The sequence below is a fragment of the Marinomonas pollencensis genome (genome assembly GCF_003387375.1).
GTDB lineage: Bacteria > Pseudomonadota > Gammaproteobacteria > Pseudomonadales > Marinomonadaceae > Marinomonas > Marinomonas pollencensis.
In genome coordinates this window covers 292011-348435 of the sequence record NZ_QUNG01000002.1, presented here as the reverse complement: position 1 = coordinate 348435, position 56425 = coordinate 292011, and the positions used below count along the sequence as shown (strand labels likewise).

The following is a 56425-nucleotide window of genomic DNA, read 5'->3' as shown; positions in this document are numbered from 1 at the left end:
GTGTCGGAGGAAAGCCTGTTTCGCTGATAAATTCGCGAATGGTTTCTAGTACGTCAGATTGTCTGTTGGTTAATTTAATCATAGCGCCATCTGGTTGTTTATACAGTAACTGTTATTATATACAGCATTATTCAAGATACTCAATAAATTAAATGCTTTCAGACGAACTAAAAAAACAAATTCATCTTGCTTACCGTGCCTCATTGGAAGCAAAGTCCCATAAACCAAGGGTCGGTCAGCGACAAATGATCGGTGCGATTGCTCGTACCTTGGGTTCTATTCAGCGGGACAGTGAGGGCGAGCGTTTAGGTGAGAAACACGTAGCTGTTGTTGAGGCAGGTACTGGTACGGGCAAAACCTTATCTTATTGCCTTGCCGCGATTCCCATCGCTAAGGCGCGTGGCTTAAAGTTGGTTATTTCCACTGCCACCGTTGCCTTACAAGAACAAATTCTCCATAAAGAATTGCCAAACCTTCTTGAGCATACCGAGCTAAGCTTTAAATATACCTTGGCCAAAGGGCGTGGACGTTACCTTTGCTTAAATAACTTAGAGGGTTTTTTAAGCACCGAAGAGCAAGGCATTGAAGATATGTTTGCTGGCTTGTTTGAGCAGCATTTGCAGTCTGATGATGTGAATACGCCGCTTTACCAAGAGATGGATGTGGCACTCTCTAAAGGCGAGTGGGATGGTGACAAAGATAACTGGGAAGGCATTATTCGTGATCAAGATTGGCGGCGCCTGACCACAGATCATCAGCAGTGCACGAATCGTAATTGTGCCAATTATTCGGCTTGCCCATTTTTTAAAGCCCGTGGCGAAATTGAAGATGCTGATGTGATTGTTGCAAACCATGATTTGGTTTTAGCGGATTTGTCGCTAGGTGGTGGGGCGATTTTAACGCCGCCTAAAGACACTATTTATGTGTTTGATGAGGGGCATCATTTGCCAGATAAGGCAATTGGCCATTTTCGCCATGAAGTGCGTTTGCAACAAAGTATTAGCTGGCTGCGTCAGTTGGAAAAAAACCTCGTAAACTTAAAACAAGAGTTGACGGATGATGTGAGTTTGACGGGGCAGCTGCTGTTAAAAATTCCTCAGCAAATCCAGAGTATTGTGAATTTCCTGCAGTATGCCCAACAAGGCTTGGCGCCCTATATTCAAGGTTTAGGCCTAGATCAAGAGAATAACCAGCATAGGTTTGAGTTTGGCGTGATTCCGGATGAATTGCGACAATTGGCCTATAGTTTGCAAACCTCTTATCAAAAGCTGTTTAATAATATTGAAAGCATTCAGGATGAATGTAAAAAAACCAAACAAAACGAAGGTATGGGCGTTACCCCAGAAACCGCTGAGACTTGGCAGCCTATTCTTGGGGTTATTTTGGGGCGCTTGGAGCAAAGTGTCGAATTGTGGCGCCTTTATTCTGCCGTTGATGATGAAAAGTACCCACCCAATGCGCGCTGGTTAGTGTTAACAGGGCAGGGAATGGAGCAAGACATCGAGCTTGGTGGTTCGCCAATACTCGCGGCTCATACTTTGCGTCAACAGTTGTGGGATAAGTGTTTTGGGGCTGTGGTGACGTCGGCTACTCTGACTGCACTCAATCAATTTCATCGCTTTAATATGCGTTCAGGGGTGCCTCAAGAAAGCGAATATCTTCGCGTATTAAGTCCGTTCGACTTTCAGCAACATGGTTTGTTGGTGATTCCTGATATGGAAAATGAGCCTAACCGAGTGGAACAGCATACAAAAGAAATTGTGCAGTACCTAGATAAACAGGTGAATGTGGAAAAAGGCAGCCTGGTGTTGTTTTCTTCGCGTCGTCAAATGGAAGAGGTGGCTCAGTCATTAAAACCTGCGCTGCAAGAGGTTCTGCTGATGCAGGGTGAGCAATCGAAGCGTGTTATTTTGGATTCGCATCGGGCCCGCATTGATGATGGTAAGGGGAGTTTGTTGTTTGGCCTAGCCAGTTTTGCCGAAGGGGTGGATTTGCCGGGTGATTATCTCACCTGTGTGTACATTGCCAAAATTCCTTTTGCGGTGCCTGATGATCCGGTGGAAGCTACCTTGGCGGAATGGATTCAAAAACGAGGGGGCAACCCATTTATGGAAATTACTATTCCGGATGCCTCGTTGCGTTTAGTGCAAGCTACAGGTCGCTTGTTACGCAGTGAGGCGGACAGTGGTGAAATACATATTTTAGATAAGCGATTGCGCACTAAGCGCTATGGGCAGCAGCTTATAAATAGCTTGCCACCTTACCGACAACAATAACTTAGAAAAAGCAAGGGGTGATAAAGGCCGGTCATTTAGGTACACTCCACGCAACGATACATAAACGTAAAAAACATAAGAAGCATATAGATTCCAATATGGAAAATCAAAATACAGAAACTGCATCAGAGCAAAAACCAAAAGCCAAGCGTCCACGTCGTTCTAACAAGCGTTTTAAGGCTGAAAATTCAGCCCCTGGAAGCGAAAAAAACACGACAGGAAGTGTCACTAAGTCCGCGCCTCAGAGCAAGCCTAGTAAGACTGGGAATGTCTGGTCAATTGATGACTTTAAAGTGCCGGAAGTTGAGGGTAAGACCCGTTTTCATGACCTAAACCTTCCTGATCGCGTGTTAAAATCCATTCAAGAAATGGGCTTTGAATACTGCAGTGAAATACAAGCTGAAACCTTACCTATGACCTTGCAGGGTTATGATCTGATTGGTCAGGCGCAAACGGGTACGGGTAAGACTGCGGCTTTTTTGATCGCAATGATCAGCGACTTTTTGGATTACCCGCTGAGCGAAAAGCGCGCGAACAATTTGGCGCGTGGCTTGATTATCGCGCCGACACGTGAGTTGGCTTTGCAAATCGCTGATGAGGCGATCAAGCTAACAGAAAACAACCATCTAAATGTGGTTGCTTTGGTTGGTGGCATGAGCTACGAGAAACAAAAGCGACAGTTAGAAACTGAAAATGTAGACATCTTAGTTGCGACGCCTGGCCGATTATTGGACTTCGCACGTCATAAAAAGGTGTTGTTGAATCAAGTGGAATGTTTGGTTCTAGATGAAGCGGACCGCATGCTTTCTATGGGGTTCATTCCTGATGTGAAAAGTATTATTCGTATGACGCCTCATAAAGAGAAGCGTCAAACCATGCTTTTTAGTGCGACTTTCCCTAAAGACATTCAGGCCCTGGCCACTCAGTGGACCTATTTCGCTAAAGAAGTGTCGGTTGTGCCTAAAGAAGCCACCAACAAAAATATTGATCAAGTCATTTATACGGTAGAAGCGGAGCAGAAATGGCCGGTTCTTAAGCAATTGATTGAAGACAATGGTAATCAAAGAACCATTATTTTTGCTAATCGCCGTGATGAGACCCGTGATCTTTATGAAAAATTGAGAAAGGCCAACATCAATTGCGCCATTTTGTCTGGTGAAGTGGCTCAAGATAAGCGTGTTAAAACCCTAAAAGGTTTTAAAGATGGTGTCATTCAAGTCCTAGTGGCAACAGATGTGGCTGGCCGTGGGATTCATGTTGATAATATTGAGCTTGTGGTTAACTATGCTCTGCCAGAAGACCCTGAAGATTACGTTCATCGTATTGGACGTACCGGTCGTGGCGGCGAAATGGGCAAATCTGTAAGTTTTGCTAGTGAAGATGATGCCTTCCTAATTCCTGAAATCGAAAAGGTTGTCGGGGAAAGTATCCGTTGCGAGTACATGGTTAACACCTCAGTATAATAATTTCTATCTAAGTGAGTGCCTATGAAATTAGAACATCACTTTGCCGAGCTAGGAGAGGCGTTTTATGCAAAAACGTCGATCCAGCCTCTCCTCAAGCAGCGTTTGGTTGAATTTAACCAGACGCTAGCTCACTCTTTATCTATTGATATCAAATCCCCGCAAACGAAACGTATCCTAAGTGGCGAAGTTGCGCTAGCTGACTCATTAAGCATGGTCTATGCCGGTCATCAGTTTGGCGGTTTCTCCCCTCAGCTTGGTGATGGTCGTGGTGTTTTGTTAGGGGAGGTGCGTGACGCTCAAGGCGGTTTGCATGATTTGCATATGAAAGGCGCTGGGGCCACCCCGTTTTCCCGTCGGGGTGATGGGCGGGCGGTATTGCGCTCTTGTATCAGGGAGTACCTAGCCAGCGAATTTATGCAGGCGATGTCGATTCCAACCTCTCGCGCATTGGCGCTTTATACAAGTTCTGAGGCCGTTTATCGTGAGCAGCCTGAGCCAGGCGCTATGTTGTTGCGTACCGCACAAGGCCACATTCGATTCGGCCATTTTGAGTACTTCTTTTATCAGGGAAAAGAAGCTGAACTCAACCAGTTGATAGAATATTGTTTGAGGTATTATTATCCTCATTGCTTGGCGACAGACACACCTTTGGAAAACATGTTAATAGAGGTGGTTGAGCGCACCGCTAGAATGATTGCTAAGTGGCAAGCGCTGGGGTTTCAGCACGGTGTGATGAACACGGATAATTTCTCCTTTACGGGAGAAACGATCGATTACGGCCCTTATGGTTTTATGGAAGATTACCAGCCTGATTGGGTGTGTAATCATTCCGACTATGAAGGGCGCTATGCCTTTTCACGTCAACCTGGCATAGGCTTATGGAATCTTAATTGTTTGATGCGTTGTTTCTCAAAGCATCTTGAGCGCGATCAACTGGTGGCTATTTTGCAGCGCTATGAAATAGCCTTGCAGACTCATTATGAAACATTGATGGCTGCTAAATTGGGTTTACAGCCTGGCCCAGAGACGAATGATTTACTGTCTTCCCTGTTGGCTATCATGGCCTCTGAAAAAATGGATTACAGTCTCTTCTTTCGCTTGCTAAGTTATTTGTCTGCGGATGAGTTTGATCTGATTTTAGATGAAGTAATAGACCGGGAGCGGATGAGAACTTGGCTCTTTACTTACCAGCGGGCGAGATTAGACAGTGGCCAGAGTTGGTCTCAAACGCGTTCAGCGATGTTGCAGGTTAACCCTAAATTTATATTAAGAAATTATCTTGCGCATGAGGCAATAGAGGCCGCAGAACAGGGTGACTTTTTGCCGTTCCGTCGTTTGTTGTCTGTATTGATTGCGCCATTTGAGGAGCACGACGAATCAAATAGATTGGCACAGCGAGCGCCAGAGTGGGGGCGTTCATTAGAGGTAAGTTGTTCATCCTAATGTTAATTAGGTGCTATTTTTTTTGAAGAGAAAGGGATGATGAAAAAACAATCAGTCTGTGTGTTGGGTGGTGGTAGTTTTGGTACTGCGTTGGCAAATATTATGGCGAATAATGGACACCAGGTCAGCCAGTGGATGCGTAACGAGCAACAAGTTGAAGAGATTAATTTAACTGGGCTAAATAGTCGTTATTTGCCGAATGCGCCATTACACCAAGAATTGTTAGCGACCAGCAATTTAGAGCAAGCAATAAAAGAAAGTGACACTATTTTTGTTTCAATACCATCGAAATCGTTTGCTCAAGTGGTTGAACGTATAGAGCCATTATTAACGCCAGATAAAATGCTCATTAGCACAACCAAAGGTTTTAATCCCAATCATTTTGAACTTATGAGTGATATTTTGCGTCGTAACAGTGTGACGCAAAAAATCGGTGTGCTCAGCGGTCCGAATTTGGCAAAAGAAATTGCTGCAGGGCAAATGACGGGGTCGGTCATTGCAAGCGACGATGAGTTACTTAGAACACGAGTTATTGAGCTATTAAAGTCGCCTACGTTTCGTGTTTATGAAAATGCCGATAGTACTGGTGTTGAGCTGGCTGGGGCGCTAAAAAATATTTATGCCATTGTCTGTGGTTTGGCCAAGGCTTTGCAAGTGGGCGAAAACACCATGGCCATGATTATGACGCGCAGTCTAGCGGAAATGAGTCGCTTCGCGGTTCATTTTGGTGCCAATCCAATGACATTTTTAGGGTTGGCCGGCATGGGGGATTTGATCGCAACTTGCAGTTCGCCGTTAAGTCGTAACTACCGCGTTGGTTTTGCGATTGGTTCGGGGAAAGACTTACAGGCGGCGGTAGAAGACATAGGTGAAGTCGCAGAGGGTGTGAATACTTTGCGTATGGTGGTGGAAGAGGCGAAGAAACACAATTTATACATGCCTTTGGCAGAGGGCTTGTCTAAGCTTCTTTTTGAGCAGGCAAAACTGGAAACGCTGATCGGATCTATGATGACTGGCGAACAAAAATGGGACGTTGAATTCGCAACGTATGAGGAGAATAAGCATGGCTAAACCAGGTTACGCAAATCAGAGCTTTTGGTTTCGTTTGATTTTTATGTTGTTTTACTGGTGTGTGCTCAATGTGGCTATCACTGTTTTTGGTATTTTGGTTGTGGTTGTCAGTGTGGTGAGGTTGTTTACTCGTTCAGAGCCAATGACACTTTCTGCCTGGTTGCGTAGTTTGGGTGTGTTCATGCTGCAAATTATCGATTTTCTCGCCTTTAACCAGGAGGAAAAGCCTTTTCCTTTCCAGCCTTGGCCAAAAGGTGACAAGAATGAGCAATGATAAGCGTCTCTACGTATTACGACATGGTAATGCGTTTGCCCATGGATATGAGCAGGATGCGCAACGTGAGTTGACCCCTGAAGGGGTTGCTGAGGTTGTGCAAACGGCGCGGGCTTTTAAAGAGAAAGGGGAAGTGCTCGATGCGGTTTATGTGAGTCCTTATGTGCGAGCTCAACAAACCGCACACCATTTTTTGGCCGAGCTGGCTCAAGATGGACTAACTCCTCAGCCGTGTCCTTTGATCACACCCAGTGGTAAAGAGCTGGACGTGGCGCTATGGCTGAACGATCAAAAAGCTCATTCTATTTTACTTATCACTCACCAGCCCTTTGCTCATCAATTGGTGGAGTTGCTGTCAGATGAACCATTGCCAGCCAGCTTTGCCATGACCACGGCTGCCATGGCGGCCTTAGAGGGGGAGTTGTTTGCAACGGCATGCTGCCAATACCGTTGGCAAATACGTCAGTGACAGTGATTGTCATGGCGAGGCGATGGTAGGTGTATATTTAAGGATGTAAGTATGGGGCAAAATGTTGTTTTTAATTTGGCGCATACCAAAATTGCAGGGATTCAATGGTTGTCGCAAAACCCCTCTGCACTAAAGGTTCTGTCACTTCATGGCTGGTTAGATAATGCGGCCAGTTTTCGTTCGTTGTCATTTCATTTGTCAGACTTTAATCATAGTGCGCTGGATTTTGCTGGTCACGGTTTCTCTGACCATAGGCCGGATGGCTGTTTTTATCATCTTTGGGATTATGTATTAGATACAGTGAGTGTGCTCAATCAATCCAATCAAAGTAGTTGGTTGATTGGGCATAGCATGGGCGGGGCAGTTGCCATGATGGTGGCAGCCGTCGCACCTGAAAAGGTACGAGGTTTGATCCTATTGGATAATATGGGGCCGCTGACAGGAGAGCCTGAAGAGCGCGTGTCTACTTTGCAAAAATCAATTCGTAAAATGAGTAAATATCGAGCGGAGCGATTTTCGCGTTATGTATCAAAAGAAGAGATGGTGTTTGCCCGGATGAATGGCTTTACCTCCTTGTCCTATGACGCTGCGTCCCTGCTGGTTGAGCGCGGTGCGCGACAAGACGTTGATACTTGGTCGTGGCGACACGATGGGAAACTGACCTTGCCATCACCATTTCGTATGGATGAGGCCAGTGTTGATGCCTTTATTTCGCAGATTAAATGTCCCGTTTTGGCATTAATTGCAGAGCAAGGGGTCTATGAAAAGGCGGACTTTTTGGTTGAAAAGCGTGCCGAACAATTTTCCTGGCTTACACTTAAGAGGGTCAAGGGAAATCATCATTTTCATCTAGAGCCGGAAACGGCGGCTGCGGTTGCTGGTGAAATCCAGGCGTTTATTGATCTTAATTAGCAAGATTATTCTAATAACAAAAGGAAGGTATATATGATCAGAGTTAAGCAGGTGATATTGGCTTGTTTTGCGTTATTTGTAAGTTATGCCTTTGCAGATATTACCCATGTTGAAGCTTATCGAGGCGCTCAACTGGTGAAGAGTGAAACACTAGACAATCAGGCGTTAGAGATTCCCCTAGGTAAGATTCAGCGTTCAGGGCGAGGTTGGGAGCCTGAGTCGGTGTTGCGAGTTTCTGGGTCTGTGTTCCGTTCGCTCTACAAAGTAGAGCGAAATGTACCGTTAGAATCGGTTTTTGCCTATTACAAAAGTACTTTGCTGGCGGACGGGCAAAAAGTTATTTTTCAATGCGAAAGTCGCAGCTGCGGCAGTAGTAATGCGTGGGCTAATAACTTTTTCAATAATTATTTATTGTATGGCGCTGACTCCACTCAGTTATTGATGGTGGTGCAAGACAGTCATGATGATTATCAGGTTATTTACATCAATCGGCGCGGTGCCGGCGACATCATGATTCGCTTGGACAGTATCGCCTTGATGGTTGCGCAAGATGCAGAGTTTGAGGTGGCGGCGCAAATGGCAGTCAATGACTTTCCTAGGATTCGTCGTTTCCTTCGTGATTTGCCTAATGGGCAGCGTGTGGTTGGTTTTGTCACAAGCGAAAGGGGAGGTGGCGAGTCTGCTATAGCGCAAGGTGATCGTTATATTGATGCTTTAATCTCTGCGGTGGGGGATCAGCTCAGTCAGCAGGTGCGTTTTATCAATGTGGCTGATATGGGACGTGATTTACTTGGTAAGCATCGTGTTTCCTTTGTCTATGTGACTCCCTAATTGGATGGCTTATGAAAAAAACAGTGTCGCTTGTGTTGGGCAGTGGTGCTGCCCGTGGTAACGCCCATATTGGGGTGATTCAGGCCATTGAAGATCATGGTTATGAGATTGTCGGGCTATCAGGTTGCTCGATTGGCTCGATTATTGGAGGGGTGTTCGCAGCAGGTAAAATTCATGAATACAGTGAGTGGGCACGCTCCCTGGATAAAGTTCGTGTGTTGCGTATGTTGGATATGTCATTCCGACATGGTGCCTATATTAAGGGGGATCGATTTTTTCAGGTGATTGAAGAGATGTTGGGTGATGCGCCTGACATTGAGTCGCTTACTATTCCTTATACTGCTGTGGCTGTGGATTTGCTTAATCAGAAAGAGTTTTGGTTTCAAAAAGGCAGCTTAATCAATGCCATGCGGGCATCTTCCGCTATTCCTTCTGTGGTTGCTCCTGTGCAGCTTGGTCATCGTATTTATGTTGATGGTGGGGTATTAAATCCATTACCCATTATTCCGACTGTGTCAGCTGGTGCCGATTATATCATTGCGGTGGATCTTAATGGGCCAGCACAAGAGCTGACCACGGAAACCCTGGTGGCGAAAAACAATGAGCCAGAATGGTGGTCTGGATTTAAAGGCCTGTTTTCGAAGAATCGCAGTGACGAAGAAATAGAAGCGCGGAATTTAAGTAAGGCCGGACCAGAAAGTTGGGGGCGCTTGCAAACCATCAATATGATGTTTGAAACCATGCAAGAGTCGCTCACGCAATACAAGCTAGCTGGCTATCCACCCGATTTATTAATTTCCATTCCTAAGGATTTCACCTCTTTTTACGAGTTTTGGCGAGCCGACGAACTGATTGACTTCGGTTATGAGGTGACGGCCAAAGCTTTGGATGATTTAGCTTCTCCTAAAGAGAGCTATCACTCTTTTCCTAAAGGCTATTAGAGATAGTCTAATCGCCTTTCTATTGTGTCTGTGTGTCTTGATAGAGGGCTGGCTGTTATAACAGAGGGTTTACCCCATATTGGCGTAGCATGTTGCACAGATTGATAAGGGGAAGGCCAATTAGGCTGTTTGGGTCGTCTCCTTCCATTTTGCTGAATAATGTGACGCCAAGCCCCTCGCACTTAAAACTTCCTGCGCAGTTTAGTGGGGATTCTAGGTAGATATAGCGTTCAATTTCGCTCTGAGCGAGCTGACGGAAAAAAACCTGATATTCGCTTAATGCATATTGGTACTCATTATTGCTGCTGTCGAGTACGCATAAGCCGGTTAAAAAAGTTACCTTGCGTTCGCTAAAGCGAGAAAGTTGTTCGATGGCTTTTTCTTTGGTATGCGGTTTTCCCAGTATTTCTTGATCCAATACCGCCACCTGATCTGAAGCAATAATTAATTCATTTGGAGCTTGGCGATCGGCTTTGACCTTTTGGGCTTTCGAAATGGATAAGCTTTTTACCAGTTGAGCTGCTGTTTCGTACTTGTGTTGTGTTTCGTCAATGTCGGGTGAATGGCATTCGAATGTAAGATTTAGCCGTTCGAGTAAGCTCCGGCGATAGGGAGACGATGAGCCCAAAATCAATTTTTTAGTCATACATAACTCGCTGATTCATGAGATAAAGTCATTATTTTACGTTTTTTTCTCTCGGAAAGTGAAAAACAGTGAAAAAAAAGCCATTGAGTGCAGTTAGACTTTGACAAGAAGGGCAAGTGACCATATTATTTGCCGCCATGTTGAATGACTCATTACCTAAATATTTTGACCCTCGTAAATACGCTAACCACGAGTCAGCGATTGAAGGGTACTTGCCCCTTAACCAGCTTAAGGAGCTTTGTGCTATCTTGGCGTCGGATGAGGGTGATGCTTTTATTCATCTAGACTTTAGAGTTGATGAGGATAGGCGCTACATTGCTACTGGCTCTCTGAAGGCGACGGTACAGGTTGTTTGTCAACGCTGTATGGAAGCTGTACCTCAGGAGTTGTCGGTCGATTTATCCTTGGCTTTCGTTTATGACGAAGACCATGCGAAAAATATACCGAGTGATTATGACCCTGTTGTCATGACCGATGGTGACGTAATCCTAGCAGATATGGTCGAGCAAGAAATTATACTTGCTTTGCCTATTGTCGCTTATCACGAAGAAAGTGGTTGCAACCCAACAGCTGTAAAGTATGCATCGTCTACCGATGACGCACCGGATGACGAAAAAAAACCGAATCCATTTAGTATATTGGCTAATTTAAAGGCCAAGTAAAAAGTTAGGAGCTCCAAGAAATGGCAGTACAAAAAAGTAAAGTGACTCGTTCACGTCGCGGCCAACGCCGTTCACACGATGCATTGACTAGCGCAACGCTTTCTGTAGAACAGACTACTGGTGAACTTCACCGTCGTCACCACGTTTCTGCAGATGGCTTTTACCGTGGTCGTCAAGTTATCACCCCTAAAGGTGAGTAACTAATTTACCCATGATCAGGGTAGCATTAGACGCGATGGGCGGGGACTTAGGTCCCCGCATTGCATTTGAAGGAGCGCTCCACGTTCTTTCCCAGCATGATGATGTAGAGATTGCTCTCTATCATTCCCCCAGCTCAAATTTCGAGCTTCCTCCTCTTTGTGATCGTTTATCTTTGGTTCTTTGCCGTGATGTGATTGAAGTGGATGAAGAGATCGTTCTTTCGCTGTTCCGTCGCGATGGCAGTACGCTGTTTAAAGCACTTCATAGTTTGAGTGTTAAAGAAGCTGATGTTGTTGTTACATTAGGCAATACCGGTGCTATGGTGGCATTGGCCAGGCATATTTTAGGGGTTATTCGGCCTAAATTATATCCAGCATTAATTCGAGAGCTGCACTCCAATCCATTACGTTGTTTGGTGGATCTTGGTGCCAATGTGCATTGTCCCCCATCGATGCTTGAGGGGTTTGCTGAACTTGGCGCTGCCTATGTTGAGGCATTAAGTGACGAGTTGCCCAAAGTGGGTTTGTTGAATGTTGGAGTGGAAAGTTCGAAAGGCAGTTCAGTGATTCGTGAAACGAATGCGCGCCTCTCGTTAAAAAAATGGCCAGACTATTTAGGTTACGCTGAAGGAACAGAACTGTTTCATGGTGAAAAGAATGTTATTGTCTGCGATGGTATGGTGGGCAATGCGGTGCTCAAGGCGTCTGAAGGCTTGTTATCATTTTTGTTAGGGCAGTTAAAAGAGCAGGGCGGAGACGGATCGCTTTTTGAGACTTTTTACCAAACAAAGCATCAACATGGGGCTTGCCTTGTGGGGGTGAATGGGAATTTGGTAAAAGGTCACGGTCGATCAGATTTACAAGCGATGATTGGCGCGATTGAATATGGAATTGATATAGCGCGAGTGGATTTGGCGACAGCCGTTCGTAAGCGCCTAGATAACGAGGAATAGAAATGAATAATGAATTGGCTTTTGTTTTTCCAGGGCAGGGCTCTCAACAGCTGGGCATGCTAGCTGATTTGGCTGAGAAGCATGACATTATTGAGCAAACTTTTGCACAAGCTTCTGACGTTCTTGGTTATGATTTGTGGGCGTTAGTGCAAAATGACGCTGAGCAATTAGGTCAAACAGATAAAACTCAGCCAGCCTTGCTAACAGCGAGCGTGGCTTTGTGGCGTTTGTGGGAGCAGCAAGGTGGTCAAAAGCCAGCTTATGTGGCGGGTCACAGTCTTGGTGAATACTCGGCATTAGTTTGTTCGGGTGTGATTGCTTTTGCAGATGCGGTTGAGTTGGTTAAACTGCGTGGTGAGTACATGATGCAAGCAGTACCAGCTGGTGAAGGCGCAATGGCCGCGATTATCGGCTTGGATGATGATAAGGTGATTGCGGCGTGTGAAGCGGCAGACGGCATTGTTAGTGCGGTTAATTTCAACTCTCCAGGTCAAGTGGTTATTGCAGGTCATGTGGCGGCTGTTGAGGCGGCCATGGCAAATGCAAAAGAGGCGGGTGCGAAAAGAGCCTTGCCGCTGCCTGTGAGCGTACCATCTCATTGTGAATTGATGATTCCCGCAGGTGAAAAATTGGCTGCGAAATTGGCTTCTATTGAATTCAATGCGCCGACTTGTACTCTCGTGCAAAATGTAACTGCACAGGCTGTGTCTGATGCACAAACAATTAAAACCAACTTGGTTTCTCAGTTAAGTGAGCCTGTGTTATGGACGCAATCTATTGAGTTGTTGTCTAGCTTAGGGGTGACAACAACGCTTGAGTGTGGTCCTGGTAAAGTATTAAGTGGTTTAAATAAGCGTATCGTTAAAGGGCTTTCTGCGTCTTCTCTAGGGGATGTAAGTGGCTTTGAAGCGGCAGTATCTGCTTAATTTAAAATGGTATACGTTTAGGTTGAAAATTGGAGACAATAATGAGTCTGGAAGGCAAAATTGCCCTAGTGACTGGCGCAACTCGCGGTATCGGTAAAGCGATTGCTTCTGCTCTTGTTGAGCAAGGTGCAACGGTAATCGGAACCGCGACAAGTGAGTCTGGTGCGCAAAGTATTAGCGAGTATTTGGGTGAAAATGGTAAAGGCTGGGTTTTGGATGTGTCCTCTTCAGAATCCGTTGATGCCGTAATCAAAGAAATCAATGCTGAGTATGGTGCGCCAACGATTTTGGTTAACAATGCCGGCATTACTCGTGATAATCTAATGATGCGAATGAAAGAAGATGAGTGGGATCAAGTAATTAACACTAATCTTTCTTCAGTATTTCGTGTTACAAAGGCTTGTTTACGTGGCATGACCAAGGCAAAATTCGGTCGTGTTATTAGTATCAGTTCTGTTGTGGGTTCTATGGGGAATGGTGGTCAAACTAACTATTCCGCAGCCAAAGCAGGGTTGGAAGGATTTAGTCGCTCATTGGCGGCTGAGATTGGATCTCGTGGTATCACGGTAAATTGTGTTGCTCCGGGATTCATTGAAACGGACATGACCAAGGTGCTTCCTGATGAGCACAAAGCGAAATTGGTAGAAAAAGTGCCTGCTTCACGCCTTGGTCAACCAGAAGAAATTGCGGCAGCTGTTGCATTTTTAGCGTCAAATGGCGCAGGTTACATCACTGGAGAAACATTACATGTCAATGGTGGCATGTATATGTCGTAATTTGAGTTGAATTTTATATAGAATTCAACGAAAATACGTCTCCGGTTCATGTTGAGAATCACGCCTTTTATTTTAGGTAGTCGAACATTACAATACGCTCAAAATGAGCTATTAACGAGTAGAGTAGGAACTTCTAATGAGTAGCATTGAAGAACGCGTTAAAAAAATCGTTTGCGAACAGCTTGGTGTTAAAGAGGAAGAGGTTGTATCTTCAGCATCTTTCGTAGATGACTTGGGTGCAGATTCCCTTGACACTGTTGAGTTGGTTATGGCTCTTGAAGAGGAATTTGATACTGAAATTCCTGATGAAGAAGCTGAAAAAATCACTACAGTACAAGCAGCGAACGACTACATCAACGCTAACTTGTAATTCTTTGGTGAATTGAGTTTCCCGAAAAGCCGCTTGTATTCTATACAGCGGCTTTTCTTATTATTAAGTCCCTGTCTAAAGGGCGGTTTTCTGGAGGAATCCTATGTCTCGTCGTCGGGTTGTGGTCACAGGAATGGGAATGGTGACGCCCCTTGGCAACAATGTGAAAGATACGTGGGATAACGTATTGGAAGGTAAGAGTGGTGTGTCTGATATCACATCATTTGATGCTAGCCAATTTTCCACTCGTTTTGCGGCGCAGGTTGAAGGCTTTGATGCCACTCAATATATGAGTGTAAAAGAAGCCCGCAAGATGGATCTCTTCATTCAATATGGTATTGCTGCGGCAGTACAGGCATTAGAAGATGCCAATCTCAATGAGCAAACGGCGGATTTAACACGAGTAGGGTGTGCAATTGGCTCGGGAATAGGTGGTTTGCCTATGATCGAGAAAAATCTACACTTACTGAATGAATCTGGCCCTAAGCGCATTTCACCTTTTTTTGTACCAGGCGCGATCATTAATATGATTTCTGGTCATGTGGCGATACGGTTTGGCTTTAAAGGGCCGAATATTTCTATCGTAACAGCTTGTACAACAGGTACTCATAATATTGGTATGGCCGGTCGCATGATTGCCTATGGTGACGCTGATGTCATGATAGCCGGCGGTGCCGAAATGGCGATCACTCCACTTGGTATTGGTGGTTTTGGTGCAGCGCGTGCATTATCGACGCGTAATGATGATCCTAAAACGGCCAGTCGTCCGTGGGATAAAGACCGTGACGGTTTCGTTATGGGAGATGGTTCTGGCATTCTTGTGCTGGAAGAGTATGAGCATGCAGTGGCGCGTGGCGCGACTATTTATGCTGAGTTAGCCGGTTTTGGTATGAGTGATGATGCCCATCACATGACGGCGCCGCCAGCAACCGGTGAAGGTGCTTTATCAGCCATGTCTGCGGCCCTGAAAGATGCCCGTATTGCACCTCATGAAATTGATTACATCAATGCTCATGGTACCTCGACTTCAGTCGGAGATTTGGCGGAAAGTCATGCAGTCAAGTCTTTAATGGGAGCTGATGCATCGGATGTGGCGATTAGTTCAACAAAATCCATGGTTGGTCATTTGCTGGGTGCGTCAGGAGCGGTGGAGTCTATTTTCTCTGTGCTGGCGATTCGTGACCAAGTGGCACCACCGACCATTAATTTGGAAGAACCGAGTGAGGGCTGCGACCTAAACTATGTTCCATCCACGCCGCAAAAACGAAAAATTGATGTGGTGCTAAATAACTCATTTGGGTTTGGTGGTACAAACGGAACCTTGGTGTTTAAGAAGGTCTCCTAGTGGTTTTAGGGCAGAGTCATCTGCCCTGATTGGTTGGTCAGTGTATTTGGGTTGAGTCGCCTCTTATTAAGCTGATTTGTTCAGCAATATCATATTCTTTTTCTTGAGTGTCTAACTCATAGAGGTGTTCTTCCAGTTGCTGGTACAGGGCTAATTCTTCGTCGCCCAAGAAGTGTAAGCATTCACCGCCTATAAACCATAATAGTTCTCGCTTAATAAGCGGTACTAAATTAGCGTAACAGCGGATAAAACGGGCAAGAAGTTCTTGTGCATCAAACACATATTGAGTGTCGTTGGCTTGTATGTTAAGGGTCAGTTGATCCCACTTTTCTAAAAAGTCGATTTCTTCTTCCGCGAGATCTTGTTGATCGAATGGGGAGTGCTCAGAGATGCGCTGACGTAATTCTGTGCATGCATTGAAAATATATTGATTGCGTGTTTCCACAAAAAAAACCTATTCAAATAAATAACGATTAAGTTGGCGGTAGCCTAACGAGACTCATAATTATGACATATGCAATCGAAATAAGTGACCTAAAAAAACGCTATGATGGTGGCTTTGAGGCACTTAAAGGTGTCGATTTAAAAGTAGAAAAGGGCGACTTCTTTGCTTTGCTTGGACCAAACGGGGCAGGCAAGTCGACCACTATTGGTATTTTATGTTCTCTGGTTAATAAAACGTCAGGTCGAGTGTCCATTTTTGGTGCCGACATAGACGAAGATTTTGCAAAAGCTAAGAAATATCTAGGTGTCGTGCCGCAAGAGTTTAATTTCAATGTTTTTGAGTCTGTCTTTAATGTTGTTGTGACTCAGGCTGGTTTTTACGGAATTAGCAAAGAAGTTGCTGAGCAAAGAGCAGAAAAGTACCTGAAGCAGCTTGGGCTTTGGGATAAAAAAGACGCTCAGTCAAGAATGTTATCTGGTGGTATGAAGCGTCGCTTGATGATTGCTCGTGCTTTGATTCATGAGCCTGAGGTGTTGATCTTAGATGAGCCGACCGCTGGGGTTGATATTGAGCTTCGCCGCTCCATGTGGGAGTTCATTAAAGGGCTAAATGAACAAGGTACCACTATCATTCTGACCACCCACTATTTGGAAGAAGCTGAGCAGCTTTGTCGAAATATTGCGATCATAAACAGTGGTGAAATAGTCGAAAACACCAGTGTAAAAGCGCTATTGAAAACGCTTAATCAGGAAACCTTTATTCTTGATTTGGATAACAGTGTTGCACCAGATTGGGCGGTAGAAGGTTATCGGATTGATAGGTTAAATGACGCTTCTACGATTGAGGTAGAGGTCATCAAGGGGCAATCCCTAAACCGTGTTTTTAGTGCCCTCGATGCTGTCGGTATTAATGTCTTGAGCATGCGCAATAAATCCAACCGACTTGAAGAACTCTTCGTCAAACTAATTAAAGGCTAAGCTGAATGAAAAATTCTGAACTATTTATCGCTTTTTATACGATATTGCGCCGTGAAATTCGCCGCTTTATGCGTATTTGGCCGCAAACCTTGCTGCCGCCTGCGATTACAATGTCGTTGTATTTTGCCATTTTTGGTCACTTCATCGGTGGCCGCATTGGTGAGATGGATGGCTTTAGCTATATGCAATATATCGTGCCAGGCCTGATCATGATGTCGGTGATCACCAACTCCTATTCGAATGTGTCTTCTTCATTCTTCTCGGCTAAGTTTCAGCACAGCATTCAAGAGCTGTTAGTTTCACCGACGCCGAATTGGGTGATTTTACTTGGTTATGTATTAGGTGGTGTGGCGCGTGGTTTGTTCGTGGGCTTGATTGTGACGCTTTTGTCGCTGTTTTTTACCCATTTGACCTTACATAATGTATTCCTAACCGTGTTGGTTGTGTTGCTGACGGCCATTATGTTTTCGCTAGGGGGCTTTGTGAATGCTATTTATGCGCGTAGCTTTGATGATGTGTCCATCGTACCAACCTTTATTTTGACGCCCTTAACGTACCTAGGTGGGGTGTTTTATTCTATTCATTTGCTACCGGAATTCTGGCAACAGTTATCCTTATTAAACCCTGTTTTGTATATGGTGAATGCTTTCCGTTTTGGCATTCTTGGTGTATCGGATATCAATGTTTATTGGGCTCTGGTTATTGTGTGTGTGTTTATCGTTGTTCTGTTCTCGTTTGGCCTGCATTTGCTGAATAAGGGCAGAGGTATTCGTAACTGAGGAGTTAACTATGGGCTTTTTACCCTTGGGTCAGCAAACAGAGTATGTGTCAGAATACGATGCTGGCTTGCTCTATCCTATTGCTAGAGTTGATAAATGGGCTGAGATGGATATCGAGGCTGAGCGCTTGCCTTTTTTCGGTGAGGACATCTGGAATGCCTACGAGGTTTCTTGGTTAAACTTGAAAGGTAAACCCATTGTTGCATTAGCAGAGTTTCGTCTGCCTTGTGATTCACCTAACATAATCGAGTCTAAATCCTTTAAGCTGTATTTGAATTCGTTAAATCAAATGCGTTATGAGTCTTTCGCCGATGTGCAGCAGTTGTTAGAAACCGACTTGTCTAATGCAGCAGGTGCACCCGTTACAGTGATGTTGCGCGATGTGGATTCAATGGCGGCGCTTGTGGTATTGACACCAGATTATTGCATAGATGAATTGGATGTTGAGATTGATGAGTATCAACCTAATGCAGAGTTATTGACGGTCGATGCGTCGCAAGGTGTGGTTGAAGAGCGCTTGGTCAGTCATTTGTTGAAATCCAATTGCCCAGTGACTAATCAGCCTGATTGGGGGTCGGTATTTATTGATTACAAAGGTGCTAAGATAAATCATCAACAGTTGCTGAAATACGTTATTTCATTTCGTGAGCATACGGATTTTCATGAGCAATGTGTTGAGCGTATTTATATTGATATTATGCGTTACTGCAAGCCGGAAAGTCTCACGGTTTATGCGCGTTATGTGCGTCGTGGAGGGTTGGATATCAATCCTTACCGTAGTTCCGCACCGTTAGTGCTTGGCAATGATCGACTGACGCGTCAGTAGGATTTTATTGCTCGCTTAAGTTTCTGGAATGATAAAACCCCGCCCTCATTTCGCTTGATGAGGGCGGGGTTTTTTATGCTTCGAAAAGAGCGCTGTTTAAGCGATGATTTGCGCTGTGTGGTCTTTGGTTTTTACTTTTTCAATGATGTCACTAATGGTGCCTTCTTCGTCAATGACAAAGGTCGTTCTGACGGTGCCCATGTATTCTTTGCCCATGAATTTCTTTAATTGCCAGGTGTCATAAAGGTCGTGAACCAAATGCTCAGGATCAGAAATAAGTGAAAAGGGTAGCTCGTTTTTGGCAATAAAGTTTTGATGACGTTTTTCTGAGTCAGTACTAATGCCAAGCACTACGTAGCCTTTTTCAAGCAAGGTTTCATAGTTGTCTCTTAAATTGCAAGCCTGTGCTGTACAGCCAGGAGTAGAGTCTTTCGGGTAAAAGTACAAAATGACTTTTTTGCCGCGGAATTGACTCAGCGTAATGTTTTCTCCGTGTTGATCCTTAGCTAAAAAGTCCGGTGCACTTTGGCCAATTCTAGGTGCCATGATTTACTCTCCGATATTGCAATGTTTGGTCATAAAAAAGCTTCAATATTATAAGCTTACCAAGACATTTGAAAAAAATCCTCTGGAAACAAGGCTTCCTTGTAATTTACTCGCGCTTTACAGCTCTGCAATATTGTTAAACGGGAGTCCGAACGGTACTATATGCTCGCTTATTATTTTATTGGAGGCTCGAAATGATCACAGGTAGTTTAGTCGCTCTCATTACCCCTATGACAACGAATGGAGCGGTGGACTCAAAGAAGTTAGATGATCTTGTAGAGTTTCACATTTCACAAGGGACCCACGGTATTGTTGCGGTGGGTACAACCGGTGAGTCTTCTACATTAACGCCTGAAGAACACTCCAATGTCATCCGCCAGGTTATTAAAACTGTGAATGGTCGAGTGCCGGTTATTGCAGGAACTGGGGCGAATGCTACCCATGAAGCAATCGACCTTACTCAGGCGGCAAAAGACGCAGGGGCAGATGCTTGTTTATTGGTCACACCTTATTACAACAAGCCGACGCAAGAAGGCTTATACCAGCATTTCAAAGCGATCGCTGAAGCGGTAGATATCCCACAAATTCTTTATAATGTCCCCGGCCGTACTGCCTGTGATATGCAAAATGAAACGGTAGTGCGTTTGGCATCGGTGAATAATATTGTGGGTATCAAAGATGCTACTGGCAATATAGAGCGTGGTGAAGCGCTGATACAATCCTTGCCAGAAGGTTTTGCCGTTTATTCAGGTGATGACCCAACAGCAGTGGCGCTTATGTTATTAGGTGCTAAGGGAAACATTTCAGTGACGGCAAACGTAGCGCCTAAAGCGGTTTCACAAGCAGCAGAATTTGCCTTAGCTGGCGATGCAGAAGCCGCTTATGCAACAGATCAAAGTATTGCCCCGCTGCATATGAATTTGTTTGTTGAATCTAATCCTATCCCAGTTAAATGGGCATGTGCTCAGCTTGGCTTATGTGAGAACAGCATACGTCTACCATTGACCGTGTTATCAGAAGCGCATCATGAAGCAGTGAAACAAGCAATGGTGCAAGCAGGAATCCTTTCTTTATGAATAAAACAACGATCAAGTTAGTGGGTATCGGTGCATTATTTTCTGTGTTGTCTGGTTGTAGCACTGTGCTCAAGGATAACTCGGATGACTATCGTCATGACAAAGTAAACAGCGTGGTATTGCAAGCACCAGAAGGTTCGCTGCGAATTCGTGACGATTTAGTGATTCCCCATGAAAATGACATCGCTAATGTGGCACCAAATTCTAAATTTACGGTACCCAGAGCTTCGTTTGTTTTTTACCCGATGGCAAAAGTTGATGTCCGGATGGAAGCCAATCGAGTGGTCTTGGATGTGCCAGCGACTCTCACTGAATCCAAGAAAATGGTAAAAGATTTTCTGATGGCCTTGCATGGCGATGGGGAATCGATTGCCAGCGATACAGATACTCAGATCGTTAGTGTGCCTTTTCAGTTTGTAAAACAAGGGTGGTGGGCTTCGGTTTGGAATCATGTATCACGTGAGTTCCCAGAGCAAATTGTGTTCTCCTTTTCTTTTACCAAGTCTGAACAAGGAACGCTGGTTGGCGTTCAATATCGAGTAGAAGACCGTGGAGAAGCGACGACAGATTGGTTGAGTCCAACCACTCGTAACGACATGTATGCCGACACATTGCGTTTGTGGGGTGACATGGCGAGACAACTTAATAAGAAAACAGTGTATTTGTCTGAACAAGGCGGTAAAGCACCGTTTCATGTTTGGATCGATCATCGTGGTGTATTGGCGATTCATTTAGACCCAACGCAAAGCGTGCAGAATGCATTGTCAAAGCAATTGAAGGCGGCGAGCTTAGCCCCTGTAGCTGGTAAAGAAAACACCCTTACGGTGATGCCTTTAGTAGCAGGCAAAATGGACGCGGTTGCCCCAAACCCAACGCCAGAACAGAGCGCTGCGTGGGATGAAAGTGAATATCACTATTCTATTATTCATCAAAAAGCAGGTGATTTCTTGGTGATTGATGTGACGTCCTCGCCAACACCTAAAATAACCTCGTTTCTTTTAGCGCAGCGTTTTGTAAAATAAAGTTTAACCCTCACAGCAAAAACCGGAGATTCTCCAATGGAAAAACGACAAGAGCTATATGCAGGTAAGGCAAAATCTGTATTTAAGACAGATGATCCTGACAAAATGGTTCTAGTGTTTCGTGATGACACATCGGCATTTGATGGAAAAAAAGTCGAACAGTTAGATCGTAAAGGCATGGTGAACAACAAGTTCAACGCCTTCATTATGAGCAAACTACAAGAAGCGGGTATTCCGACGCATTTTGAAAAGCTATTGAGCGATACCGAGTGTCTTGTTAAATGCTTGGATATGATGCCAATTGAATGTGTTGTTCGTAATGTTGCCGCCGGCAGCCTTTGCCGTCGTCTAGGTGTCGAAGAGGGTCTGGTACTTAACCCACCAACTTTTGAACTGTTTCTTAAGAACGACGCATTAGGCGATCCTATGATCAACGAAGCACATGTTGAATCATTTGGTTGGGCTAAAGCAGAAGATCTTGCTAAAGCCAAAGAGCTTACATATAAGGTGAACGATGTGCTTAAAGCGCTGTTTGCTGAAGGTGGCATGACTTTGGTTGATTACAAACTTGAGTTTGGTTTGTTTAAGGGTGAAGTCGTTTTAGGCGACGAATTCTCTCCTGATGGCTGCCGTCTATGGGACGCTGAAACCAACGAAAAACTAGACAAAGATCGCTTCCGTCAGGGTTTAGGTGGTGTTATTGAGGCTTACGAGGATGTAGGTCGTCGTATCGGTATCGATTTCGACGCTTAATACTGGGTGACGCCATTGTCAATGAAGGGGCTCTATTGTGCCCCTTCATTTTTTGCGAATAAGGGTTCACTTTTGATTAATTTTCTTCCTATCCGTATCGGTTTGCGTTACGCCAGAGCTAAGCGCTCAAACCATTTTATTTCCTTCATTAGTTTCTCTTCCATAGCCGGTTTGGCTCTCGGTGTGGCTGTTCTAATAACCGTGTTATCCGTTATGAATGGTTTTGACCGAGAGTTGCAGCAGCGTATTTTAGGTATGGTTCCGCACGCCACTTTATGGGGTGATCCTGTATTAAAGGACTGGCGGAAAGACATGCAAAGTATTGAAAAAATGCCTCATGTGGTTGGGGTTGCGCCTCATACTCAAGCGCAGGTGATGTTCCAGTCTGGCGCCAGTGTACACGGTGCACTGCTAAATGGCATTAATCCAGAGATGGAGAAAAAAGTTTCCATCATTGATGATCATATGGTGTCAGGCTCATTGGATGCCTTGAACCAAACGCCATTTGGCATAGTGTTAGGCTCTCAACTGGCCAAAATGTTGGCAGTGAAAATAGGGGATAAGGTGACCGCAATTTTGCCTCAAGCCAGTGTTTCCATTGTTGGCGTTAGTCCTGTGTTAAAACGTTTCACCCTAGTGGGCGTGTTTGAGGTAGGGGCAGAATTAGACAGTAGTCTTGCTTATATCAATGTACAAGATGCTGCAAAATTAAAAAGATACAATAAAGATGATGTGGAAGCCTTACGCATTAGCTTTGATGATTTATTCGTTGCGCCAACTGAAATCTGGGATATCGCGCGTGCTATTCCTGGGTTAAATAAAGTCAGTGATTGGACCCGTACTCATGGCAATCTTTTTCATGCCATAAAAATGGAAAAGACCATGATTGGTTTGCTGCTTCTACTGATTGTCGCGGTGGCGGCTTTTAATATTGTTTCAACCTTGGTGATGGTAGTAACGGATAAGCGCAATGACATTGCGATCTTGCGCACCATGGGCTTAACGTCACGGCAGGTCATGGCTGTGTTTATTGTTCAGGGTATGTTTATTGGTTTATTAGGGACCTTGATTGGTTTGGCGTTGGGTATCACTCTGGCGTTGAATGTAAGCAGTATTGTCAGCTGGCTGCAGCACGTACTGAGTGTTCAATTTTTAAGTTCAGATGTGTACTTTATTAATTATTTGCCTTCAGAGCTAGAATGGTCAGATGTGAAGATGATTGTTAGCAGCGCCTTTATAATGACGGTTGCGGCTACCATTTACCCAGCGTGGCGTGCATCGAAAGTAGAACCGGCAGAGGCGCTTCGTTATGAATAAGGATGTGGTATTAGAATGTCAGGCCTTATCTAAGCAGTACTTAGATGGCAAACAAACCATTGATGTGTTTCGTTCTATCGATTTTAGCCTTCACAAAGGTGAGGCGTGCGCCATCGTTGGGGCATCAGGCTCAGGTAAGACGACCTTGTTGAATTTGCTCGCAGGATTAGATCTAGCCAGCAGTGGCACAGTCACTTTGGCTGGGGTATCTTGGTCGAGCATTAAAGACGCTAAGCGCGCAAAAATGCGTAATAAAGAGATGGGCTTTGTGTATCAATTTCATCACTTATTGCCCGAATTTTCAGCGTTAGAAAACGTGATGATGCCGATGTGGATCGCCGGCGTATCAAAGTCGCAAGCGAAAAAGCTAGGTGAGCAACTTTTGGTGCAAGTGGGTCTTGGTGAGCGTCTTAATCACAAGCCTTCTCAGTTATCAGGAGGCGAGCGACAACGGGTGGCAATTGCGCGAGCTTTAGCAAATAAACCAGCCTGCGTGTTGATGGATGAGCCAACGGGAAATCTAGATGAGGCAACCTCTCAGGATATCCAGGCGCTTATCAATGAGCTGAAAGTTTCCCATAATATGGCCTTCTTAATCGTTACCCATGATGAGAAGATGCTTGGTTGGATGGACTCCGCGTACCGTTTATCGCAAGGTGATCTGGTAGCCATTGATAACTAAGCGTGTAGCTTAGCGGTCATCTAGGCGTAAAAAAGCACTCAGTTGAGTGCTTTTTTTGATTTGTTTTTTAGCGTGATAAGCTAAATTCTGCGGTTTTTTCGTTCTTTCCAGCGCTTTATTACATGAATCCGCCATACTAATAAGATGGTGAGGTAGGCGAGTGCGCCAAATACAAGTCCAGAAGTAATAGAGCCTAAATATAAGGGAACCCAGATGTGTTCCAGTTTTGCCCAGATCCATTCGACGGACAAATGAAAATCTTTGTCCTTGTCGGCGCCTATTATCAAGCTGCCAACCTTGTAATTGAAATAAAACACAAAGGGCATGGTTAGCGGGTTTGTGATCCATACCAGCGCGATGGAAAGTGGAATGTTGGCGCGTAACGGGATGGCAAGCAGGGCCGATGCCACCATTTGAAACGGCATAGGAATAAAGGCCCAAAATAGCCCATTAAAAAAAGCTCTAGCGACAGACCGTCGATTTAAATGCCATAAGTCCGCTTCATATATCTGCTTACCTAGTAAACTTAAGGCTTTGTTTTCTTTTAGCTTTTCTGGATTTGGAATGTACTTCTTTAAATAACGCTTCGGCATAAGCAGGTATAAGTTAGGTTAGCAATTTAAGACATGGAGGTCTTATGTTACTAAGTGTTTTAATCTTGATTGGCGCCATTTTGGTGCCAAGCGAATATCAGTGGCTGTATTCTACTCATATCATTCTGGTGTGTCTCTATTTAATCGGCACTCATCGATTCTGGCTGCTGTTTTTGACCTTTCTTTCCCTGATTAGCTGGCAGTTAAGTGAAAATGTGGCAAAGCCTAAGTTTTCTTTATTAAACACAAAAACACTATTTTTTGATCAACCCACACAGGCTTTATACAACAAAGGCGAGCAGCCGCTGCTATTGCTAAAGGGTGAAAGCGTTGCGTTAACCTTGTCTGGCTCCGATGGTGAATCCCATTACTTCGAAAAAGTGAGATTTGATTCTGTTGCGCTGGCGCCGAAAAACAGCGTTGAGGTCGGGATAACGAAGGTTACTGTGGCCAATAAAGCAGGCAGTTGGCTTGAAAAAAAGCTCTACCGTGAACGGATCCCCGCTTTGCTTGAAGGACAGGTCGATAGGAATTTAGTGAGACTAGATAAACCACTTATACCGGCGCAAGACATGGCTATCCCGTTAAGGCGATTTATTAATGAACAACTTGATGCTGTCTTTAGTCGGTATGAAAGTTGGCGTTTTACGCGCGCCTTATTGCTTGGTAATGATGATGGTTGGGATGAGCGTGACAAGTGGATGGTGCGCGCATTAGGTTTGGCGCATTTATTTGTGGTGTCTGGGCTTCATACTGGCTTTGTGTTTGTTTTTGGCCGGATTTTTAGTCGTCTTTGCTGGCGTTTTTCTGCGCAAAGTTGGGTGTTGTCCGGGCTTAATTGTTGGCAGTTTGATGCGTTAATCATTATGCCTATGTTGTTGTTTTATGCCTACCTAACAGATTGGGGTGCTCCGGTAGTGCGAGCATCCATTATGTTGAGCCTGTATTTACTATCAAGAGTTCTGATGCTTCAAGTTTCGCCTTATAAAGTGGTGACTTTTGCCTTGTGGGGTATGTTGCTGCTTGACCCGCGGGCGGTATTGCAGCCTGGCTTATGGTTGTCATTTAGTTTGGTGTGCTTGTTGATTGCGTTTACTCAATCTAGTGGCCGATGGATAAGGGTATTTTTACTTCAATTGATGCTATCAACGGCCTCAATGGTGCTTATTTGGGGGTGGCAGGCAGCGGTATCGATTATTTCGATTCCGCTTAACCTATTTATGGTGCCTCTGGCTGCGTTTGTGTGGTTTCCGATGGCCGCGTTAGCCAGCTTGGAAGGGTTTGTCTTACAAACGGATTATTTGTATTGGCTGTTGGATATGGGGTTACAGTGGGTGATCAGGGCTCTGGAGGCCGCTGCCTTTGGCTTACCCATGCTGAGCTTTGACCGTTTTCTGCATCCCATTGCTAAGGGGTTGCTGTTATTTTTGGTGGTGTTTTGGATTTGGCAGTGGCCTTTAAGACGTGGTTGGTTGTGTTTTCTGCTGATCTGGGGGGTGTTATTGGTGCCCAGAGAAAAGGTATCGCAAGTTGAGTATCAGGTAGTGAATAAAGGTGGAGAGCTTGCTTTTGAGCGAGCCGCGCAGATCCAATTTACCAGTCGTTGGTCCCGAGAGGATGTATCAAAGCGTTTGTTGGTTTTATTTAATGAGCAAAGTCAGTGGAATTCTTTAGCGCTTTTGCTAACGTCAAACACTAAGGAGTTAACCCCTAGGGTGTTATTAAGCGGTGAAATTGACTGGATAGTGATGAATAAAATTCCGTCTTTAGCATTGCAGGCTAGGTTGGCGGGGTTGAAAATTAACTGGCTCTCTATTGAGCCTGGCGAAGCCTTGCTATTTAGGCGTGAGAATGGTGTGGTGGAAGTGCGTCATTTGGCCTGTTCGTTTTCAATTTTTCTCTTTAAATCTGACACTTGCAGGCGTGTTGAAAAGTTAGAGTTTATGTTAAATTAACCTCAAATTTATATGGGAGCTCGCAGTGTTAACCTTTATCCAGACTGGCGGTTTTTTTATGTGGCCTTTATTGGCCTGTTCAATTCTAACCCTTGCGATCATTATTGAGCGTTTTTGGGTGCTGCGTAAATCTCGGGTTGCCCCGCAAAACCTTTTGTTGGATGTGATGTCACGGTTACGTGATGATCGTATGTCACTGGATTATATTCGCTCCATGCAAGCGACCACAGGCTTGTCTTTTATTTTTGCTGCAGGGCTTTTAAATTCAAAACATGGCCGCGCTACCATGAAAGAAAGCATGCAAGAGGCAGCGGGTCATGTGATTCATGATTTAGAGCGCTTTATGAGCAGCTTAGGGACCATTGCTGCAATTTCGCCATTGTTAGGTTTGTTGGGAACCGTGGTCGGAATGATCAAGGTTTTCTCCGTATTGATGGAGCAAGGGGCTGGCAATACAGCCTTATTGGCGGGCGGTATTTCAGAGGCGCTGTTAACCACGGCTGCTGGTTTAGGGGTCGCCATTCCAGCACTGATTTTTCATCGTTACTTTAGTCGTAAAATCGACGAGGTCGTGGTGAGCATGGAGCAGCAGTCAACCAAATTGGTCGATGCTCTTCATAATGACAGAGAAACCAAAGCGGGAGTGGGGCAGTGAAATTTCGACGTCAAAAAATTGATGACGTGCAGATAAACCTCACGCCACTGATTGATGTAGTGTTTCTATTGCTGATCTTTTTTATGGTCAGTACAACCTTTAATCACAGCACTGAGTTAACCATTGATCTGCCATCGGCAACCCGCGGTGAAGCCGCCGCTAATCGTAATCAGGATGTAGAGATTGTCATTACCAGTGATGGGCAATATGTTATTAATGGCCGTACCCTAGTCAACGAAAAAGTCTCAACTTTAGTTAAAGGGATCCAAGAAGTATCGCAAGGTGATAATAAGCGACCGCTTATTATCACTGCCGATGCTAAGGCGCCTTATGAGATGGTGTTAAACGTTTATGACGCCGCAGCGCAACTGGGCATTGCTAAGATTGCTCATACCGCACAAAGAGAGCAAGACGAGTGAATCTAGAGTGGTTATTCAGCAAAGCTTGGTATGGAAACTGTCCTTGGACCAAGGTTTTTTTGCCATTAATGCCGCTGGTCAAAAAAGTAGTGTACAACAAGCGTGCGGCCTTTCTTGCCAACCCAAGTTTATCTTATACAGCCCCGGTACCAGTTGTTGTGGTCGGTAACATCAGTGTAGGTGGTACCGGTAAATCCCCCATGGTGGTGGCTTTGTGTGAGCTGTTACGCAATAACGGTTTTCGGCCTGGTATAGTGTCCCGTGGTCATGGGGTTAAGTTGACCTCTCCCGTCTTGATTGATGAACAAAGTATGGCTTGCGAAGTGGGTGATGAGCCTGCCATGTTGGCTCGTCGTACCCAGTGTCCAACGGTTGTTTACCCAAGGCGAGCGATCGCCATTCAACATTTATTATCAACGACATCGGTTGATGTGATTATTTGTGATGATGGCATGCAGCACTATGCATTAAACCGTGATATTGAGATTGCCATGGTGGATGCTCAGCGCGGCATTGGAAATGGCTGTTTATTGCCAGTTGGGCCGTTGCGCGAGCCAGAAGAGCGTCTGGACAGTGTGGACTATGTGGTTAGTATTGCAAAACAGATGACTAAGCCGCTAATCGCGCTAGCGTCATCAGGTGAGGAGCGTTCCGTGTTAACCGCTAACTTATCCTCTGCGCATTTGGTGTCCCTTGATGGCTCGCAAAAATTGGCTTTTTCGGATGCCTTTTCAAGCACCAGCCAGTGGCATGTTATGGCGGGTATTGGCAACCCAGAGCGTTTTATGCAAACGCTTAAAGGCTTGGGTTTGGAAGAGCCGGATTCTGTTGCTTGGTTCGCCGATCATCATGCCTACCAAGAAGGGGATATTCCGCTAGAAGGGGGCGTTATTATGACAGAAAAAGACGCAGTAAAATGTCAGGATTTGCCTTTAACTAACCCTAATATATGGTATTTGCCTGTGTCACTTGTGTTACCGGATGCACTGACGGTCAGCTTAATTAATAAGTTACAACATATAAAAGAAGAGAAACAATCATGAATAAAGCTCTATTGGATATTTTAGTTTGCCCAGTTACTAAAGCGCCGCTTACGTTATCGGAAGATGGCACTGAGTTGATCAGTAAAGTTGGTGGTATGGCATACCCTGTACGAGATGGCATTCCTGTTCTTTTGGAGACTGAGGCGCGTACTTTGAACGCCGAAGAAAGACTGGACTCAGGCTCAGCAAAGTGAAAACCATTAAAGTACTGACGGTATGTCTGGGGAATATTTGTCGTTCCCCTGCGGCGCAAGGTATTTTGGCATTTACCGCAAGTCAATATAAGGGCTTGAAGTTAGAGGTTGATTCAGCCGGCACAGCTGTGTTCCATGTTGGAAATTCACCTGATCCGCGTTCGATTCGAGCGCTGGCAGAGCAAGGCATTGATATTAGTATGCAGCAAGCAAGGCAGGTGAAGGAAGAAGATTTTCAGCAGTTCGATTGGATTGTCGCTATGGATGCGGCGAATCTTGCCAACTTAAAAGCGATTCAACCAGCACAAAGTCAAGCCAAACTGGTTATGTTTGGTGCTTATCAGACAGGCGTTTCCTTAGGTGAAGTGGCAGATCCTTATTATGGTCAAGAGGATGGCTTTATACGAATGCGTGAGCATTTGACTGTCATTTCAGAACACTTTATTGACCACCTCATGTCACACGATTAGGAATCATCTTGTCCATGATACACGCATCAAAAAATACACTTTCCGATATGCCTGCTTGTCTGCAAAAGGGAGTGTCACTTAGCCCATTTAATACTTTTCGCTTCGCTTCAAAAGCGCAATTTTTTGCTCAAGTAGAGCACTTAGGCGCTTTGCTAGAAGTGGTTGCTTGGGCACAAGCTCAGCAACTGCCCATCACAGTGATTGGTGGTGGCAGTAACTTGTTGCTGTGTGGTGATATTGCAGGCTTAGTCATTATCAATCAATTGTCTGGTGTGCGCTTAACAGCAGAAGACGATGACAGCGTCAGCTTGAGTGTGGCGGCGGGAGAGCATTGGCATTCTTTGGTCGAACACTGTGTTCAGCAGTCTTGGTATGGTATTGAGAACCTTGCTTTGATTCCTGGGACCGTAGGTGCAGCGCCAGTGCAGAATATCGGCGCCTATGGTGTAGAGGTCAAAGATGTCATTGAGCGTGTTCAGGTGTTGGCCATCGATACTGGAGAAGTGAAGTGGCTAGCGGCACAAGACTGTGGTTTTGCTTATCGAGATAGTCATTTTAAAGGCAAATGGCAGGGTCGTTATATTATTACTGAGGTCGAGTTGCGCTTGTCTAAGCGTCCGGCGTTTGTGTTAAATTATGGTGGCTTGAAGAATCATATTGGCCCCGAGGTTAGCCTAGCTGGTGTGTTTGAAACTGTGTGTGCAGTACGGCGTAGTAAATTGCCAGACCCTAAAGAGCTTGCGAATGCGGGCAGCTTTTTTAAAAACCCCGTAGTGTCTGTGAAAGTACATGAAGATTTACTTCAGCGCTTTCCTGATTTGGTGTCATTTCCTTTTGGTGAGGGCTACAAATTAGCAGCAGGCTGGTTGATTGATCAAGCGGGTTGGAAAGGCTATCGCGACAAAGGGGTTGGGGTGTACAAAAAACAAGCCCTAGTATTGGTAAATTACACTGCCCTGCAAGCCTCGCCATTATTGGAGCTAGAGGCGCTTATCCAGCAGTCTGTTTTCGAGCGCTACGGTGTGCAATTAGAAAGAGAGCCAGTTGAGCTTCCTGCGCGAGTGGTTAGCAAGGAGGCAGAGAGTTGAAAATTGGCATTATGGACTCGGGGGCCGGTGGCTTAACCATTTTGAATGCTATTCGCCAGAAATTTCCAGCGCTCGATTTGTTATATCTCGCCGATGAAGAATTTGCCCCATATGGTGAAAAAACACCAGCTGACATACAGGGGCGAATCATTAAAATCGCGCAGTTTTTTGATGCCGAGCAGGTTGACGCTATTGTGGTTGCTTGTAATACAGCGACCGTCTGCGCCATAGATCAGTTGCGAGCTGTAACAGCATTGCCTGTAATTGGAGTGGAGCCAGCGGTAAAACCGGCTTTTCGCATGAGTAAAAAGCGCCATGTCGCGGTATTGGCAACCCCCTTGACGGCGGCAAGTGAGCGCTTGGGTGAGTTGATTGAGCGGTGGCGTGAAGACAGCCGCGTACAAATTATGTCGAGTGCGTCATTGGCGTACGCGATAGATGACTGGCCGACTTCCAAGGTGCAAGTTGAAGCGACGGTCCGTACATTGTGTGCAGAAATGATTCAGTCAGATGTGGATACCTTGGTGTTGGCTTGCACCCATTATCCTTTGGTTAAGGAGTTGTTTACTGATGCCTTAGGGGCTCAATGTGAGATTATTGAGCCGAGTGAAGGGGTCACAGCGCAATTGATGCGTCGACTGGAGCAAGCTTATCCAGAAGTGTTGCCAGCTTGGCTTGGTGAGGTCAGGGGAAGTATCGAAATCGTCAGTAGTAAAGGGCTAGAGAACATGCCCAATTTGATTGGTTGGGTAGAGGACAGTGCCGCACTATTAGTGCCAAAAAGCGTTGCTATCTCTGACTATAATGCCGTTATCGGCGCCTAAACCGTGTCTATCACACTTTTTTAATGCATAAAAAGACAGGCTTTTCCTGATAAGGCCTGGTCTGCTGTCTACAGATTAAACGCTCGCTGTGCTTGCTCGAGCGTTTTCCATTTCAAGGCCATTGGCCTGCAATCTTTGCTACCTTTTATTACTTTCAATGTCTTTCTTTAGCTAGTTGTCTAGATAGAGCGGACACAAGCTTTTATCGCAAACCAGCGCCATATTCTTTGTCTATTATAATCAGCATGCCGTTTGGGCTCGTGTTGATAAGCTTTGCGGTGCTCGCAGGCGCCTTTGAGTTTTTTTGCTGGACTTTCTTTTGAGTAAGTAAAAGAGACTGTGAGAATGGATTGGTTCCGGCTAATTCCCCCTGCCTTCTTTGTCAACAAGGGCTCTGGATCTGCTTTACATGCCGAAGGGAATATCAGCCTGTTATTGCGACACGCTCAACTATCAACTAGTGCGAATTTAAAAGCCATTAAACATTGCGCTGTGTGATTGATGCTTGCTGTCGCCTTAAAGAGGTCTGCTTTAAATCAGCGCATTTTAGGGGGGAGGGGGATTGTGTAAACCTATTTCAGGACGGGACAAGTTAAACAAAAAAGCCCGCATTTTCATGCGGGCTTTTACTTTGCATTTCTGAGCCTTCTATTCTGTTTCAGAAGTCTCAGCTTGGGCTTGTTGCGGTGCGCTTGCTTCTTCACGTGCAAGGCGCGGGTCATTTTTGACTCGGCCTGTTGCTGAAGAACGACGGCGAGCTGAAGAGGCTTGACGTTTTTCTGCCAACTCTTGTTTCATCTTCTCCTGCTGCGCCAAAATAGCAGCGGGTAATTCAACGGATTCTTTTTTCACCGTTGCGGCTTTTACTGCCGGCTTACCGCGACCACGACGAGGTGTGCGAGTAGTGCGAGTCTTAGGTTTGTCGGCATCAGCGTCCAGCGTGACTTGCTCAGTCGGAGCAGATTCTGCTTCCTGCTGTGGTTCAGCCGCGTTCTCAGCCTTTTCCTGCTCTGGTGTTGATTCCGCCTTTGCTTCTTGCTTTGGCTCTGATGCTTCTGCAAGTTGTGCTTTTACGGACACTTTTGGCTTCTCACTCGCAGGTGCTTCTTTAACCTCGGCAGGTGCTGCTTCAACCTCAGCAGGTGCTTCTTCAGCTTTAGCAGGTGCTGCTTCAACCTCAGCGGTTGCTTCTTCAACCTTAGCAGGTGCTTCATCAGCTTTAGCGGTTGCTTCTTCAGCCTTAGCGGTTGCTTCTTCAGCCTTAGCGGTTGCTTCTTCAGCCTTAGCAGGTGCTTCTTCAGCTTTAGCAGGTGCTGCTTCAACCTCAGCGGTTGCTTCTTCAGCCTTAGCAGGTGCTTCTTCAACCTTAGCAGGTGCTTCTTCAACCTTAGCAGGTGCTTCTTCAGCTTTAGCAGGTACTTCTTCAACCTTAGTGGTTGTTTTTTCAGTCTCTGCCGGTGCTGTGTCAGCTTGCTCTGCTGGAGCGGCTTTTACCTGATTTTGCTCTTCAGTCGCGTTAACGTTTTCACTGGTTGTCGCTGTTTTCGTAGCGGCTTTAGGTGCATTGGCAGCATTAGAGTCTACCGAGCTGTCGGTATTCTCTGGATTTTGTTCTGCCGTTGTACCTTCCGCTTTTTGACCGCGTTGACGGGAGCGACGAGAGCGGCGCGAGCGGCGTTGTTCTCGAGGTGCGTCATCAGTATCACCAGAGTCGTTATTACGAGCCTCTTCAGTGCTTAGTAATGCGGCTTCTGCTGCAGCACTTTCGGCTTCTTCACGCAATTTTTCAGTCGCTTGAATGTCTTCTTTTAGCTTGCCATTACGACGACGGTTATCGTTGCGATCACGTTTTCGTTCAGCGACTTCAGGAACAACTTTTTCTTTTGCTACCGCTTTTGGCTGGTTGGCTTTTTTGTCGTTCTTATTGTCTTGCTGATCTTGTTTGTGATCTGCTTTGTTGTTGCGTGAGCGATTATTGCGCTGATTGCTTTTTTCACCAGTGGCTTCCGCTTGTTCGCGACGTGATTGACGAGTAGAGCGAGTGTTTTCTTTGCTTTCTACTGCATTAGAATCACGATCCGCATTTTGGTGCTTGGCACGTTTATTACGGTTGTTGCGATTGCTGTTTTTGTTTGCAGGTGTGCGTTGTTCGCTGCTATTACGCTCTGTGCGTGGGCTAGGCTTCGCGCTGCTCGTATTTTTCTTTGCACTACTTGTTGTTGCTGTCTCTGGCGCTGTGGTTTCGCCAAACAATGCTGTGAAAAAGCGTTTTAGCAATCCTGGTTTTGCTTTTTCAGGAGCGGCTTTTTGGGTTGCAGCAGGCGTGCTTTGAGCTGGGGCAGGCGCTTTAGGAGCTATGCTGGTCACCGCAGCTTGTGGGCGCGTGCTTTCATTTACCTGACGTGGTTCGTAAGGTGGCTGTTCAGGAGTCTCAACAATTGAGTAGCTGTTTTCGTTTTGCGAAACGACAGAGCTGTCATCGCGAATACGTTCTACTTCAAAGTGAGGCGTTTCCATGTGCGGGTTAGGCACCAAAATAATATGAACGCTGTTGCGTTTTTCGATCTTGGCGATGTTGGTGCGCTTCTCGTTGAGTAAGAAGGTCGCTACAGAAACCGGCAATACTGCACGGATTTGAGCGGTGCGCTCTTTAGAACATTCTTCTTCGATCAGTCGCAGTACCGACAATGCCAATGATTCAACGTCACGGATAAAGCCCTGGCCATTACAGCGTGGGCAAACAATGCCGCTTGTTTCACCAAGAGATGGGCGTAGACGTTGGCGTGACATTTCCAGTAAGCCAAAGCGTGAAATACGGCCGATTTGGACGCGCGCACGGTCCGCTTCAAGCGCATTTTTCATGCGGTTTTCAACTTCTTTTTGGTTGCGTACCGGGGTCATATCGATGAAATCAATGACGACCAATCCGCCGATGTCACGCAAGCGTAGTTGGCGTGCGATTTCGTCTGCCGCTTCTAAATTGGTTTGTAGTGCGGTTTCTTCAATGTCACCGCCTTTTGTTGCGCGAGCGGAGTTAATATCGATAGAAACCAGTGCTTCAGTTGGGTCGATAACAATCGAGCCACCAGAAGGAAGACGAACTTCCCGTTGGAATGCGGTTTCGATCTGGGTTTCGATCTGGAAGCGGTTAAAGAGTGGTGTAGAGTCGGTGTACAGTTTGATGCGTGATTTGAAATGCGGCATAACCTGCATAACAAAGTTAATAGCGTCTTGGTAAGCGCCTTTTTCATCAATCAGTACTTCACCAATATCTTCGCGTAAGTAGTCGCGAATGGCACGGATAACTATGTTACTTTCTTGATAAATCAAGAAAGGAGCTGGCTTTTCAGAAGCGGCTTTAGTGATAGAAGTCCATAGGGTATCTAGGTAATCCAAATCCCACTGTAATTCTTCTGTAGAGCGGCCAACACCGGCTGTACGTACGATTAAACCGCCATTTTCTGGGGTTTTAAGGCCTGACATTGCTTCTTTAAGTTGAGAGCGGTCGTCACCATCGATACGGCGTGAGATACCACCAGCACGAGGGTTATTTGGCATTAGCACCAAGTAACGGCCTGCTAAGCTAACAAAAGTCGTCAGAGCGGCGCCTTTGTTGCCGCGTTCTTCTTTGTCAACTTGAACAATAACTTCCTGACCTTCGCTTAATACATCTTTAATATTAATGCGGCCATCGTGGTTGGATTTTTTGGAAAAATAGGTTTTAGAGATTTCTTTCAAAGGAAGGAAGCCGTGGCGTTCAGCACCATAGTCAACAAAGGCAGCTTCAAGACTCGGTTCGATACGAGTTATACGGCCTTTGTAGATGTTTGCTTTCTTCTGTTCTCTAGAACCGGATTCAATATCAAGATCGTATAAACGTTGGCCATCGACAAGGGCGACCCGCAACTCTTCTTGTTGAGTTGCATTTATTAGCATTCTAATCATTATAAGTGTGACTCTGTTGGCTGACGCGAACAAATGTGCAGTAGAAGGGGCCGATTTAGGTCCTAGCCCAGAATAGAGTTAGCAATTCGTAGTGTTCAGGCAAATGGAGTACGCGATGCGTTTATAAAAATAAAACGATTTTATGCGGTCGTCGCCAAATCAATAACAAAAAGTCCTATACCGGTCTCGTTTTTTGCTTTTTTACGAAACAACGCGAACGCGCGGCCGAGCAATTAATGAGATTTCCTTCTTCTGACACAGAATTATCCGAATCATGCGGTTTATTATTTAAGCTTAACTGTTACAGAGGTAAGATATAGGGCCGAAGTGTCGCTTCGGCTAAAATTGTTCAGTTCTCAGTGTCTTACCTTCGAGGCGTTTTGTTGCCTCTTACCCTCTGTGAATGTGAATATAACAGTAAAAACTAAGTGCTTCAATTATAAAGGAAACCAATCTTTGGTTATGTCGGACTCAGATCAAAATTCCGCAGCGCGGCCAGCGGTACGCTATGTGACGATTGACGAGAATAATTCTGGTCAACGGATCGATAACTTCCTTGTTACCCTGTTAAAAGGTGTGCCAAAAGGCAAGCTATACAACCTTTTACGAAAAGGGGAGATAAGGGTAAACAAGAAGCGCACTAAGCCAGACTATCGTTTGCAACATGATGACATTGTGCGAATTGCGCCCATTGTTGTTGCGCCAGTGGCGGACAAGCCCACATTGCCGGATAAGCTTAAGGCGAGCATTGAATCGCGCATTGTCTACGAGGACAAAGGCTTGATTGTGGTGAATAAACCGTCTGGCCTGGCGGTTCATGGTGGCAGTGGCTTAAGTTTTGGTTTGGTGGAAGTGATTCGTCAAATGCGCCCCCAAGAGAAATTCATTGAGCTTGTTCACCGACTAGATCGAGATACCTCAGGTTTGATCATGGTGGCTAAAAAACGCAGCGTGTTAAAAGAGCTGCATACGGCGCTGCGAGAAAAAGAAGGTGTGCAAAAAACCTACTTGGCCTTGGTTTACGGCAGTTGGCCGAAGCGCAAGCAGCAAGTTAATGCGCCATTGCTGAAGAATGAGCTTAAATCTGGTGAGCGAGTGGTTAAAGTCCATACGGACGGTAAAGAAAGTTTAACGCGTTTTAAATTAGTTCGTCAGTTTGACGGTTATAGTTTGGTGGAGTGTGAGCCAGTGACTGGGCGAACACATCAAATCCGCGTGCATACTTTGCATGCTGGGTATCCTATTGTCGGTGACGAAAAGTATTCGCCGGCCGAATCGGTAAAGGAAACTAAAGCCCTTGGCTTTAAACGCCTATGTCTGCATGCCACACGTTTAGACATTATGCTCAATGGCGAGCGTATGTTATTTGAAGCACCGTTAGACAAAGAATGGCAGACGGCAATGAATGAAAGCTTAACGCCGATATTCAGCTAAGTGTTTTAGGGCCCAGCCCATTAAGTTCTCGTTACTTCTTGGTCACCTAATTTGGCATTCAAGCTTTATTAGGTGATCAGATGTGATGAGTTCTCGCGCTATCCTCATAAGTTACTCACACAAATACATCACTTATACGCCCACTTTGAATGCCGCTAACGGCACTAGGGTGCTTCTCGGTTCGTTAAAGCTTGTTGTGCCAGACCCTGTCGTATTTTTTGGCACCACACTGATCCATCTGTTTTTTAGCTTGTCGCCAGCTTTCAAGACATTTGAAGAGTCGCGCTAATCCTATCGCTATGGAATTAGGCGCTCACTTTAGGGACTGTAATTTTCGAATACCCTGTATCGTTTTTAAGTCTAGGTGTCATTTAGAGCCGATTGGCAAGCGTGAATCAGTGAGCTTTTTTCGCGTTGTGTTTGCTGTTTGCGGCGCGTCTGACTTATGTCAGCGCAGAAAAGCTAGGTCAGCCGTAAAATTCCTCGACGCTTGCTGTTGTTTTTACCCTGATCTTGATGAAGGAGTGTATAAAGGTGGGTAGTGTAAAACTAGTCCCTGGTTTTTTTTCAATTGCTTTGGCGGCCAGTATTTGGTTTGTGGTGCCGGCCCCTGAGGGCGTGTCGCTAAATGCCTGGCATTTGTTGGCTTTGTTTGTTGGAACCGTAGTCGCCATTATTGGCAAGGTGATGCCGATCGGCGCGTTGGCCATTCTGGCAATCACCTTGGTTGCCATCACGGGTGTCACCAACGACAGTACATCGGGGGCGATTAAGGACGCCCTAAGTGGCTTTTCAAATTCGCTCATTTGGCTTATCGGTATTGCCATAGTGATTTCTAGAGGATTGGCCAAAACAGGTCTTGGTAATCGCATTGGCTATTATTTTATTACTTTGTTCGGCAAGAAAACCATTGGTATTGGTTATTCGTTGGCGCTGGCTGAATTGGTCATTGCTCCAGTAACTCCAAGTAACACGGCGCGTGGTGGTGGTATTATCCACCCCATCATGAAGTCTATTGCCAGCAGTTTTGGCTCCTCCCCAGAAGAAGGCACTTCTCGTAAGATAGGGCATTACCTTGCCTTGGTGAACTATCATATCAATCCGATCACATCGGCGATGTTTATTACAGCAACGGCGCCGAACCCTCTTATCGTTAAGCTTATTGCGGATGCGACCGGCGCAAGCATTAGTATTTCTTGGGGTGCTTGGGCGTTGGCCGCTCTGTTGCCAGGTTTAGTATGCATTGCCTTGGTGCCCTTAGTGATTTATGGAATTTATCCGCCTGAAATTAAAACTACGCCAGATGCCAGTGATTACGCAAAATCTAAGTTGGCAGAAATGGGGAGCATGAGTTACGGCGAAAAAGTCATGGTGGCGGTGTTTGCTCTGTTGCTTTTGTTGTGGGCAGGGGTACCGGCGATGTTCTTTGGTGCGGAGTTTGCGGTGAACACGACCGCGGTGGCATTTTTGGGCTTATCAGTGTTGTTGGTCACCGGTGTATTGAGCTGGGAAGATGTGCTTAAAGAAAAATCCGCATGGGACACTGTGGTGTGGTTTTCGGCCTTGGTGATGATGGCGACGTTTTTAAACAAGCTTGGTTTAGTGCATTGGTTCTCGACCGTGGTGCAAAGCAACATTGAGCAATTCCATTTGAGTTGGGGGGTGTCTGTGGTCATCTTGGTTGTCGTCTACTTTTATGTACATTACTTTTTTGCCAGTACCACTGCGCATATTACCGCCATGTTTGCGGCCTTTTATGCAGCCGGTTTAGCGTTAGGGGCGCCGCCTTTGTTCCTTGGTTTATTACTCGCTGGTGCATCGTCTTTGATGATGTCGTTAACCCATTACGCAACAGGCACCTCGCCGATTATTTTTGGCTCAGGTTATGTGTCTATGGAAGACTGGTGGATTGTGGGCTTTATCATGAGTCTTGTGAATTTAGCCGTCTGGGGAATTGTCGGGGGCTTGTGGTGGAAGGGGTTAGGGTATTGGTAACGGATAAAAAAGGCGACCCATCAGGTCGCCTTTTTAGTTGTGTTCAAACTGTATTACGACAATTTAGGAATGCCGGTTAGGTAACCTACCGCGGCACCGTAACGATCCTTGTAGTTTGCGCGTATGTACGGGTCCAGTGTGTCTTTGACTTTATCATGCAATGGGCTTACCCAATCACCAGGGTGTTGCCAGTTGCTCATGATGTATGTCCAGCCGTTAAGTTCATCAACTGCATGCAGACCCGTTGATTCTGCCCCTGCTGGCGTTGATAAAATGCGTGCGAGTTCGCCACTGTCCACGTTATATGCCCATAAAAAGTTATTAACATGGTTGCCGCTGTCTTCGCCTATAAATAGGGTGCGCAATTTCTCAGAGAATTTCAGGTTGTCTGGGTTGGCGATACGGTCAGCATGCGCTGTGTTGCCCAGTTCATCAGGAACCGCTAAATCTTCACCGATGAGGTTGGCTGGCGCTTCCATGCGAACCGACACCCATTCACTGTCAATTGGGTGGCCGTGGTTATCCTTCTGTCCACCGGTTAGCGTATGTTCGTATACGGCGCCCGCTTTTGGCCCTTCTACATGAATGTCTGAACTGCCATCGGTCATGGTTTTATAGATATAAGACATGGCAGAGTAGGCTTTCTTGTCTTTGATGTTGACGGTCGTTCCTTCCATTTTAGTAAAGCCCAAAGACGCTCCGATCAAAGCCGCATAACGGTGAGTTTCTAAGAAAGCGGCTTCTTTCTCCATGCCAGGTTTTAATCGAACCCAGTTGGTTTTGCCGCTGTAGCCGATCTTAGTGAAGCTAGTGTCTTTTGGATCTTCGGTGTGAATGTCCATGATATCGGTGGATTTAATGCCCGCTTTTACCAAGCGTTCGATTTCATCACTGTTCGCTTCACCTAATTTAATCCATGATAAGTTGCCTGCTCCAGGACCCTTTGAAGAGGTTTGATGCCATTTTGCGGCATACAATTTGCCAGATGACAAATCACCCGCTTTATCTGCGATAAACATGAATAAACCGCTGTTGGTAAAATCATCGCCCATTAATACAGTGCGTTCATCGGGCATCACTTGTACTAGCTCATGGGAAATACGACCCATACAGTAATGTTTAACAATGGAACCTGTACCGTCTTTATGAACCGTCACTTCTGGCATATGACCATAGTTGTATGGGTTGGCTTTATTTTCATCGCCGAACAAGTGTTTGCTGTACGCTTTGAATTGCGCGTTATCTGTGTCAGACGCATCAGGCTGATATTCTTCACTAGAAAGGTGTGTTCCCCAAGGAGATAAGCTTGCGCCACAGGTAATCCACAAGCCGCCGACGTTTGAGGTATCAACATTGTGGTATTTAACCAGTTTAAGTTCTCCGGTTTCTGGGTTTTGATCTAGCGTTAAGATTGCAATCGGAGAAGGTAAGCGGCCGTACATTTCATTGTCTGCCCCATCGCGGCTGGTGTATTCAAATTGAACAACAGCGAAAACGTGGTTGCCGTATACGCCAGCGACTTTGGCGTCTTTAACGGTTAATAGGCTGGAGCCATCTGGACAGTCAGAGAAGAACTGACGGTTATTAAAAGTAGGATCCGTAATAGGTTTATTATTAATATCATAATAGCCACCAGCGACGAGAGTATTGCCATTACCATCTGGAACGCGATCACCGGAAACAAAGAATGGATGATAGTCCAATTTCACTAGGCGGCTAGAGCCATCTTCAAATTTCAATTGCATGGCGGCATTAGTGTAAGCGGTGGCCATTGCAGCAGGGTTACTCAAAGAAGGTGCTGTCATAGGTACAAAGCTAACAGAAGATAAAGGCGCCTCAGTCATGTTTTCTGCAAATGCTTTGGCGCTAAACATGCCTCCAGCGAGAGGTAATAATGGCGCGCCGGCCATAAAACTAAGCATGCGGCGGCGGGTGTTATCAATTGACTGGCTCATGGTTACTATTCCTTTGTAAAAACACGGGATGTCTGTAATAAAACAAAAATACTATAATCTTGACTCATTAACTGCGGGCATAGTAGACCATGTCATACATGACGTTTTCGTGAAAGCTAGATGACTTATATGTTTCAAATCAATTAAATAGAGACTAGTTTAAGGAAGTGAAAGCGAGTTGATGTGATAATCTAGAGGGAGAGTGCTTGCTTTGTTTGGGGTTTTATTCGGTATGAGTCAATGAATGTTAAGGTCAATGGGCTTAGTTTTGTAACCATTCGTCGTCAGTTTGATTTTCGTGGTATTGAAATGGGTCGCTGGGTAACCACTGAGGAGCGAGATCGCGCCGCGCTCAATTTTCACCAGGCATTGACGGATTTAATGGCTGTGCTGCAAGGCCCTGAAGTGCTGATTTCACTTCGTGGTAGTTTAGGGCTTCAATTTGGCAAAGGAGGGCGACCTGGTGTGGCGGCGCATTATATGCCAGCAACGCGCCAATTGGCCTTGGCAAAGAACGCTGGCGCGGGGAGTTTGGCCCATGAGTGGTATCACGCATTTGACCATTATATGGGTGATAAAATGTTTCCTATTCTTGGTGCTCAATCTTTTGCCTCTGCAAATTGGTTAACCTCCACAAAAATGTAGCCTCACCCGCTGAATACGTTATTAGAAAGCTGCTTCAAAGCCATTATGCTCAACACCGATGGCAGTGCCCCCAGCGCGATGTTTAATGCCTCTAAGCGTACTGACCAGGCGTTAAATATTATTTATTACGCTAAGCCGGAAGAGTTATGTGCCAGAGCATTTGAAGCTTTTGTAGAAGACGAAAAGCCACAAAGTCGCTTTCTCGTAAAAGGCAGCCGTTATTCAGACGAAGCCAAAGCAGGGCTGTACCCACAAGGCGCGCAACGTCAGCAAATTAACGCGGCTTTTAAAGCCTATTTTTCAAGGCTTGGGGCTGCGCTGTATCGACAGCAGCGATCATCGCTTAATCAATAATCTGTTAAGGAGGGAATGGAAAAATAATATGCTGGATATATATACAGTATATTGCTGGCCCCCTATCTAGTGCTGACAAGCTGTCAATCTTAACAAATAAATCGCCATGGTTAGGTGCTTTCCTGCGCAACCCCTTATTCTATAGGTGTTTCGTATCCAGCGAATCAAGATGAGCTTGATTTGTTTTATGTCTGAGTTGTTAAGAAGTTAACTGCCAAATAAGAATACTGTATAAATATACAGTATCTTAATATGCAGTGCCTTGGTCGGTGTTATTCTTACTTCACCTTTTACCTTTATCGCTGTGTTGCGCTCAGCTCACTTTGAACCAAGGCTAACAATGCGTCTTTAGCTTTGTGAAATCCTATGTTTTTATTCCATAAAAGGTAGTTTTTAATCGGCTTTAGCTGATCAAAGTGGTAACCCTCGATTCCGCCATTGAGTTTGAGTTGTTCGTATATTCCCTTTGGTACCAATGAAATACCAGCGCCAGAGCTGACGCAGCCGAGTATGGTGCCATAGCTTGCAATGCTGGTTATCTCAGCGGGAATTTGATGGGTCTCGAGCCAATTCTCTAGCGTTTTTCGATATGGGCAGCCTTCTGGCCACATGTAAATATTTTTGCCTATTAGGTCGCCAGGGGAGTGTATGCTGTCAAAGGTTGCGGGTGCGATTAGTACCAGCTCTTCTTGGTAAATTTCAACACATTCAATATCTGGATGCAGGCTTTTCCCAGCAATCACAGCGCTGTCTAATTCGTGCTTGACGACGGCTGTTTCCAGTTCTTTCCACTTTCCAGTACTGAACTCAATATGAACCTTGGGATATTGTTTGTGATACAAAGACAATACTTTAGGTAGGCGGCTGGTGGCGGCCGATTCAATTGCCCCAAAGCGTAGCGTACCTATGGGTTCTCCGTCGGCACTAATGGCACGTTTTGCTTCTTGGCACAGAGACAGAATGTTATTTACGTAGCTAAGAAATATATCCCCGGCAGGGCTTAATGAAAGACCTCGCCCTTTGCGAATAAATAGTGCTTCCCCCAGCTCCTCTTCTAGGTTCTTGATCCTTGTTGTGATGTTAGAAGGTACGCAGTGCAGTTGTTCAGCCGCTTTCGCAATACTGCCAAGATCGACAATGGTTTTAAACATTCGTAACTGTGAAAGCTCCATTTTATTGCTCATTAATAGTGAATGATAAAGTCAATATAAGTTACTTTTTTTTAGCTATCAAGCTGATTAGTCTGAACCGAATTCACCAATGGGTTGGTTTCTCAGTCTATTGGATTTCTGAGGTAATTTGTTTAGGACTTAACCATGATTTCTAGTGCTGCGGATATGATCACTTTGGGCTTGTTTTCTTTTTGTGGTGGTTTGATTGATGCGGCGGTTGGCGGGGGAGGTTTGATTCTCTTGCCCGCTTTGATCCATGCGCTTCCTGAATACGCATTATCGACCGTGTTTGGCACCAATAAGGTTGCCGTCTGGGCCGGGGCGGTGACATCCATTGGCTCCTATCTGAAAAGGGTTAACCTTGTCTGGAAAATTTTGCTGCCTGCGGCTTTATCAGCCATTGTCTTTGCCTATCTTGGGGCTATGTCGGTTGCCTATATAGCAAAGGACAAGATGCAGGTTTTTGTGTTTATCCTGTTGGTCTTGATGGCCATGTATACCTTTCATAAGAAAGAGTTGGGGTTAACGCAAAGGAATGTTGAGGTCAATGCAAAAAATATTGTTAAAGGTGTTGTGTTTGGTGGGCTAATTGGGTTTTACGATGGTTTGTTTGGGCCTGGCAGTGGTAGCTTTCTGATTTTCCTGTTTATTCGCGGTTTTGGCTTTGATTTTCTAAACGCCTCAGTGTCAGCAAAACTGGTCAACTTAGGGGCTTTTACGGCCGCGTTGTTATTCTTCATCCCATCTGGTTATGTATTATGGAAAGTGAGCGCGCTTATCGCTGTGTGTAATATTTTAGGAGCTTTGACTGGGGCGTATTTAGCCTTGCGATTGGGGAGCCAGTTTATCCGTGTGCTGTTTTTAACCCTGCTGCTTTTTTTAATCAGTCGCATGGGGTTCACTATGTTGATTGCCTAAGAAGTGTTAGGCAGGAACTCTCAGCTTAGGTGAAATTATGACGATTTCTTTTAGTCGCCACGCTATGCTGACAAGTATTGATTGGAATAAAAAAGACGACCTAAAAAGGTCGTCTTTTGGTTTTATGTCATGCTTGCCTGACTAGCAATGCTAAACGCAATGATTGCTAGCGGCTTAGTCTTCGTAGCTGTCGATTGGTGGGCATTCGCAGAACAAGTTGCGATCGCCGTAAACGTTATCGATGCGACCCACTGGTGGCCAATATTTGCGAGCCTTAATCCAAGGAAGTGGGTAGGCTGCGTCTTTACGTGAGTAAGCGTGCGTCCATTCCATATCCAATAAGCAATCTGCAGTATGTGGCGCGTTAACCAGAGGGTTGTCTTCCAAAGGCCATTCGCCATCTTGCACGCGGCTGATTTCGTTACGGATCTGAATCATAGAATCACAGAAGCGATCTAGCTCTTCTAGGTTTTCAGACTCTGTTGGCTCTATCATTAAGGTACCAGCCACAGGGAAAGACATGGTTGGCGCATGGAAACCGAAATCCATCAAGCGTTTGGCGATGTCTTCTTCGCTTATGCCGGACTCGGCTTTCAGTGGACGAATGTCGATAATACATTCGTGAGCAACCGTGCCGTTTTTGCCTGTGTAAAGTACTGGGTAGTGTTCCCCAAGGCGTTTGGCGATGTAGTTAGCGTTCAAGATGGCATTAAAGGTCGCGTCGCGTAAGCCTTTATCCCCCATCATTTTGATGTACATCCAAGTAATAACAAGAATGCTCGCACTGCCGTAAGGCGCTGCGGATACTGCACCATGCTGTTCTTGCATGCCCATGACCGGGGTTACCGCATGACCAGGTAAGAAAGGCGCAAGGTGTGATTTAACCCCAATTGGCCCCATGCCCGGGCCACCGCCACCGTGTGGGATACAGAAAGTTTTGTGTAGGTTAAGGTGGGAGACGTCACCACCAAATGCGCCAGGAGGTGCAATACCGACCAAGGCGTTCAAGTTGGCGCCATCTATGTACACCTGGCCACCAAATTTATGCACTATGTCGCACACTTCGCGGATGTGTTCTTCAAATACGCCGTGAGTGGAAGGGTAAGTCGCCATAATACAGCTGAGTTCCGCAGCGTGCTTTTCGGCTTTAGCGGCAAGGTCAACAAGGTCAATGTTGCCATCTTCGTCGCATTTCACAATGACCACTTTCATACCGGCTAGAGCGGCAGAAGCTGGGTTAGTGCCGTGTGCAGAACTTGGGATCAAGCAAATGTTACGATCATGGTCACCACGAGATTTGTGGTACTTGTCGATGGCAATTAGGCCTGCGTATTCTCCTTGAGCCCCTGAGTTGGGCTGCAAAGACACAGTGTCATAGCCAGTCGCCTTAGACAGCATTTCAATCAGCTCAGTGAGCAATGCGTGATATCCAGATGCCTGTTCGGTTGGAGCAAACGGATGGATGCCGCCAAATTCTGCCCAAGTAACAGGAATCATTTCAGACGCTGCATTCAGCTTCATGGTACAAGAGCCAAGCGGGATCATGCTTTGGTTAAGGGCGATGTCTTTTACTTCGAGTTGATGCATATAGCGCATTAACTCAGTTTCGCTGTGGTGAGAGTTGAACACTGGGTGCGTTAAGATAGCGTCTTGACGTAATAGTGTTGCATCAAATCCCATGCTGGCAGCGGTTGCATCTATATCTTGTTGAGACAGTGAGAAACCAAAACATTCAGCAAGGTCGATTAAGTCTTCGCTGGTGGTTGTCTCGCTAAAAGAAATAGATAGGCGTTGTGCTGAGGTATGGTGAAGGTTAATCAGCTTAGCTTGTGTCGCGGCAATGATGTCGTTGGTTTTTTCATTGGTGTCTACCACAACCATGTCAAAGTAGTTGTCATTGGTAGTATAGCCATTGGCTTTTAATGCTGTGGCAAAGCAGTGAGCGTATGCAGCAACACGAGAAGCAATTTTTTTCAAGCCAGTTGGGCCGTGATACACAGCATAAAAGCCTGCCATCATGGCAAGCAAAGCTTGTGCGGTACAAATGTTGGACGTGGCTTTCTCGCGACGAATGTGCTGTTCACGAGTTTGCATTGCCATGCGCAAAGCAGGTTTGCCGTGGCTGTCTTTAGAGACACCAATTACGCGACCTGGCATAGAACGTTTGAACGCATCTTTTGTTGCCAAGAAGGCTGCGTGTGGGCCGCCGAATCCCATTGGGACGCCAAAGCGTTGTGCGCTGCCAAAAACAATATCCGCACCCATGTCGCCGGGGGATTTTAGCAGTACTAGGGCAAGCAAATCGACCGCAATACTGGTTAACGCACCTTGCTCATGGGCTTGTGCCACAAGAGCGGTTAGGTCAGTGACTTCGCCATTGATGCCTGGGTATTGAAAAATGGCACCAAATACATCGTGTTGGGCTAGGTTTTCATTACTGTCCACAACCACCTTGATGTCGAGTAACTCGGCACGGGTTTTCACTACGTCAATGGTTTGTGTTAATAATTGATCAGAAACAAACAGGATATTTGACTTCTTGCGATTAGAACGCTTCATGAGCGTCATGGCTTCCGCAGCGGCGGTTGCTTCGTCTAGCAAAGAGGCGTTGGAAATTTCCATGCCTGTTAAGTCGATAACCACTTGTTGGAAGTTAAGCAGCGCTTCTAGGCGACCCTGAGAAATTTCTGGTTGGTAAGGGGTGTATGCGGTGTACCAACCTGGGTTTTCTAATAGGTTTCTTAAGATAGGTGAGGGCACAAGCGTGTCGTGATATCCCATGCCTATAAAGGATCGCGCCACCGTGTTTTGTGTAGCAATGGCTTTTAATTGACGCAGCGCAGCGCTTTCACTGGTTGGCGCAGCGGAAAGGTCAAGGTTGGCGTTACGAATGGCTTCCGGTATGGTTTTTTCGATAAGAGCATTAAGAGAGTCGATGCCGATTGTGTCGAGCATGGTCGAGCGCTCTGAGTCGTCTGGGCCAATATGGCGCGCGATAAATTCGTCATTGCTTAGCAAATCACGGATGCACGAAGTCATGATTTATATCACCTATTAAGAAAACGAAAGAGGGGCCTCCCTTGCAAAGCGTTGTTGGCTCAGCAAGAGAGTGAATAACTGTCTTATTCGATGGTTGCGGCGTAACCGGCAGCATCAAGAAGTTTGCTTAGGTCTGCGCCTTCAGCAAGTTTGATCTTGGCGATCCAAGCACCTTCAAAAGGGGCTTCATTGATCAGTTCTGGGGCATCATCAAGGTCAGTATTTACCTCGATTACTTCGCCTGTCACTGGTGCATAGATATCTGAAGCGGCTTTAACCGATTCGACCAAGGAAAACTGCTCAGTCGCGGTCACTTCTAGACCAACTTCAGGTAGCTCTACATAAACAACGTCACCTAAAAGGTCTTGTGCGTGATCGGTAATGCCGACTGTTACTGTGCCGTCGCCATTATCTAGAACCCACTCATGGGAGTCTGCGTATTTTAGATTTTCTGGGATAGTACTCATGAATGATGCCTCTTTTAAAAAAATACCCGAGGGGTTGCCTCGGGTAAATGATTTTAGCGGTACAGTGGGAAGCGGCTGCAAAGCTCTTTGACTTCTGCCAAAACGCGAGCTTCCACTTCTGGGTTGCCGTCTGGATTACCAACTAGGCCATCCAAAACGTCACTGATAAGGTGACCTACTTTACGGAATTCTTCTTCACCAAAGCCACGGGATGTAGCCGCTGGTGTTCCTAGGCGGATACCAGAAGTTACCATTGGCTTTTCAGTGTCAAATGGAATGCCATTTTTGTTACAAGTGATGCCGGCACGCTCAAGCGCTTGATCTACTACGTTACCTTTAAGGCCTTTTGGACGAAGGTCAACGAGCATAAGGTGTGTGTCGGTGCCGCCTGTTACTATATCGCAACCACGTTCAATCATTACTTCTGCCAATGTTTTGGCGTTAGCAACAACTTGTTTGATGTAGTCAGTGAACTCTGGTTTTAGAGCTTCGCCAAAAGCGGCTGCTTTACCAGCGATAACGTGCATCAATGGACCACCTTGGTAGCCTGGGAAAACAGCAGAGTTGATTTTCTTACCAAGATCAAGGTCGTTGGAAAGGATCATGCCACCACGAGGACCACGAAGTGTTTTGTGTGTCGTTGTTGTCACAATGTGTGCGTGAGGTAGTGGTGATGGGTGAACCCCAGTCGCTACCAAGCCAGCAATGTGAGCCATGTCAACAAATAGGTAAGCGCCGACTTTGTCAGCGATTTCACGGAAACGTTTGAAATCGATTTCACGAGGAATAGCAGAGCCACCCGCGATGATCATTTTTGGTTGGCATTCTACCGCTTGCGCTTCGATGGCATCGTAGTCAATCAATAGTGTTTCAGGGTTAACATCGTATTGTACGGCATTAAACCATTTACCAGACTGGGCAGGAGCTGCACCATGAGTTAGGTGACCGCCAGAAGACAGCGTCATACCCATGATAGTATCGCCAGGCTGAAGCAGTGCAAGCATGACAGCACCGTTAGCTTGAGCACCTGAGTGAGGTTGAACGTTTACAAACTCACAGTTGAACAATTTCTTTGCGCGATCAATGGCAAGTTGTTCTGTTACGTCGACCGCTTCACAACCACCATAGTAGCGACGAGTAGGGTAGCCTTCAGCGTATTTGTTTGTTAGTACGGAGCCTTGAGCTTCCAAGACAGCTTTAGAAACGATGTTTTCAGAAGCAATCAATTCGATACCAGTTTCTTGACGTTCTTGCTCTTCAACAAGGGTTGCAAAAAGTTCTGAATCGCGATCAGCCAGGGATTGGCTGAAAAAGGCTTCGGTGTTTGCCATGGTGTATTCCTCTTAAATAAACATTAATGCCCAACAAAGACACAGAGTCCTTAATATAATAACACTTGGGCAGTCTAAGATGATGAAAAAAGATCATCTTTCTAAGAGCGTCGATAATTGTCTGCTTCGCGCCAATTTTTCGTATCATAGCGAAAAAGTTTCCAATTGGAAACATTTGTCAGGATGGTATTTTTAAATCTTTTTTCAAATTTCCTAGAATTTAATTTGACCAATTGTTCAGGTTTGTGCGGTTTTGCAGGGTTAAATGATTTTTTTTAGAAACTTTAATTGGCTTATGTCTTGTCAAGCGAGTTCAATTTTAGATAATCTGTTTCCAATAGGAAACTTCCTAAACATTGTCCCAACGAAAGGTTTGCTTATGAAACGTACTTCTCTTTATGCACAACACATTGCGGCGGACGCAAGAATGGTCGAGTTCGCTGGTTACGAAATGCCCGTTCAATACCCACTAGGGGTAAAAAAAGAACATTTATGGGTGCGTGAAAATGCAGGCCTGTTTGATGTTTCCCACATGGGGCAACTGATTTTGACTGGTGCTAATGTAAAACAGGCGTTTGAAGCCATCGTGCCTGTGGATGCATTAGATTTACCTGAAGGTATGCAGCGTTACGGTTTGTTCACCACTGAGCAAGGTTCGATTACAGACGATCTAATGTTTGCAAACTGGGGTGATGAATTGTTTGTGGTGGTCAATGCGGCTTGCAAAGAGCAAGACATTGCACACCTTAATGCTTCGCTGGATGGATGTCAGGTTGAAGTAATAGAAGATCGTGCCTTATTGGCCATTCAGGGACCTAAAGCACGTGCTGTTTTTTCTCGCCTAGTGCCAGAAGCGCAAACGATGACGTTTATGCAGAGTCTTAAATTTGACTGGCAAGGTATTGAGTTGTGGGTGAGCTGTTCTGGTTATACCGGAGAGGACGGTTATGAAGTGTCTGTACCAAATGATCATGCCGAAGCATTTGCCGCCGCTTTATTGGCATTTGAAGAAGTTGAATGGATTGGTTTGGGCGCCCGTGATTCGTTACGCTTAGAGGCGGGGTTATGCCTTTATGGACATGATATTGATACCACAACAACGCCAATTGAAGCGTCACTAAATTGGGCGATTCAACCTGTGCGTCGTTTGGCGGGTGCGCGTGAAGGTGGTTTTCCAGGTGCTGACGTTATTTTGCCGCAATTTGCTAATAAGCCTGCCCGTAAGCGTGTTGGCTTTTTGGTGGATGGGAAGGCGCCCGTTCGCGAAGGTGTACAAATTGTTAGTCAAACAGGAGAAGAAAAGGGCTTGGTGACAAGTGGTGGTTTTTCTCCTTCTTTGTCTCAGCCGATAGTAATGGCTTACGTGTCTAGCGACGCGCTGGCAAGTGAAGAGCCTTTGTTTGCTTTGGTGCGTGGCAAGCAGATTCCTCTAGTGCTCACCAAAATGCCTTTTGTGCCTGCCCGTTATTATCGCGGCTAAATTGGTCTGCTGCTGAAAAACGCAATAACGCTAAAAGGATAACCGCTGAATTGGTGTGTTATCCTTTTTTATGTCGCGCTGCATGACGCTATCTGGGTATCCATAGCGCGGTTATAGAAGATATGTAATAATCCTGCCTTTTGCTGGGGGATGACTCTTGTTTACCGCTGTTCAGCTGATTGAGGCGTTTAATGCCTGTTTTCTTTCACGCTTTAATACCACCTTGGTCGGTGGTGCCGATGAGCCGCTTTACGTGCCTGCCAAACAGGGAGCCCCAGCCACTCTCTATTTTCGGTTAGATTATCCTTCCAGCGCCTTGCATGAAATTAGCCATTGGTGTCTTGCTGGTGCACAACGTCGGTTATTGGAAGATTACGGTTATTGGTATGAAACAGACTCACGCAGCGAGCAGCAACAGCGACTGTTTGAGCAAGTTGAGGTGAAGCCGCAGGCCGTTGAGTGTATTTTGCATTGGTCAGCAGGTCTGCCATTTCGTGTCAGTGTTGATAATTTAGCCTTGACTGATTACGACCCCACCCCTTTTCAACAAGCCGTTCACCGCCAGGTTGGCGATTACCTTATTTCTGGTATCCCAGAAAGAGCACTTACTTTTGCTAAGTGCTTGTTGGCATACCGTTTACCTAGTATTGATTTTGATGAGTTTATAAAACAGCAGTATGAAAATAATAGCCGATGAGAATATGCCAAATGTGGCCGCGCTTTTTACTCCCTTTGCAGAGGTAGAGCTGGTTAATGGTAGAGCCTTAACAAATGAGCAGGTAAAGCACGCGGATGCACTATTGGTCCGTTCAGTCACCAAGGTAAATGAAGCCTTATTAGCGGGCAGTAATGTGCGTTTTGTCGGCAGTGCCACGATTGGGGTTGATCACATTGATACCGAATATCTCTGTCAGCAAGGGATTCACTTTACCAGTGCGCCTGGTTGTAATGCGGCGGCGGTAGCGGATTATGTATTGAGTGCCTTGGGCTATTTATCGCTGACAAAGAATTTATCTTGGCTGGGTAAGAAAGTTGGCATCATTGGTTATGGTAATGTGGGTAAAACAGTGTACCAACGCTTTCAGGGGTTAGGCTGTGATGTCTGTGTCTATGACCCCTATAAAGAGCAAGAGGTGAAGGTTGATGCACCGAATTTTGTTTCCTTAGATGCTGTGTTGCGTTGTGCGGTTATTTCTTTGCATGCCCCGTTTACGACAACAGGCGCTTATCCGACTCAGGGGATGATAAGCGCAGAGCAGCTGTCTGCCGTGACGGCGGGCACCACCATCATTAGTGCAGGGCGCGGTGGGGTGATTGATGAAGCTGCGTTAGTAGATTTGCATGACCGCTTAGCAGGTCAATTAAATCTGGTACTGGATGTTTGGCGTGGCGAGCCCGAGATAGATTTGACGACATTGTCAATTGCCGATATTGCGACGCCACATATTGCAGGGTACTCTAAGCAAGGGCGTGAAAAAGGGACCTGGATGGTTTATCAGGCTTTTTGCCATTTTTTTGACATGCCTGCTCCTGTTACCGTTAATGATGCCATAACAAATGGACGCATAGCGGCGCTTGCCATTGAAGATTCTCCATTAACGGAAGAGCTGTTGGCTCGAGCCATGCACGCTATTTATGATGTGGCGCGGGACGATGCTCGGTTGCGGGCTCATTATCGAGCGGGGGCGAATAAAGCGACCTTTGATTGGCTAAGAAAGCACTACGTTGAAAGGGATGAGTTTAATACTTGTGTTGTTTCTAGTCGCGGGCGGGCCGATCTAAATGCTTTGAGTGCTATCGGTTTCCAAGTGGAATAATATTAATTAGAAAGTGGAATTTTGATGGCTGGGGTTATACAAGTCGACTTAGGTGATTTAGATGTGCCGCTAGGTACGTTTGTGCAGTTGGAGTTTATTACTCCTCCGGCAAGGCATATGGTGAAGGTGCTGGGGGCAATTCCTGGGCGCTCTTTAATTGTGTCTTGCCCAACTTCGAAAGGTAGAAAGATATTCGTTCGAGAAGGTCAAGCGATTAATGTGCGATTGATGCTTGGTACCGCAGTGTGCGCTTTTTCCAGCCGAGTAGCGAAGAGTTATTTGGAGCCTGCAGCGCATTTGCATTTGGCCTATCCTGCTTATGTTGAAACGTCTGTGGTGCGTGAAACCGTGCGGGTAGAAACCAGGCTGATATGCAGTCTTGAACCAAATACAAACGAAAATACCATTTCTGAAGCTACGTCCGGCATTGTTGTGGATTTAAGTGCTGGTGGGGCCAAGCTTATTTCTAAAGAAGATTTTGGGGCGGTGAAGCAAAGAATGCGCTTGGCCATGAATCTTAAGATCAGTGGCTATAATTTCTTCTTAAAGGTGGACTGTGAGATACGTTCACAAGAAATTCAGATGCTTGAACAATTGCAGTCAAGTCTAGTGGATAATGATTTTCTGTCGCGCATGGATGCTGAATACTTCTATGTATATGGTCTAAGGTTTGAAGACTTGACGAAAGAAGTTGTTATTCCGCTAACGGCGTATATTTTAGAGCATCAAAAGAAGAAGGCTCGATAAGCTAAGTCGCATCCTTTTTAATGTGTCTTACCTGAGATGAAAAAAAACCAGCAAAAAGCTGGTTTTTTTGTGTCTATCAGGCAACAGGAATAGGCTGCTTTAGAGTGCCTGTAACGCTTGGATGCGCTTGTTGATAGGCGGGTGACTAGAGAAAAGTTCGCCTAAAGTAGGTGCTTTACCACGGTTGATGCCGAACGCCATCATAGAATCTGGCATGTGGCTGGCTTCGTGTTCTTGTTGTAGTCTTGCTAGCGCCGCAATCATCGCGCCTTTACCGGCCAAGCGAGCCCCTGCTTCATCGGCTCTAAACTCACGGAAGCGAGAGAACCACATCACGATCATGGAGGCGAGTATGCCAAACAAGATTTCGAAGATAAATGTGGCAATGTAGTAACCCCAGCCAACAGAGCCTTCTTCGTCGTCCTTGCGTAGGAACTGGTCGACAGCGTAGGCGGCAATGCGCGCAAAAAACATCACGAAGGTGTTAACCACACCTTGTATCAGGCTCAGAGTAATCATGTCACCATTTGCCACGTGTCCGATTTCGTGGCCGACAACGGCTTTGATTTCATCCGGTGGAAAGCGATCCATCATACCACTCGAAACGGCCACCAAAGCGTCGTTTTTATTCCAGCCAGTAGCAAAAGCATTCGCGTCATGGGAGGGGAAAATAGCGACTTCAGGCATTTTAATGCCAGCTTCACGAGAAAGCTCTGCCACAGTGTCTATTAACCAAGCCTCTTTATGGTTGCTTGGTTGTTTGATGATAACCGCGCCTGTGCCGCGTTTTGCCATAAACTTAGACAGCAATAAAGAAATAATACTGCCGGTGAAGCCAAATACGCCACAAAAGATAAGCAAAGACGTGAAATTCAAGCCGTTGCTTGTCATGTAGCTGTTTACGCCTAATAGGCTAAGAATAATACCCGCAACCACCATTACAGCGAGGTTGGTTAACAAAAACAGAATAATGCGCATGGTTATGCTCCTAGAAATACTGTTAGGAGCATGATAGGGGCATAAAGTTCAATTTCAAGCGGGCAATAGGCTTCTATTTTAGCGCTTTCTTAATCTGCCCAAGAAAGCATCAAAGCGCTCCATAGCAGGGGCTAGATCCTCTATGTGGGGTAGGAAAACAAAGCGTACGTGATCAGGGGTGGGCCAATTAAAGCCGGTGCCCTGAACAATGAGAACTTTCTCTTCTTGTAAAAAGCGTAAAACCAAATTCATATCGTCCTGAATCGGATAAATATTTGGATCAAGTTTTGGAAAAAGATACAGCGCGCCTTCTGGTTTATGACAACTAACACCAGGGATCGCATCGAGCGCTTCCCAGGCAACCGCGCGTTGCTCATAAAAGCGCCCGCCAGGAATAATGAGTTCATTGATGCTTTGGTATCCCCCTAGAGCGGTTTGCACTGCGTGCTGGGCAGGGACGTTTGCACACAGACGCATTGAGCTAAGGATGTCTAGACCGTCTATATAGTCGCTTATGCCGCTTTTATCCCCGGTTATGGCCATCCAACCAGAGCGAAAACCTGCGGTACGGTACACTTTTGAAAGCCCGCCAAAAGTAACACAAGGCATGCGGCCTTCCGTTAGCGTGCTGGTGGGGATATGAGTGGCGCCGTCATACAATATCTTGTCGTAGATTTCGTCAGAAAAGATCAATAAATTATTTTCTTCAGCGAGGTCAATAATGGCCTCTAAAATGCCTTTTTCATAAACCGCCCCGGTAGGGTTATTCGGGTTAATGATAACAATGGCTTTTGTTTTGTTTGAAATTTTTGAGCGAATGTCTTGAATGTCTGGCTGCCAACCAGCGCCTTCGTCGCACAAGTAGTGTTTTACATAGCCGCCAGAAAGGGTCGCCGCGGCTGTCCAGAGGGGATAGTCAGGAGCTGGGATTAAAATTTCATCGCCATCATTTAACAGGGCTTGCATGGCCATCACGATTAGTTCGCTGACGCCGTTGCCCATCCAGACATTGTTGACGTCGGCTGATTTGACTCCCAGCGCTTGGTATTTTTGCATGACGGCTTTACGCGCAGAATACAATCCTTTGGATTCACTGTAACCCTGAGCCGTTGGTAGGTTGCGGATAACGTCGACCAGTATTTCATCTGGGGCTTTGAAACCGAAGGTTGCAGGGTTACCTATGTTAAGTTTAAGTATGCGCTGGCCTTCCTCTTCCATTCGCATGGCCTCTTTAAGGACCGGGCCACGGATTTCATAACAGATGTTTGCTAATTTGTTAGATTTGCGGATTTGCACGAGTTTTCCTTGTTAATGCAGGGGGTAGGGCGAATATACTTACTCTATACCTAATTCAGGAGCATTCAAGATGGGTGATAGAGATAACAGTAAAAAAGTCCTTAAATCTGAAGACGAGTGGCGCGAAGAGTTGCCTGAAGATGTTTTCAATATTGTGCGTCTAAAAGGGACAGAGCGCCCCTATACTGGAAAATACGATAAATTTTATGAGGTTGGGCAATATCGCTGTCGGTGTTGTAGCAGTTTGTTGTTTGATTCGGGGACAAAGTTCAATGCTGGCTGTGGTTGGCCAAGCTTTTATGACGGTCATCTAGAAAATATAGAAGAGCGCAGTGATAATTCTTGGCGGATGCAACGTACAGAAGTGGTGTGCGCCCATTGTGATGCGCATCTTGGGCATGTGTTTAATGATGGTCCGGCACCAACTGGGCTACGCTATTGTATCAATAGTGCGTCCTTGTTGTTTGAGGAAGAAGAATAAAACCGAAACATATAGAAAGGCGCTCTTACAAAGAGCGCCTTTTTAGTTTGATCTATAGTGGCTACTGTTGAAATGCCACTGTATCGCGTTATGGCTTAAGAAGAGTGATGATGTTTTGGTCACTCAATAAACGGTCGACAGTTTTGCTGACTAACGCATTCATGTCTTTCTGTACGGTTTCTTGGTAAGGCAGGGTGCCGTACTCTTCCACTTTCTGAGAACCAAAGTTTGCTTTATAGGTTTGGCCTTTTGCTTTCACTGTGGAGGTTAATTGAAAGTCTAAAGTCGCAGTGGTTTTTAGATTCTTGGTTTTTGTTGTGTAGCTCATCTTAGTAATGACCACATTCAACTCTGCTGGTGGGTAGACGCCTTGATCGGGAGTGAAGCCCATTTTGGTTAATCCACTAATAATGCTGTTGTTTATGCTTTCTTGCACATTATTGGTGGTAAAAATGTCGGCGCGTTCATTAAGCCCTGTTTTTATTGCTCCTATGTGGTTGCCGAGGGAAGAGCTGGTGGTAACTTTGATCGCTCTGTCGTTATGTAGTTGTTCTTGTTTAATAGAAGTTGTTGGTTCTATCTCTATATAGTGTGTCGTGGTGCAACCAGCCAGTAATGCAGTGGTTAGGGAAAGGGGGAGTAACAGGCGTGTTCTAAGCATAAATAGCTCCAAATTTAGACAATGTCTTTGTAAAACAACTTGTTGTTAGCTTAACTTAATAGAAAATTTAAAAAAACTGTTGATTTTCAAATTATTAACAGTAATATACGCCCCCGCTCACGCAGCAAGATTAAAACGTTGTCCCGTTCGTCTAGAGGCCTAGGACACCGCCCTTTCACGGCGGTAACAGGGGTTCGAACCCCCTACGGGACGCCATCCTTTCAAACGGTTGGCTGGTTTTAAAAATTAGCGTGCGGGAATAGCTCAGTGGTAGAGCACAACCTTGCCAAGGTTGGGGTCGCGAGTTCGAGCCTCGTTTCCCGCTCCATTCTTCTTTAAGAAGAGTGTGACTGACAAAGTGTCGTGTTGATGAGTTAAAAGCACTCTAAAAGCTTGATGTGTCCCGTTCGTCTAGAGGCCTAGGACACCGCCCTTTCACGGCGGTAACAGGGGTTCGAACCCCCTACGGGACGCCACTTTATTCT

56 protein-coding genes and 3 tRNA genes (1 of these 59 running past the window's edge) are annotated in these 56425 nt (G+C 45.7%); 45 read left to right on the top strand and 14 right to left on the bottom strand.

Annotation, left to right across the window (positions count from 1 at the left end):
• Window positions 1–82, bottom strand: partial view of a transcriptional repressor LexA gene (lexA, locus tag DFP81_RS04580; RefSeq protein WP_115896573.1) — the 5' portion only. Its footprint begins 539 nt before the window's first position; 82 of the gene's 621 nt are visible here — the first part of the coding sequence; it begins with the start codon at window positions 80–82; its stop codon lies off the left edge, out of view.
• Window positions 83–152: 70 nt separating this feature from the next.
• Between lexA and dinG the strand changes: the two genes are divergently transcribed.
• The 9 genes from dinG to DFP81_RS04535 all read left to right on the top strand — a co-directional run bounded on the left by dinG (window position 153) and on the right by DFP81_RS04535 (window position 9683).
• Window positions 153–2276 carry an ATP-dependent DNA helicase DinG gene (gene dinG / locus DFP81_RS04575; RefSeq protein WP_115896572.1) on the top strand — a complete coding sequence of 708 codons (2124 nt, stop codon included), beginning with the start codon at window positions 153–155 and terminating at the stop codon, window positions 2274–2276.
• Between the two features lie 98 nt (window positions 2277–2374).
• Window positions 2375–3739, top strand: a complete 1365-nt coding sequence (locus tag DFP81_RS04570) for a DEAD/DEAH box helicase (RefSeq protein ID WP_115896571.1) — start codon at window positions 2375–2377, stop codon at window positions 3737–3739.
• Window positions 3740–3763: 24 nt separating this feature from the next.
• Complete coding sequence (locus DFP81_RS04565; protein ID WP_115896570.1) at window positions 3764–5185, top strand: protein adenylyltransferase SelO; 1422 nt, start codon at window positions 3764–3766, stop codon at window positions 5183–5185.
• A gap of 39 nt (window positions 5186–5224) precedes the next feature.
• Window positions 5225–6256 (top strand): NAD(P)H-dependent glycerol-3-phosphate dehydrogenase, encoded by a 1032-nt coding sequence (locus tag DFP81_RS04560; protein WP_115896690.1) that lies wholly within the window; start codon window positions 5225–5227, stop codon window positions 6254–6256.
• On the top strand, window positions 6249–6530 hold the full coding sequence (locus tag DFP81_RS04555; protein WP_115896569.1) for a DUF4389 domain-containing protein: 282 nt from the start codon (window positions 6249–6251) through the stop codon (window positions 6528–6530). The genes DFP81_RS04560 and DFP81_RS04555 overlap by 8 nt, the downstream gene beginning before the upstream one ends.
• Window positions 6520–6999, top strand: coding sequence for a SixA phosphatase family protein (locus DFP81_RS04550; protein WP_115896568.1), 480 nt, complete (start codon window positions 6520–6522; stop codon window positions 6997–6999). Before DFP81_RS04555 ends, DFP81_RS04550 begins: the two co-directional genes overlap by 11 nt.
• A 51-nt stretch (window positions 7000–7050) precedes the next feature.
• Window positions 7051–7911: an alpha/beta hydrolase gene (locus DFP81_RS04545; RefSeq protein ID WP_115896567.1), complete on the top strand. Its 861-nt coding sequence runs from the start codon at window positions 7051–7053 to the stop codon at window positions 7909–7911.
• 33 nt (window positions 7912–7944) lie between these two features.
• Window positions 7945–8742, top strand: a complete 798-nt coding sequence (locus tag DFP81_RS04540) for a DUF4892 domain-containing protein (protein ID WP_115896566.1) — start codon at window positions 7945–7947, stop codon at window positions 8740–8742.
• Window positions 8743–8753: 11 nt separating this feature from the next.
• Window positions 8754–9683: a patatin-like phospholipase family protein gene (locus DFP81_RS04535; RefSeq protein WP_115896565.1), complete on the top strand. Its 930-nt coding sequence runs from the start codon at window positions 8754–8756 to the stop codon at window positions 9681–9683.
• Window positions 9684–9738: 55 nt separating this feature from the next.
• Here the strand turns inward: DFP81_RS04535 and DFP81_RS04530 are convergent, their stop codons facing one another.
• The gene (locus tag DFP81_RS04530; protein WP_115896564.1) at window positions 9739–10329 is read right to left on the bottom strand and encodes a Maf family protein; all 591 of its coding nucleotides are present in this window, start codon (window positions 10327–10329) and stop codon (window positions 9739–9741) included.
• 116 nt (window positions 10330–10445) lie between these two features.
• Here DFP81_RS04530 and DFP81_RS04525 point away from each other — a divergent pair, with 116 nt between their 5' ends.
• The 7 genes from DFP81_RS04525 to fabF all read left to right on the top strand — a co-directional run bounded on the left by DFP81_RS04525 (window position 10446) and on the right by fabF (window position 15561).
• The gene (locus DFP81_RS04525; protein ID WP_245959081.1) at window positions 10446–10991 is read left to right on the top strand and encodes a YceD family protein; all 546 of its coding nucleotides are present in this window, start codon (window positions 10446–10448) and stop codon (window positions 10989–10991) included.
• Window positions 10992–11011: 20 nt separating this feature from the next.
• Complete coding sequence (gene rpmF, locus DFP81_RS04520; RefSeq protein WP_013661159.1) at window positions 11012–11191, top strand: 50S ribosomal protein L32; 180 nt, start codon at window positions 11012–11014, stop codon at window positions 11189–11191.
• 11 nt (window positions 11192–11202) lie between these two features.
• A complete protein-coding gene (locus tag DFP81_RS04515) occupies window positions 11203–12144 on the top strand; it encodes a fatty acid synthesis protein (RefSeq protein ID WP_115896563.1) in 942 nt (313 codons plus the stop codon).
• A gap of 2 nt (window positions 12145–12146) precedes the next feature.
• Window positions 12147–13070 carry an ACP S-malonyltransferase gene (fabD, locus tag DFP81_RS04510; RefSeq protein WP_115896562.1) on the top strand — a complete coding sequence of 308 codons (924 nt, stop codon included), beginning with the start codon at window positions 12147–12149 and terminating at the stop codon, window positions 13068–13070.
• Window positions 13071–13111: 41 nt separating this feature from the next.
• Window positions 13112–13846: a 3-oxoacyl-ACP reductase FabG gene (gene fabG / locus DFP81_RS04505; RefSeq protein WP_115896561.1), complete on the top strand. Its 735-nt coding sequence runs from the start codon at window positions 13112–13114 to the stop codon at window positions 13844–13846.
• Window positions 13847–13982: 136 nt separating this feature from the next.
• Window positions 13983–14216, top strand: a complete 234-nt coding sequence (gene acpP, locus DFP81_RS04500) for an acyl carrier protein (protein WP_115896560.1) — start codon at window positions 13983–13985, stop codon at window positions 14214–14216.
• Between the two features lie 103 nt (window positions 14217–14319).
• On the top strand, window positions 14320–15561 hold the full coding sequence (gene fabF, locus DFP81_RS04495; RefSeq protein ID WP_115896559.1) for a beta-ketoacyl-ACP synthase II: 1242 nt from the start codon (window positions 14320–14322) through the stop codon (window positions 15559–15561).
• 37 nt (window positions 15562–15598) lie between these two features.
• On the opposite strand, the gene DFP81_RS04490 is transcribed toward fabF, so the two are convergent.
• Entirely contained in the window at window positions 15599–16006 is a 408-nt protein-coding gene (locus DFP81_RS04490) for a PA2817 family protein (protein ID WP_115896558.1), read from the bottom strand.
• A 62-nt stretch (window positions 16007–16068) separates the two neighbouring features.
• Here DFP81_RS04490 and DFP81_RS04485 point away from each other — a divergent pair, with 62 nt between their 5' ends.
• The 3 genes from DFP81_RS04485 to queF are packed head-to-tail and all read left to right on the top strand — an operon-like array spanning window position 16069 to window position 18588.
• Window positions 16069–16983, top strand: coding sequence for an ABC transporter ATP-binding protein (locus DFP81_RS04485; protein ID WP_115896557.1), 915 nt, complete (start codon window positions 16069–16071; stop codon window positions 16981–16983).
• A 5-nt stretch (window positions 16984–16988) separates the two neighbouring features.
• Window positions 16989–17762: an ABC transporter permease gene (locus tag DFP81_RS04480; protein ID WP_115896556.1), complete on the top strand. Its 774-nt coding sequence runs from the start codon at window positions 16989–16991 to the stop codon at window positions 17760–17762.
• Between the two features lie 10 nt (window positions 17763–17772).
• Window positions 17773–18588 (top strand): NADPH-dependent 7-cyano-7-deazaguanine reductase QueF, encoded by an 816-nt coding sequence (gene queF / locus DFP81_RS04475; RefSeq protein WP_115896555.1) that lies wholly within the window; start codon window positions 17773–17775, stop codon window positions 18586–18588.
• Between the two features lie 96 nt (window positions 18589–18684).
• On the opposite strand, the gene bcp is transcribed toward queF, so the two are convergent.
• On the bottom strand, window positions 18685–19134 hold the full coding sequence (gene bcp / locus DFP81_RS04470; protein ID WP_115896554.1) for a thioredoxin-dependent thiol peroxidase: 450 nt from the start codon (window positions 19132–19134) through the stop codon (window positions 18685–18687).
• A 194-nt stretch (window positions 19135–19328) separates the two neighbouring features.
• Here bcp and dapA point away from each other — a divergent pair, with 194 nt between their 5' ends.
• From dapA to DFP81_RS04445, 5 genes are all read left to right on the top strand, one after another.
• Complete coding sequence (gene dapA / locus DFP81_RS04465) at window positions 19329–20210, top strand: 4-hydroxy-tetrahydrodipicolinate synthase (RefSeq protein WP_115896553.1); 882 nt, start codon at window positions 19329–19331, stop codon at window positions 20208–20210.
• On the top strand, window positions 20207–21232 hold the full coding sequence (locus DFP81_RS04460) for a hypothetical protein (RefSeq protein WP_115896552.1): 1026 nt from the start codon (window positions 20207–20209) through the stop codon (window positions 21230–21232). Before dapA ends, DFP81_RS04460 begins: the two co-directional genes overlap by 4 nt.
• Window positions 21233–21268: 36 nt before the next feature.
• Window positions 21269–21985, top strand: coding sequence for a phosphoribosylaminoimidazolesuccinocarboxamide synthase (gene purC, locus DFP81_RS04455; RefSeq protein WP_115896551.1), 717 nt, complete (start codon window positions 21269–21271; stop codon window positions 21983–21985).
• Between the two features lie 72 nt (window positions 21986–22057).
• Window positions 22058–23302, top strand: a complete 1245-nt coding sequence (locus tag DFP81_RS04450; RefSeq protein WP_115896550.1) for a lipoprotein-releasing ABC transporter permease subunit — start codon at window positions 22058–22060, stop codon at window positions 23300–23302.
• Window positions 23295–23984 (top strand): ABC transporter ATP-binding protein, encoded by a 690-nt coding sequence (locus tag DFP81_RS04445; RefSeq protein WP_115896549.1) that lies wholly within the window; start codon window positions 23295–23297, stop codon window positions 23982–23984. Before DFP81_RS04450 ends, DFP81_RS04445 begins: the two co-directional genes overlap by 8 nt.
• An 80-nt stretch (window positions 23985–24064) precedes the next feature.
• Here the strand turns inward: DFP81_RS04445 and DFP81_RS04440 are convergent, their stop codons facing one another.
• Entirely contained in the window at window positions 24065–24577 is a 513-nt protein-coding gene (locus DFP81_RS04440) for a DUF2062 domain-containing protein (RefSeq protein ID WP_115896548.1), read from the bottom strand.
• Window positions 24578–24621: 44 nt separating this feature from the next.
• On the opposite strand from DFP81_RS04440, the gene DFP81_RS04435 reads away from it, so the two are divergent.
• The 8 genes from DFP81_RS04435 to murI are packed head-to-tail and all read left to right on the top strand — an operon-like array spanning window position 24622 to window position 31225.
• Window positions 24622–26532 carry a ComEC/Rec2 family competence protein gene (locus DFP81_RS04435; protein ID WP_115896547.1) on the top strand — a complete coding sequence of 637 codons (1911 nt, stop codon included), beginning with the start codon at window positions 24622–24624 and terminating at the stop codon, window positions 26530–26532.
• 25 nt (window positions 26533–26557) lie between these two features.
• The gene (locus tag DFP81_RS04430; protein ID WP_115896546.1) at window positions 26558–27187 is read left to right on the top strand and encodes a MotA/TolQ/ExbB proton channel family protein; all 630 of its coding nucleotides are present in this window, start codon (window positions 26558–26560) and stop codon (window positions 27185–27187) included.
• On the top strand, window positions 27184–27606 hold the full coding sequence (locus tag DFP81_RS04425) for an ExbD/TolR family protein (protein WP_115896545.1): 423 nt from the start codon (window positions 27184–27186) through the stop codon (window positions 27604–27606). Before DFP81_RS04430 ends, DFP81_RS04425 begins: the two co-directional genes overlap by 4 nt.
• Window positions 27603–28649 (top strand): tetraacyldisaccharide 4'-kinase, encoded by a 1047-nt coding sequence (lpxK, locus tag DFP81_RS04420; protein ID WP_115896544.1) that lies wholly within the window; start codon window positions 27603–27605, stop codon window positions 28647–28649. Before DFP81_RS04425 ends, lpxK begins: the two co-directional genes overlap by 4 nt.
• Window positions 28646–28843 carry a Trm112 family protein gene (locus DFP81_RS04415; protein ID WP_115896543.1) on the top strand — a complete coding sequence of 66 codons (198 nt, stop codon included), beginning with the start codon at window positions 28646–28648 and terminating at the stop codon, window positions 28841–28843. Before lpxK ends, DFP81_RS04415 begins: the two co-directional genes overlap by 4 nt.
• The gene (locus DFP81_RS04410; RefSeq protein ID WP_115896542.1) at window positions 28840–29313 is read left to right on the top strand and encodes a low molecular weight protein-tyrosine-phosphatase; all 474 of its coding nucleotides are present in this window, start codon (window positions 28840–28842) and stop codon (window positions 29311–29313) included. Before DFP81_RS04415 ends, DFP81_RS04410 begins: the two co-directional genes overlap by 4 nt.
• A 14-nt stretch (window positions 29314–29327) precedes the next feature.
• Window positions 29328–30401 carry a UDP-N-acetylmuramate dehydrogenase gene (murB, locus tag DFP81_RS04405; protein ID WP_245959080.1) on the top strand — a complete coding sequence of 358 codons (1074 nt, stop codon included), beginning with the start codon at window positions 29328–29330 and terminating at the stop codon, window positions 30399–30401.
• A complete protein-coding gene (murI, locus tag DFP81_RS04400) occupies window positions 30398–31225 on the top strand; it encodes a glutamate racemase (RefSeq protein WP_115896541.1) in 828 nt (275 codons plus the stop codon). The genes murB and murI overlap by 4 nt, the downstream gene beginning before the upstream one ends.
• A 648-nt stretch (window positions 31226–31873) precedes the next feature.
• On the opposite strand, the gene rne is transcribed toward murI, so the two are convergent.
• Window positions 31874–35170 carry a ribonuclease E gene (rne, locus tag DFP81_RS04395; RefSeq protein WP_115896540.1) on the bottom strand — a complete coding sequence of 1099 codons (3297 nt, stop codon included), beginning with the start codon at window positions 35168–35170 and terminating at the stop codon, window positions 31874–31876.
• 462 nt (window positions 35171–35632) lie between these two features.
• Between rne and rluC the strand changes: the two genes are divergently transcribed.
• The gene (gene rluC, locus DFP81_RS04390) at window positions 35633–36604 is read left to right on the top strand and encodes a 23S rRNA pseudouridine(955/2504/2580) synthase RluC (RefSeq protein WP_115896539.1); all 972 of its coding nucleotides are present in this window, start codon (window positions 35633–35635) and stop codon (window positions 36602–36604) included.
• A 534-nt stretch (window positions 36605–37138) separates the two neighbouring features.
• The gene (locus tag DFP81_RS04385; RefSeq protein WP_245959079.1) at window positions 37139–38599 is read left to right on the top strand and encodes a DASS family sodium-coupled anion symporter; all 1461 of its coding nucleotides are present in this window, start codon (window positions 37139–37141) and stop codon (window positions 38597–38599) included.
• 53 nt (window positions 38600–38652) lie between these two features.
• On the opposite strand, the gene DFP81_RS04380 is transcribed toward DFP81_RS04385, so the two are convergent.
• On the bottom strand, window positions 38653–40554 hold the full coding sequence (locus DFP81_RS04380; RefSeq protein ID WP_115896537.1) for a PhoX family protein: 1902 nt from the start codon (window positions 40552–40554) through the stop codon (window positions 38653–38655).
• A 240-nt stretch (window positions 40555–40794) separates the two neighbouring features.
• On the opposite strand from DFP81_RS04380, the gene DFP81_RS18555 reads away from it, so the two are divergent.
• Both DFP81_RS18555 and DFP81_RS18550 read left to right on the top strand, forming a co-directional pair.
• Window positions 40795–41199 (top strand): hypothetical protein, encoded by a 405-nt coding sequence (locus DFP81_RS18555; protein ID WP_342769961.1) that lies wholly within the window; start codon window positions 40795–40797, stop codon window positions 41197–41199.
• Between the two features lie 45 nt (window positions 41200–41244).
• A complete protein-coding gene (locus tag DFP81_RS18550) occupies window positions 41245–41553 on the top strand; it encodes an LPD1 domain-containing protein (protein ID WP_342769960.1) in 309 nt (102 codons plus the stop codon).
• A 296-nt stretch (window positions 41554–41849) separates the two neighbouring features.
• Here DFP81_RS18550 and DFP81_RS04370 read toward each other — a convergent pair whose 3' ends face one another.
• Window positions 41850–42725 (bottom strand): LysR family transcriptional regulator, encoded by an 876-nt coding sequence (locus DFP81_RS04370; RefSeq protein ID WP_115896536.1) that lies wholly within the window; start codon window positions 42723–42725, stop codon window positions 41850–41852.
• Between the two features lie 144 nt (window positions 42726–42869).
• On the opposite strand from DFP81_RS04370, the gene DFP81_RS04365 reads away from it, so the two are divergent.
• On the top strand, window positions 42870–43643 hold the full coding sequence (locus tag DFP81_RS04365) for a sulfite exporter TauE/SafE family protein (protein WP_220342813.1): 774 nt from the start codon (window positions 42870–42872) through the stop codon (window positions 43641–43643).
• Window positions 43644–43817: 174 nt separating this feature from the next.
• On the opposite strand, the gene gcvP is transcribed toward DFP81_RS04365, so the two are convergent.
• From gcvP to glyA, 3 genes are all read right to left on the bottom strand, one after another.
• On the bottom strand, window positions 43818–46682 hold the full coding sequence (gene gcvP / locus DFP81_RS04360) for an aminomethyl-transferring glycine dehydrogenase (protein ID WP_115896535.1): 2865 nt from the start codon (window positions 46680–46682) through the stop codon (window positions 43818–43820).
• A gap of 83 nt (window positions 46683–46765) precedes the next feature.
• Window positions 46766–47149 carry a glycine cleavage system protein GcvH gene (gcvH, locus tag DFP81_RS04355; protein WP_181903038.1) on the bottom strand — a complete coding sequence of 128 codons (384 nt, stop codon included), beginning with the start codon at window positions 47147–47149 and terminating at the stop codon, window positions 46766–46768.
• 53 nt (window positions 47150–47202) lie between these two features.
• A complete protein-coding gene (glyA, locus tag DFP81_RS04350; protein ID WP_115896534.1) occupies window positions 47203–48480 on the bottom strand; it encodes a serine hydroxymethyltransferase in 1278 nt (425 codons plus the stop codon).
• Window positions 48481–48859: 379 nt separating this feature from the next.
• Between glyA and gcvT the strand changes: the two genes are divergently transcribed.
• The 4 genes from gcvT to DFP81_RS04330 all read left to right on the top strand — a co-directional run bounded on the left by gcvT (window position 48860) and on the right by DFP81_RS04330 (window position 52524).
• Window positions 48860–49960, top strand: coding sequence for a glycine cleavage system aminomethyltransferase GcvT (gene gcvT / locus DFP81_RS04345; RefSeq protein ID WP_115896533.1), 1101 nt, complete (start codon window positions 48860–48862; stop codon window positions 49958–49960).
• Between the two features lie 157 nt (window positions 49961–50117).
• Window positions 50118–50657 (top strand): elongation factor P hydroxylase, encoded by a 540-nt coding sequence (locus tag DFP81_RS04340; RefSeq protein WP_115896532.1) that lies wholly within the window; start codon window positions 50118–50120, stop codon window positions 50655–50657.
• Window positions 50638–51777 (top strand): 4-phosphoerythronate dehydrogenase, encoded by a 1140-nt coding sequence (locus DFP81_RS04335; protein WP_115896531.1) that lies wholly within the window; start codon window positions 50638–50640, stop codon window positions 51775–51777. Before DFP81_RS04340 ends, DFP81_RS04335 begins: the two co-directional genes overlap by 20 nt.
• Window positions 51778–51801: 24 nt before the next feature.
• Complete coding sequence (locus DFP81_RS04330) at window positions 51802–52524, top strand: flagellar brake protein (RefSeq protein ID WP_115896530.1); 723 nt, start codon at window positions 51802–51804, stop codon at window positions 52522–52524.
• Window positions 52525–52623: 99 nt separating this feature from the next.
• Here DFP81_RS04330 and htpX read toward each other — a convergent pair whose 3' ends face one another.
• On the bottom strand, window positions 52624–53502 hold the full coding sequence (htpX, locus tag DFP81_RS04325; RefSeq protein ID WP_115896529.1) for a protease HtpX: 879 nt from the start codon (window positions 53500–53502) through the stop codon (window positions 52624–52626).
• Window positions 53503–53580: 78 nt separating this feature from the next.
• Complete coding sequence (locus tag DFP81_RS04320) at window positions 53581–54798, bottom strand: pyridoxal phosphate-dependent aminotransferase (protein WP_115896528.1); 1218 nt, start codon at window positions 54796–54798, stop codon at window positions 53581–53583.
• Between the two features lie 70 nt (window positions 54799–54868).
• Here DFP81_RS04320 and msrB point away from each other — a divergent pair, with 70 nt between their 5' ends.
• On the top strand, window positions 54869–55279 hold the full coding sequence (msrB, locus tag DFP81_RS04315; protein WP_115896527.1) for a peptide-methionine (R)-S-oxide reductase MsrB: 411 nt from the start codon (window positions 54869–54871) through the stop codon (window positions 55277–55279).
• 88 nt (window positions 55280–55367) lie between these two features.
• On the opposite strand, the gene DFP81_RS04310 is transcribed toward msrB, so the two are convergent.
• Window positions 55368–55940 carry a YajG family lipoprotein gene (locus DFP81_RS04310; RefSeq protein ID WP_115896526.1) on the bottom strand — a complete coding sequence of 191 codons (573 nt, stop codon included), beginning with the start codon at window positions 55938–55940 and terminating at the stop codon, window positions 55368–55370.
• Window positions 55941–56080: 140 nt separating this feature from the next.
• Here DFP81_RS04310 and DFP81_RS04305 point away from each other — a divergent pair.
• From DFP81_RS04305 to DFP81_RS04295, 3 genes are all read left to right on the top strand, one after another.
• Window positions 56081–56156, top strand: a tRNA-Glu gene (locus tag DFP81_RS04305).
• Between the two features lie 37 nt (window positions 56157–56193).
• A tRNA-Gly gene (locus DFP81_RS04300) sits at window positions 56194–56268 on the top strand.
• Between the two features lie 72 nt (window positions 56269–56340).
• Window positions 56341–56416 (top strand) — tRNA-Glu (locus DFP81_RS04295).
• Window positions 56417–56425: the final 9 nt, after the last annotated feature.

Bases quoted from the DNA above. Each gene is read 5' to 3' on its own strand.
- dinG (WP_115896572.1), top strand. From the start codon at position 153: ATGCTTTCAGACGAACTAAAAAAACAAATTCATCTTGCTTACCGTGCC.
- DFP81_RS04570 (WP_115896571.1), top strand. From the start codon at position 2,375: ATGGAAAATCAAAATACAGAAACTGCATCAGAGCAAAAACCAAAAGCC.
- DFP81_RS04565 (WP_115896570.1), top strand. From the start codon at position 3,764: ATGAAATTAGAACATCACTTTGCCGAGCTAGGAGAGGCGTTTTATGCA.
- DFP81_RS04560 (WP_115896690.1), top strand. From the start codon at position 5,225: ATGAAAAAACAATCAGTCTGTGTGTTGGGTGGTGGTAGTTTTGGTACT.
- DFP81_RS04555 (WP_115896569.1), top strand. From the start codon at position 6,249: ATGGCTAAACCAGGTTACGCAAATCAGAGCTTTTGGTTTCGTTTGATT.
- DFP81_RS04550 (WP_115896568.1), top strand. From the start codon at position 6,520: ATGAGCAATGATAAGCGTCTCTACGTATTACGACATGGTAATGCGTTT.
- DFP81_RS04545 (WP_115896567.1), top strand. From the start codon at position 7,051: ATGGGGCAAAATGTTGTTTTTAATTTGGCGCATACCAAAATTGCAGGG.
- DFP81_RS04540 (WP_115896566.1), top strand. From the start codon at position 7,945: ATGATCAGAGTTAAGCAGGTGATATTGGCTTGTTTTGCGTTATTTGTA.
- DFP81_RS04535 (WP_115896565.1), top strand. From the start codon at position 8,754: ATGAAAAAAACAGTGTCGCTTGTGTTGGGCAGTGGTGCTGCCCGTGGT.
- DFP81_RS04530 (WP_115896564.1), bottom strand. From the start codon at position 10,329: ATGACTAAAAAATTGATTTTGGGCTCATCGTCTCCCTATCGCCGGAGC.
- rpmF (WP_013661159.1), top strand. From the start codon at position 11,012: ATGGCAGTACAAAAAAGTAAAGTGACTCGTTCACGTCGCGGCCAACGC.
- DFP81_RS04515 (WP_115896563.1), top strand. From the start codon at position 11,203: ATGATCAGGGTAGCATTAGACGCGATGGGCGGGGACTTAGGTCCCCGC.
- fabD (WP_115896562.1), top strand. From the start codon at position 12,147: ATGAATAATGAATTGGCTTTTGTTTTTCCAGGGCAGGGCTCTCAACAG.
- fabG (WP_115896561.1), top strand. From the start codon at position 13,112: ATGAGTCTGGAAGGCAAAATTGCCCTAGTGACTGGCGCAACTCGCGGT.
- acpP (WP_115896560.1), top strand. From the start codon at position 13,983: ATGAGTAGCATTGAAGAACGCGTTAAAAAAATCGTTTGCGAACAGCTT.
- fabF (WP_115896559.1), top strand. From the start codon at position 14,320: ATGTCTCGTCGTCGGGTTGTGGTCACAGGAATGGGAATGGTGACGCCC.
- DFP81_RS04485 (WP_115896557.1), top strand. From the start codon at position 16,069: ATGACATATGCAATCGAAATAAGTGACCTAAAAAAACGCTATGATGGT.
- DFP81_RS04480 (WP_115896556.1), top strand. From the start codon at position 16,989: ATGAAAAATTCTGAACTATTTATCGCTTTTTATACGATATTGCGCCGT.
- queF (WP_115896555.1), top strand. From the start codon at position 17,773: ATGGGCTTTTTACCCTTGGGTCAGCAAACAGAGTATGTGTCAGAATAC.
- bcp (WP_115896554.1), bottom strand. From the start codon at position 19,134: ATGGCACCTAGAATTGGCCAAAGTGCACCGGACTTTTTAGCTAAGGAT.
- dapA (WP_115896553.1), top strand. From the start codon at position 19,329: ATGATCACAGGTAGTTTAGTCGCTCTCATTACCCCTATGACAACGAAT.
- DFP81_RS04460 (WP_115896552.1), top strand. From the start codon at position 20,207: ATGAATAAAACAACGATCAAGTTAGTGGGTATCGGTGCATTATTTTCT.
- purC (WP_115896551.1), top strand. From the start codon at position 21,269: ATGGAAAAACGACAAGAGCTATATGCAGGTAAGGCAAAATCTGTATTT.
- DFP81_RS04445 (WP_115896549.1), top strand. From the start codon at position 23,295: ATGAATAAGGATGTGGTATTAGAATGTCAGGCCTTATCTAAGCAGTAC.
- DFP81_RS04440 (WP_115896548.1), bottom strand. From the start codon at position 24,577: ATGCCGAAGCGTTATTTAAAGAAGTACATTCCAAATCCAGAAAAGCTA.
- DFP81_RS04435 (WP_115896547.1), top strand. From the start codon at position 24,622: ATGTTACTAAGTGTTTTAATCTTGATTGGCGCCATTTTGGTGCCAAGC.
- DFP81_RS04415 (WP_115896543.1), top strand. From the start codon at position 28,646: ATGAATAAAGCTCTATTGGATATTTTAGTTTGCCCAGTTACTAAAGCG.
- murB (WP_245959080.1), top strand. From the start codon at position 29,328: ATGATACACGCATCAAAAAATACACTTTCCGATATGCCTGCTTGTCTG.
- rne (WP_115896540.1), bottom strand. From the start codon at position 35,170: ATGATTAGAATGCTAATAAATGCAACTCAACAAGAAGAGTTGCGGGTC.
- rluC (WP_115896539.1), top strand. From the start codon at position 35,633: ATGTCGGACTCAGATCAAAATTCCGCAGCGCGGCCAGCGGTACGCTAT.
- DFP81_RS04380 (WP_115896537.1), bottom strand. From the start codon at position 40,554: ATGAGCCAGTCAATTGATAACACCCGCCGCCGCATGCTTAGTTTTATG.
- DFP81_RS18555 (WP_342769961.1), top strand. From the start codon at position 40,795: ATGAATGTTAAGGTCAATGGGCTTAGTTTTGTAACCATTCGTCGTCAG.
- DFP81_RS18550 (WP_342769960.1), top strand. From the start codon at position 41,245: ATGCTCAACACCGATGGCAGTGCCCCCAGCGCGATGTTTAATGCCTCT.
- DFP81_RS04370 (WP_115896536.1), bottom strand. From the start codon at position 42,725: ATGGAGCTTTCACAGTTACGAATGTTTAAAACCATTGTCGATCTTGGC.
- DFP81_RS04365 (WP_220342813.1), top strand. From the start codon at position 42,870: ATGATTTCTAGTGCTGCGGATATGATCACTTTGGGCTTGTTTTCTTTT.
- gcvP (WP_115896535.1), bottom strand. From the start codon at position 46,682: ATGACTTCGTGCATCCGTGATTTGCTAAGCAATGACGAATTTATCGCG.
- gcvH (WP_181903038.1), bottom strand. From the start codon at position 47,149: ATGAGTACTATCCCAGAAAATCTAAAATACGCAGACTCCCATGAGTGG.
- glyA (WP_115896534.1), bottom strand. From the start codon at position 48,480: ATGGCAAACACCGAAGCCTTTTTCAGCCAATCCCTGGCTGATCGCGAT.
- gcvT (WP_115896533.1), top strand. From the start codon at position 48,860: ATGAAACGTACTTCTCTTTATGCACAACACATTGCGGCGGACGCAAGA.
- DFP81_RS04335 (WP_115896531.1), top strand. From the start codon at position 50,638: ATGAAAATAATAGCCGATGAGAATATGCCAAATGTGGCCGCGCTTTTT.
- DFP81_RS04330 (WP_115896530.1), top strand. From the start codon at position 51,802: ATGGCTGGGGTTATACAAGTCGACTTAGGTGATTTAGATGTGCCGCTA.
- htpX (WP_115896529.1), bottom strand. From the start codon at position 53,502: ATGCGCATTATTCTGTTTTTGTTAACCAACCTCGCTGTAATGGTGGTT.
- msrB (WP_115896527.1), top strand. From the start codon at position 54,869: ATGGGTGATAGAGATAACAGTAAAAAAGTCCTTAAATCTGAAGACGAG.
- DFP81_RS04310 (WP_115896526.1), bottom strand. From the start codon at position 55,940: ATGCTTAGAACACGCCTGTTACTCCCCCTTTCCCTAACCACTGCATTA.